A 57,671-nucleotide genomic window follows, 5' to 3' on the forward strand; every position below is an offset into this window, starting at 1 on the left:
TGTATAAGASWCATCCATTGGGATTGCCTTTTCAGCGAGGACCGAAAGGGCCTCAGCGCTGATTTCGGCAAAACCGCCAGTGACCACGAACTCCGAGTTGCCTTGCGAGCTTTCAACCCGCAGGACACCCGGACGCAGGGTGGTGATGGTGGGTGCATGCATCGGCATCGCCGTCATGTCACCCTCCGCGCCAGGGATCTGCACCGCGTTCACCTGGAGCGAAGCAAGGCTACGCTCCGGGCTTACGAGGTCAAATTGCATGGTATCAGCCATCAGGGCCCTCCTTAGGCCGCGTCAGCAGCCATTTTCTCGGCTTTTGCGATCACTTCATCGATGCCGCCAACCATATAGAAGGCGCCTTCGGGGAGGTGATCGTATTCGCCAGCCACAACGGCCTTGAACGACGCGATAGTGTCTTCCAGCGGAACCTGCTTACCGTCGGCACCGGTGAAGATCTTAGCAACATCAAACGGCTGGGACAGGAAGCGTTCGATCTTACGCGCACGGGCCACAGCCAGTTTGTCGTCTTCGGAAAGCTCGTCCATACCAAGAATGGCGATGATGTCCTGCAGCGATTTGTAACGCTGAAGGATCTGCTGAACGTCGGTGGCGACAGTATAGTGCTCGTCACCAATGATCAGTGGATCCAGCAGACGCGATGTCGAACCCAGTGGGTCAACCGCAGGATAGATACCTTTTTCCGAGATCGCACGATCCAGAACGGTTGTCGCATCCAGGTGCGCAAACGAGGTCGCAGGTGCAGGGTCAGTAAGGTCATCCGCAGGAACGTAAACGGCCTGAACGGAAGTAATCGAACCATTTTTGGTCGAAGAGATCCGTTCCTGCATCGCACCCATGTCGGTGGCCAGTGTTGGCTGGTAGCCAACCGCCGAAGGAATACGGCCCAACAGAGCCGAAACCTCGGAACCCGCCTGTGTGAAGCGGAAGATGTTGTCCACGAAGAACAGAACGTCCGAGCCGCTGTCGTCACGGAACTGTTCCGCCAGGGTCAGACCCGACAGAGCAACCCGCATACGCGCACCGGGAGGTTCGTTCATCTGGCCGTAGACCAGCGCAATTTTGGAGTCGACCAGGTTCTCGGGAACGATAACACCGGATTCGATCATCTCGTGGTAAAGGTCGTTGCCTTCACGGGTCCGCTCACCAACACCGGCGAAAACGGAAACACCGGAGTGCACCTTCGCGATGTTGTTGATCAGTTCCATGATCAGAACGGTTTTACCAACGCCGGCACCGCCGAACAGACCAATTTTACCACCCTTGGTGTAGGGGGCCAAAAGGTCGATAACCTTGATACCTGTGGTCAGGATCTCGGTTGCGGTGGACTGCTCTGCGAATGCAGGTGCGTCGCCGTGGATGCCACGTGTTTCAGTGGATTCTACGGGGCCCTTTTCGTCAACGGGCTCGCCGATGACGTTCAGGATACGGCCCAATGTTGCGTTGCCAACTGGAACCGAGATAGGCGCGCCGGTGTCGGTCACGTCCTGGCCGCGAACCAGACCTTCGGTTGCGTCCATTGCGATGGTACGAACAGTGTTCTCACCCAGGTGCTGAGCAACCTCGAGAACCAGGTTCTTACCGTTGTTGTCTGTGGTGACGGCGTTCAGGATTTCCGGCAGGGCATCCTCGAACTGCACGTCCACAACGGCGCCAATCACCTGCGTGATTTTGCCTTTTGCGTTTGCCATGTGTTTGTCTCCGGTTGTCTCTTAGAGCGCCTCAGCGCCCGAAATGATTTCAATCAGCTCGTTGGTGATGACGGCCTGACGCGAGCGGTTGAACTCGATTGTCAGCTTGTCGATCATCTCGCCAGCGTTACGTGTGGCGTTATCCATCGCACTCATCCGGGCACCCTGTTCGGATGCACCATTTTCCAGCAGCGCCGAAAAGATCTGGGTCGATACGCCACGGGGCAGCAGATCGGCAAGGATTGCCTCTTCGCTGGGCTCGTAGTCGTAAACGGCCGAAGAGGTCTCTTCAGCGGCACCGCCCTCGTAGGAGGCCGGAATGATCTGCTGCGCTGTTGGCACCTGGGTCACAACATTGACGAACTCTGCAAAGAACAGGGTCGCAACATCAAATTCACCAGCGTCAAAGCGGGTCAGGATATCCTTTGCGATGTCCTGCGCATTGGCATAGCCGATACGTTTGACTTCGCTCAGGTCCACGTGGCCGATGAAATCATCGGCAAAGTCGCGGCGCAGTGCGTCGCGGCCCTTTTTACCAACGGTCAGAATTTTGACCGTCTTGCCTGCAGCCTTCAGCTCTTGAGCCTTCAGGCGTGCCAGCTTGGAAATATTGGCGTTAAAGCCACCGCACAGCCCCCGTTCGGAGGTCATGACGACCAGCAACTGCACCTGGTCGCTGCCGGTGCCGCGAAGCAGCTTGGGCGCTGAATCGCTGCCACCAACCGAAGCCGCCAGCCCCGCCATCACGGCATTGAACCGTTTGGTGTAGGGACGGGAATCTTCGGCAGCTTCCTGGGCGCGGCGAAGTTTCGCCGCGGCCACCATTTGCATGGCTTTTGTGATCTTACGAGTGCTTTTGACACTCGCGATCCTGTTTTTCAGGTCCTTGAGATTTGGCATTGCCTTATCCCCTTACGCGAAATCTGCGGCGAATTCGTCCAGCGCTGCTTTGATCTTGTCGGCAGCATCGCCCTTGATCTTAGGATCTTCAGTCGAAATCCACTCGAGCAGATCAGCGTGCTTACCGCGCAGATGCGCCAGCATGCCTTCTTCATAACGGCCAACAGCCTTTACGTCGATCTTGTCGAGGTAACCCTGTGTACCAGCGAAGATCACGCAGACGATTTCTGCGTTGGTCAGCGGCGAGTACTGAGCCTGCTTCATCAGTTCGGTCAGACGGGCACCACGGTTCAGCAGCTGCTGAGTGGCGGCGTCAAGGTCGGAACCAAACTGAGCAAAGGCCGCCATTTCGCGGTACTGAGCCAGTTCCAGTTTCACCGGACCCGCAACAGACTTCATCGAGTTTGTCTGAGCTGAGGAACCAACACGCGAAACCGACAGACCGGTGTTCACAGCAGGACGGATGCCCTGGTAGAACAGTTCGGTTTCCAGGAAGATCTGGCCGTCGGTGATCGAGATCACGTTGGTCGGAATAAAGGCGGAAACGTCACCACCCTGGGTCTCAATAACGGGCAGAGCCGTCAAGGAACCAGCGCCGAAGTCTTCGTTCAGTTTGGCCGAACGTTCCAGCAGGCGGGAGTGCAGATAGAAAACGTCACCAGGATAGGCTTCACGTCCGGGCGGACGACGCAGCAGCAGGGACATCTGACGATAGGCAACAGCCTGCTTGGAAAGGTCATCATAGATGATCAGACCGTGCTTGCCGCTGTCGCGGAAGTATTCTGCCATCGCGGTTGCGGCATAGGGTGCCAGGAACTGCAGAGGCGCAGGATCGGACGCGGTTGCAGCAACCACGATCGAGTATTCCATGGCGCCGGACTCTTCCAGCTTTTTCACCAGCTGAGCAACAGTCGAACGCTTCTGACCAATCGCAACATAGACGCAATACAGTTTCTTCGACTCGTCGTCGCCTGCTGCATCGTTGTAGGATTTCTGGTTCAGCATGGTGTCGAGCGCGATAGCGGTCTTACCAGTCTGACGGTCACCAATGATCAGCTCACGCTGGCCACGGCCAACGGGGATCATCGCATCAACAGATTTGAGGCCTGTCGCCATCGGCTCGTGAACCGATTTACGTGGGATAATGCCAGGTGCTTTAACATCGGCAACGCCACGCTTTTCAGCGTTGATCGGGCCTTTGCCGTCCAGCGGGTTACCCAGACCGTCAACAACGCGACCCAGCAGCTCGGGGCCAACTGGAACGTCCACGATCGAGTTGGTGCGCTTAACAGTGTCACCTTCTTTAATGTCGCGGTCAGAGCCGAAGATAACGATACCTACGTTATCGGCCTCCAAGTTCAGCGCCATGCCCATAATTCCACCAGGGAATTCGACCATTTCACCAGCCTGAACATTGTCGAGGCCATAAACGCGGGCGATACCATCGCCAACGCTCAGCACGCGACCAATTTCAGCCACCTCGGCTTCCTGACCAAAATTATTGATCTGGTCTTTTAGGATCGCAGAAATTTCTGCTGCTTGGATACCCATTTATCCGACCTCTTTCATTGCGTTCTGTAGGGAGTTGAGCTTGGAGCGGATCGAGCTATCGATCATCTTCGAGCCCACTTTAACGACAAGACCGCCAATGATGCTTTCATCGACGGTTGCATTGATGGTAATCTTTTTGCCCACGCGCTCTGCCAAGGTCTTGGCCAGCTTTTCGCTCTGGGTCTTGGTCAGTGCCTTGGCCGAGACAACCTCGGCTGTCACTTCACCACGGGCTTCTGCCAGGCGATCCCGCAGCGCGGTGATCAGAGCAGGAACCACAAACAGACGGCGCTTTTGCGCCATCAGCGACAGTGTATTGGCCAGAACGGGTGCCAGACCCATCTTGGCAGCAATTGCTGTAATGGCTGCACCCTGCTCATCCCGAGAAATCAGCGGTGAGCTGATCAGGTTTTGCAGATCGTCACTGTCAGCCAGGGCAGCTGCCAGATCATTGATGCTGGTTTCAAGGCTATCGAGCGCCTTGCTTTCTTCGGCGATCTCAAAGACCGCAGTGGCATAGCGCGCAGCAATGCCTGCTGAAATCGAAGCTGGTTCGGACACGTCCACCCTTCCGACATTTGGCCCCGGTTAGCATGTCTGCGAGGCAGACGGCGTCCGGGGGCGTGAGCAAGCCCTACCAAAGCGGCAGGACGTTAAAATCAGCGTGGATGTAACAGAGCGTTAGCATCCTATCAACTGTCTATAGTCCCGAGGGTGATTTCCTTGCCATCAATGTTTTCAATGGGTTAGCTAAAGTGCGGCTCTTTGCCCCCCTAAACAGGAGCATTTTTATCTACGTTGCGGCAGCAAATTACGATTCCTCGCCGGGCAAAAACGACAAGATCGTCGCCCGATTACCCTGTCGCGAGCGGCAAAAGTTCAAGGCCTCGTGACAAAAAGAGGAATCAGAATCATCTTCGGACAGCAAAATCCCGCCTGAAGACCTCAGAAACTACCGCCGCATCGGGCTCGCCATATCAGATCGGTTCTGGCAGCGGATTCGACAGCCCTTCCAGAACCCGGATCGGACTGGACCGCTTCACCTTGGTCATATGCCCATGCTGCGGATGTGTCTGTTTGCTGACCTCAACCAAAAACACGCCCCCCGCCAGCACGGTGGGCAATTGCCGCCCCACCCGCTCAAACAGGGGACCAGATTTCAGCCAGAACCGCTTTTGGCTGGGCAAGCGATACAGTGCAGCCGCATGGCGTTCGATGGTGAATTCATGCAAGCGCAGCTGGTTCTCAAGCTGGATAAGGGTATAGGGACGCCCATAGCCAAAGGGGGTCTTGTCTGACCGGGCCCAAAACCCTGCCCGGTTTGGCACCACAAAGATAGCGCGCCCCCCCGGCCCCAGCACCCGGTGGCACTCCTCCAGCACCTGGGTTGGCCGTTCAGAGGTCTCCAACCCATGCATTACCACCAGCCGGTCCACCCGGCCGGTTTCGATGGGCCAGGAGGTCTCTTCGCACAGGACCGAGACATTGGGCATTCCCGCAGGCCACTGCATCACCCCCTGGGGCCCCGGCATCAGCGCCAAGACTCGCCGCGCCTCAGCCAGATAGGGGCGCATCAAGGGGGCCGCAAAGCCAAAACCCGCCATGGTCTGCCCAGCTGCCTCAGGCCAGAGTTCCAGCAATCGGTTGCGCACCGAAGCCTGCGCCGCACGACCCAGGGTGCTGCGGTAGTAAAAATTCCTAAGATCCTGAACATCAAGATGCATTGCGGGTGCCTGCTGCTTGGGCCAATCTATGGGCAGTGTAACAATGGAGAGGCGAAAGACCATGCCCCTGGAAATCATTACCCTGCCCTGTCTCTCGGACAACTATGCCTATCTGTTGCATGATGCCAAGAGTGGTCGAACCGCTTTGGTGGATGCCCCAGAGGCCGCAGCGGTGAAATCCGCACTCGCCGCGCGCGGCTGGGGGTTGGATGCGATCCTGCTGACCCATCACCACTATGATCATATCGACGGGGTTGAGGAACTGCGCAGCGCCTATGGTGCCGCGGTCTATGGCGCATCGGCCGATGCCGACCGCCTGCCGCCCCTGGACCAGGCGCTGGACTATGGCGCGCGCTTTGATCTGTTTGGCGAAGAGGTCCAGGTACTGGATGTCTCCGGCCATACAATTGGTCATATCGCCTTTTACCTTCCCCAAAGCGCAGCCGTCTTTACCGCTGACAGCCTGATGGCGCTTGGCTGTGGCCGTCTGTTTGAAGGCCCACCAGAGATGATGTGGGAGAGCCTCAATCGTCTGATGGCCCTGCCGCCTCAGACCATGGTCTATTCCGGCCATGAATACACCCAATCCAATGCCCGCTTTGCCCTCACAATCGAGCCGGACAATGCCAACCTGCAGCTTCGGGTTGATCAAATTTGCGAGAAACGCGCCAAGGGTGAAGCCACGGTTCCGCCACTTTTGCAGTTGGAACTGGACACAAATCCGTTCCTGCGTGCTCATCTGGACGAGGTGAAAAGTGCAATTGGCATGGAAGATGTTGATAGTGCTGAAGTTTTTGCAGAGATTCGGCGTCGAAAAGACAGTTTCTAGAGTGTGACGGCAGGATTGGGGCCTTCGGAAACCGGGTGCAATTCAACCGCTTTCAAAAGAAATGTGACCTAAATTTGAAAGAAAGTCCTTGAAGCTGCCGCTCTATCAACCAAACTCTAATACTATGACGACATGGTTGATACATGGGGAAGAGGCAGAACGCCGATGCCCCGGTCAACCCAAGAACAGAGGAGCACGCCCGTGCCTTCATTCTCGAGCACACTAGAACAAGCCATTCACGCCGCGCTCGCGCTGGCGAATGAGCGGCGCCATGAGTTTGCCACGCTGGAACACCTGCTGTTGGCTTTGATCGAAGAACCAGAAGCTGCCCGCGTCATGCGCGCCTGCGGCGTTGAGCTGGGTCAGTTACGCACTTCGCTGATTGAATTTGTCGACGAGGACCTCGCCAATCTGGTGACCGATGTCGATGGATCAGAGGCCGTGCCGACGGCTGCCTTCCAACGGGTCATTCAGCGCGCCGCCATCCACGTCCAAAGCTCTGGCCGCACCGAAGTGACCGGCGCCAATGTCTTGGTGGCGATCTTTGCAGAACGCGAGAGCGACGCCGCCTACTTCCTTCAGGACCAGGATATGACCCGCTATGACGCGGTGAATTTCATCGCCCATGGCGTGGCCAAGGATCCCGCCTTTGGCGAATCCCGTCCCGTCACCGGCGCCCCGGAGGGCGAAGAGGAATCCATGGGCTCTGTCCCCCCCGGTGAAGGTGACAAGAAAGAGAGCGCGCTGGACAAATACTGCGTCGATCTCAACGCCAAATCGCGCGAAGGCGACATTGATCCGCTGATCGGCCGTGGCCATGAGGTAGAGCGCTGCATTCAGGTGCTGTGCCGCCGCCGCAAGAACAACCCATTGCTGGTGGGTGACCCTGGTGTTGGCAAAACCGCCATCGCCGAAGGGCTGGCCCGCAAGATCGTCCAGGGCGAAGTGCCCAACGTTCTGGCAGAGACCACCATCTTCTCGCTCGACATGGGCGCGCTACTGGCGGGCACCCGTTATCGCGGTGATTTTGAAGAACGTCTCAAGGCTGTGGTGACCGAGCTGGAAGACCACCCAGATGGTGTGCTCTTCATTGATGAGATCCATACTGTCATCGGCGCCGGCGCCACCTCTGGCGGTGCCATGGATGCCTCCAACCTGCTGAAACCTGCCCTGCAGGGCGGCAAGCTGCGCACCATGGGCTCAACCACCTACAAAGAGTTCCGCCAGCATTTTGAGAAAGACCGCGCCCTGGCGCGTCGGTTCCAAAAGATCGACGTCAATGAACCCTCCGTGCAGGACGCTGTAGAGATCCTCAAAGGACTGAAACCCTATTTCGAGGAACACCACAGCATCAAGTTCACCGCCGATGCGATCAAATCCGCTGTTGAGCTGGCCGCGCGCTACATCAACGACCGCAAATTGCCCGACAAGGCCATCGACGTGATTGATGAAGCCGGGGCCGCCCAGCATCTGGTGCCGGAAAGCAAACGCCGCAAAACCATCGGCGTGAAAGAGATCGAAGCCGTGGTGGCCAAGATCGCCCGCATTCCGCCCAAGAGCGTCACCAAGGACGATGCCGAGGTGCTGAAAGATCTGGAGAAGAGCCTCAAGCGGGTGGTCTTTGGCCAGGACGATGCCATTGATGCGCTCTCCAGCGCCATCAAACTGGCCCGTGCCGGACTGCGTGAACCAGAAAAGCCCATTGGCAACTACCTCTTTGCTGGTCCTACCGGTGTCGGTAAGACCGAGGTCGCCAAACAGTTGGCCGATACGCTGGGTGTGGAACTGCTGCGCTTTGACATGTCGGAATACATGGAGAAACACGCGGTTTCCCGTCTGATTGGTGCCCCTCCCGGCTATGTCGGCTTCGATCAGGGCGGCTTGCTTACAGATGGGGTTGATCAGCACCCTCACTGCGTGCTGCTGCTTGATGAGATTGAAAAGGCACATCCGGATGTCTTCAACATCCTGCTGCAGGTGATGGACAATGGTCAGCTCACCGATCACAACGGGCGTGCGGTAAACTTCCGCAACGTGGTGCTGATCATGACCTCCAACGCTGGTGCCTCGGATATGGCCAAGGCAGCCATCGGCTTTGGCCGCGATCGTCGCGAGGGCGAAGACACCGCCGCGATTGAGCGCACCTTTACGCCGGAGTTCCGCAACCGTCTGGATGCCGTGATTGCCTTTGCACCACTGCCCAAAGAGGTGATCCTGCAGGTCGTCGAGAAATTTGTGCTGCAACTGGAAGCTCAGTTGATGGACCGCAATGTTTCGATTGAACTCACCCGCAAAGCCGCCGAATGGCTGGCGGAGCGTGGCTATGATGATCGCATGGGGGCGCGTCCTTTGGGAAGGGTCATCCAGGAGCACATCAAGAAACCGCTGGCCGAAGAGCTGCTCTTTGGCAAGCTGGCCAAGGGTGGGCTGGTCAAGGTTGGCATCAAGGATGGCAAGCTGGATCTGCGTATCGAGGGTCCAACCAAGCCGCGGATCTCTGGCGACAAGCCGCCATTGCTGACAGCCGACTGACCATGCGGCGACCTTTAGGAGCACTCCTCCTCTCGCTCGTCACGGCCCCCGCCGTGGCGAGCGATTTCACCTTACAATGGCCGCTGGATTGTCGCCTTGGCGAGACCTGCCATATCCAGCAGTATGTCGACCATGTCCCCGGCCCCGGCTCCCAGGACTACCAATGCCAGGGGTTGAGCTATTCGGGGCATAAGGGCACCGATATCGCCCTGCCCTATCTCAGCGACATGCAGGTCGGCGTCAAAGTTCGCGCTGCTGCCCCCGGCATTGTTCAGGGGGTGCGCAACACCATGCCTGACGCCTATTCCACCGCGGAAAACGCCGAGTTGCTGCAGGGCCGCGAATGTGGCAACGGCGTTGTGCTGCGTCATGAAGGCGGCTGGGAAACCCAGTATTGCCACATGAGGCAAGGCTCTGTCAGGGTGCAAAAAGGGCAGCGGGTTGCGGCCGGTACCGCCTTGGGTGAAGTTGGTCTTTCAGGCAAAACCCAATTCCCCCATCTGCACCTGTCACTGCGCCAGAATGGCACTGTCATTGACCCCTTTGCCCCTGAGGGACGCCAAGCCTGCAACAGCACCGCAGATCCAGACGCCCCCAACCCAGCAAGCCTCTGGGCGGATCCGATTGAGTATCAACCCGGTGGATTCCTCGGCGCGGGATTCGCTGCGCATGTTCCTGAATTTCAAGCGATCAAATCCGGCGAGGCCTCTGGCATCCGGCTCACCACAAAATCACCAGCGCTGGTGTTTTGGGCCTATGCCTTTGGAGGGCAAAAAGGTGACCGGATACGCCTGACCATTTCTGGGCCAAAGGGCGTGTTTTCCGTCCATGAAATCACCCTTGAACGTGACCAGGCCCAGTTTTTTCGCGCCTCTGGCAAACGCTTGCGCAGCAAGTCCTGGGATTACGGACGCTATACCGCCTTGGCTGTTTTGCTGCGTGATGATGAAGAAATCGACCGCATCGAAGAAGTGGTCGATCTCAGATAACCCTGCCAGGGACCGCCGCGTCCGGAGTTGCAGCGGGTCAGCGTTCGGTGAACTTCAACTCGATACGGCGGTTCTGGGCGCGGGCTTCGGGGGTGTCATCGGTATTCACCGGCTGGAACTCACCAAAGCCATTGGCCGCCAGGCGGCCCGGCGCAATGCCTAGGTTCTCGATCATAAAGCGCACCACAGACAGCGCCCGTCCCTGGCTGAGTTCCCAGTTATCGCTGTATTTCTCACTGCCGCCCATGGCCGTATTATCTGTGTGACCGTCGACACGGATAATCCAGTTCAGCTCTGGTGGGATCTCGGCAGCAACCGTTTGCAGGATCTGCGCCACCTTGGCGATCTCGCCCTCGCCTGCGCGCGACAGGTCCGCACTGCCCGAGGCAAACAGCACCTCTGAGGCAAAGACAAAACGGTCCCCTTCGATCCGAACGCCCTCCTGGCTGCCCAGAACATTGCGCAGACGGCCAAAGAACTCAGACCGATAGCGCTCCAGCTCTTCAGCCTTGGTTTCCAGGCTTTCTGCCTTGCTGGCCAGTTCCGCCGCCTCTGCCTCCAGACGCTTACGCTCGGTTTCTTCCAGCAGACGCCGGCGACGCTCTTCTGAGGCCGCCCGTGCCAGCGCGGAGTTCAGGTCCTGACCGAGGTTTTGCAACTGCACCTGTTGCGCCACATCCCGCGCCTGGTAGTCATCCAGAATGGCCTGCAACCCACCCAGTTGTTCGCGCAGCGCCGCAACCTGTTGGTTCAGCAAAGCGGTCTCTCGCTGCGCCTCAGCCGAGATGGTTTTCTGACCTGACAGAGCGGCCTGCGCCTGCGCCAAGAGGGCCGCACGCTCCTGCGCTAGGCTACGGTCGATTTCTGCGCCGCTTTCAGCCTCTTGCTGTGCGTTCAGGGCCGCCAGAAGCCGTTGCTGCAAGATCACCTGATCGCTGGCCGCTGCCTGAGCCATCTCCAAAGCGTCCAGCGCTTCCAACAGGCGCAGCTCGACCGAGGCGCGTTCCTCAGCGGTGGAGCTGGCAGCACTGCTTGCCGCTGCCAATTCATTTTGGGCCTGCAACAGTTCCGCCTCTAACCCGGACATCACCGAGGCGGCATCGGCCTGCAAACGGGACAGCTGGGTTTCGATCCGACGCTGGGCCTCATCCGCCTCAGCACGCTGCGCTGCCAACTGTTGCTCCAGCTGCAAAACGGATTCGGCCTGCTGCGTCTGCAGCCTCGCCAGCTCGCTTTGATATTGTGTCTCGGTTTCGACATTGGCGGCCCGTTGCCGCGCCAGCTCTGCCTCCAGTGCCGCCTTGTTCTCTGCCGCCAGACGACGGGCGCCCTCCAGCTCACTGTTGAGGCGGTCCTGCGTCGAGGTGCTGTCTGCGCGCAGCCGGTTCAGCTCAATCTCCAGCGCCGCAACACGGCCTTCAGCGGCAGATTGCGAGACCTGCATCTGCGCCAATACCCGGGTCAGGCGCTCAGCCAATTCATCCCGTTGCAGCGTTTGGGCCTTGGCCGCCTCCAGCGTTGCCAGGGCTTGCTCCAGATCTGTGTTCAACCGTTCCCTGGCCAGCTCCGCCGCCGCCAAAAGCGTCAGCGTGTCCTCGGCCTCTTGCCTTTGTCGTTCCAGTGACAGTGTCATCGCGGTGAGTTCTGCATCCGCTGTTTCCAGCCGCGCCCGCAGCGCCTCGGCGGCGGCGGCCTCAACCAAACGTGCTTCTTCCTCGGCGCTCAGCTGGGCGTTCAACTCTGCCAGCTCACCAGCCCGCAGATCCCCCTCCGCTTCGAGATCCGCAATCAGCGCCTCCAGCGCTTCGCGTTTGGCAGCGGCGAGTCGGGCGTTTTCAACGCCCAGATCTATTTCCTCGCGGGCCTGCGCCAGCGCCAGGTTCATCGCCTCAGCCTCGCTGATCAGCGAGGTGCGTTCAGCCTCCAGCGCGTCTTTGGTGCTGGTCAACTCTGCAATCTGAGCCTGGGCAGCATCGCGCCCGGCAATGAAGGCCGCAACCTGTGCCTCAAAGGCAGTGATCTGGCTTTGCGCCTGTACCAAGGCAGCCTGTTGCTGATCGCGCTCAGCTGTCAGACCAGCAATCACGGCCCGCTGCTGGTCCAATGCATTCTGCGCCTGAGCCAGATCGCTTTGCGTGGTGGAAAGCGTTGAGCTGAGCGCGCCAAGTCGCGCATTAAGGCGGCTATTGTCGCGCTCCTCCAGCCCCAGTGCATTGGCCAGGGCCTGCACCTCGGAGGACAGCTCATCCAGCTGGCTTTCCTGGCCGGTGATGGTTTCGCGCAGCACAAACTGCACCACCATAAAGATGGTCAACAGGAACATCAGAACCAAAAGAAGGCCAGTCATGGCATCGACAAAGCCCGGCCAGATCGAGTTCTGGAAACGTTGCCCGCTGCGCCGCGACAGGGCCAAGGTCTACTCCTCGCCCTGCAAAAAGTTGGACCCGGGGGCCTCAGGGTGTTGCGCAGGCTCAGGCGCTTGACGTCCGCGGCCACGCGGCACCGCAAAGGCCTTTACCATGAGGTCGATATCCTTGCGCAGCTCCGCCAGGCTCTCCTGGCGACCGGCAGAAATCTCTTCCAGGATGCGCAGCATCTGAACGTCGATGGAGCGCAACCGCATACGGCTTTCGGCATCCATGCCAACATCACCATGGGCGCGCATGATTTCGGTGAGGGTCTCCTGCCCCACCGCGACGCGATCCAGCGCGTTGGAAATGCTGGTGGCCTGGTCCTGCCGGGCATTCATATCGGTAATCGCATCCACCAATTGCGACAGCTTGTTATCAACCTCGGCACGGCTGGAGGCATTCTGCGCAAACATCGCCTGCAGCGCATCCATCTGTTCCGCCATAGTGTCCAGCACTTCGGAGACAACCCCAGTCTCGCCAGTACCGCTGCCCTCTTCACCAGAGGAAAAGCTTACCCGCGTGAAGGAGGAAAGCCATTCTTCCAATTCGCGGTAGAACCGGTTCTGGCCGTGACCCGCAAAAAGCTCCAACAGACCGACGATCAATGATCCCGCCAAGCCTAACAGCGAGGAGGCAAAGGCAACCCCCATGCCGCCCAGCTGTGCCTCAAGCCCGGTCATCAGGCGATTAAACACTGCAATGCTTTCTTCGCCCTCCTGTGGTGCGAGGCTGCGAATGGTATCCACAACTGCGGGCACAGTTGTTGCCAGCCCATAGAAGGTCCCCAAAAGACCCAGAAAAATCAGTAAGTTGACGATATAGCGGGTGATTTCACGCTCTTCATCCACCCGTTGCGCCACTGAATCCAGGATCGACCGTGTCGACGAAGACCCCAATTGCATCCGTGCCGCCCGTGAGCGCAGCAGCGCCGCCAGGGGGGCCAGAAGCGAAGGCGCGCTTTTCTCGCCGCGGCTGCCGCCAGAGGCAAAGCTTTCAATCCAGCGCACAGAGACGATCAACTGGAAGACCTGCCAGAAACAGGCCAGGACACCGATCACAAAGACAATGACGATAAATCCGTTCAGCCAGGGATTGGCCTGAAACACCGGCAGCACCTTGGGCAGGGCGACAAAGATACCAAAGCCCGCCAGGCCAAGCGCGATCAACATCAGGATGATTTGCCGGACCGGTTGCGAAAACTGCGGCCGCGTCTTGCGGTCTGTATGGGCCATATGCGGTGCGATCCTGTCAGTTCTTTGGCGTATTTGTCACCGGAGCTTAAGGGAAAGAGGCAAAAGCACCAAGGCTTTATGCCGTTATTTGCCGCACCCGCATCATCAGCCACTCCAGTTCGGCGTCGCCCAGGCCAATCTCGCTCAGATGTTCGGCGGTATTGTAGAGATATTCGGTATTGGGACCACGTCCGCCCACCGCTGTGGCGATGATCTGCGCCTGTTTCTCCAGCGCCATGCCACCGCAATATTGTTCATGATGCGGGTCGATCACATAGGTTACCGCCTCGACCTCTTCGCCGGTGTGCAGGGCGACCATGAGATCGCGCTCCAGATAGGCGGATGAAATCAACTCGCGCTCGCGCAGATAGGCCAGGGTTTTTTCTTCTTCGCCACTGGCAACCGACAGGGCCAAGCCCTGGCATTGTGATCCAGCAATCTCATCCAGCGCCAGCACCAGGCCAGGTGCTTCCTCGCTGCCCCGGTGATGGATCGAGGACATGCAAAAGGAGCGGGCATAGCCCTGCAAAGTTGCAACCTCACGACGCGCAACCGGAAACCCAGGGTTCCACAGCAGCGATCCATATCCGAAAACCCACATTGTCATGATCTATGGCCCTTTTTATCCGCCGTCTATAAACAGCAAAATGCAGGCTAAAAAAAGAGGGTCTTTGCAGAATGCGACTGCTGAAATGGCTCAGCCTTGGGGCTGCGGTATGGGTATTGTATTGGGGGCTGGCGGCCTGGGGGCTGCGCAGCGGCTTAGAGGCCTGGTTTGGCGAGCAACAACGCCAGGGCTGGCAGGTCGCTTATGGTCCGATTTCCACCGGTGGCTTTCCGTCCCGCCATAGAACCCGGCTTGAGCAGCCGCTGCTAGCCGATCCCGGCACCGGCGTCGCATGGAGCGCAGATTGGATCACGTTTGACAGCCCGGCACTCTGGCCCGGCGCCCAGAGCCTGCGGTTCCCTGCCACTCCGCAGCGGTTTTCCTTCTTTGACCAGAGCCGCAGCCTGATCGCTGAAGAGATGCGCGCAGAGCTCCACCTGGCCCCTGGGCTGGCGTTGGAGCTGGAGCAACTCTCACTGACCAGCCGGGCCTGGCAGATCAGCGACCGCGACGGACCACTCTGGCAGGCGAAGGATCTTGTGCTGGCGATGCGGCAAATGACGCCGCCAGAACAGTATCACCTGAAGGCCGAGGCACAGCAGTTTTCTCCCAGTGCCCTGATGAGAAGTGGGTATGGCCTGCTAAACGATGATTTCCCGTCGGGTTTTGACGCTCTGGGGCTGCAGGCTGACGTGACATTTGACACCCCCTGGGATCGACGCGCCATCGAATTACGGCGGCCGCAAATCCGCCAAATCCACCTGGGTCTGGCCAAGGCCCGTTGGGGGGATATGCTATTTAGGGCCGCGGGCACACTACAGGTTGACGAAAAGGGACGCCTGAGTGGGGAGCTGGCGCTGCAGGCGGAAAACTGGCGCGCCATTCTGGACATGGGGGAGCGGCTGAGCCTGCTGCCGCCAAGTAGCCGCGGTGCGGTGGAAAAAATACTGATGCTGTTTTCAACCGGATCAGGCCGCACGGCAAAGATAGATACAACTCTGCGCTTTCATGAGGGCCAGATGTGGGTCGGCCCACTGCCGATCGGCACCGCACCGCTGCTGGTTCTGCGCTAAAGTAAGCACCGTCAAAAGCTTCGTCTGGAGCAACAACGCAGGGGGGGGGCTCCCGCCTGATCTGGGCATTCCTGCCGAATGCCACGCCTCAGTTGGGCCTGGCGCCGCGCAAAATGCGCGGCGCGGTCGCACCTAGAACCAAGGTTACAAAAACCAAATACCGGAGCGTTCCAGCCCCGCAGGTTGCCTAGCGGCAATAAGGGCCGCCGCGATGGCGGGCCACATCCACATGAAAGTGATCGCGATGATAGCGATCTGCCTCAGGTCCCAGCACGGTGCCAAAGGGGCCGCAGGCCGCCTTCCAGATCCGTCTCATGGGTTTGCGAGTTTCACGCGAGGTCCAGCCTTCAAGCACCGTCACCAGAGTGCCATCCTCCAGCTTGAAACCCGAGATATCGATGGCCTTGCCGCGCCCATGTTCCGAGATCCGCCCCCCGGGGCGATTGTTACGGGTGCGGCAGGCGTAATGCGCCGCGACGCGCAGGCTGACAACCTTGTTGCGGCGACCAAAGGCCGTCTCAACATCCTTGGATACCCAGTTTTTCAACGCCTCGGCCATCTCGCAGGTCATCACGGAACCCTGGCTGAGCGTGACCCCTGCAACAGAGGTCACTCGTACTGCATCGCTGGCACCACAGCCTGGCATTGCCGCCTCGACTGCGCCGATGGCCTTGCCTTGGATTTCAATATCGCCACAGACCGAGCCTTTGCGCTGGCGGCGGCGCTTGAACAAGGCCTGCTCGACAACGGTGTCGGGGCGCACAAAGGGCACCAGGGACTGATCCAAAACACTGGGCACCAGATCAACAGGCAAGGCAGCTGCCGCCAAAATCTGCGCTGAAACGGGTCGTACAACAGGGCGCAGGCCGTCCGGCGTGACCAAACCAATTTGTTCAAGATCAGCCAAGGCACCACCCGACGACTGCGGCAAGGTAGCCGTACTGGTCACAGCCCTGGAGCTGGCGCGATCTATCGGCCGCAGGGAGACCTCAGGCGCTGAGGCATTCAGCGGGGCTATCCCCGTGACGGACAACACTCCTGCAGCCAAGACCACCAAAACGCCCGATCTGATGCGCCCCAGCCCGATCATGATTTATGAGCCCGGCCAAAGTCGGGGGCGGCCGTGTCCTGCCCCGCCTCAATAATGCCGCGACGGATGGCACGGGTGCGCGTAAAGTAATCATGCAAATGATCCCCGTCACCAGTACGGATCGCCCGCTGCAGCGCAAATAGCTCCTCAGTGAAGCGCCCAAGAATTTCCAGCGTTGCCTCCTTGTTGGTCAAAAACACATCGCGCCACATGGTTGGATCCGAGGCCGCAATACGGGTGAAATCCCGAAAACCCGCCGCCGAGTATTTGATCACTTCGCTGTCGGTGACCCGGCGCAGGTCATCCGCCACACCCACCATTGTATAGGCAATCAGGTGCGGCGCATGGCTGGTGACGGCCAGCACCAAATCATGGTGGTCGGCGTCCATTTCATCAACATTGGCGCCCATGCCCTCCCAGAGGGCGCGCAGCTGGTCAACCACCGCCCGGTCGCTGCCCTCAACCGGCACCAGCAGGCTCCAACGGTTGTCAAACAACTCGGCAAAGCCCGCCTCGGGACCGGAGTGTTCGGTGCCCGCCAGGGGGTGCGCCGGAACAAAATGCACGCCCTCGGGAATATGTGGTGCCACGGCCTCGATCACATGGGCCTTGACCGAGCCCACATCCGAGACGGTTGCGCCGGGTTTCAACACCGGGCCAATCTCTGACATCACCGGACCCATGGCGCCAACTGGCACGCAGAGCACCACCAAGTCGGCCCCCTCAGCCGCCTCAGCCGCGCTGTCGCAGATCCGATCACACAGACCAATGCGGCGCGCGGTATCGCGGGTCTCGGCACTGCGGGCATAGCCGGTGACTTCGCCTGCAAGACCTGCGCGCTTCATCGCCCAGAACATCGAGGAGGCAATCAGGCCAAGGCCAATAAGGGCAACGCGATTGTAGATGACAGTGCTCATACGGGGACCTGCTGTGACTTGAATTCTGAAATGGCCGCGATCAGCCGGTGGCAGGCCGCTTCATCGCCGATGGTGATGCGCAGGGCAGTTGGCAGGTTATAGCCGGCCACCCGGCGCACAATCAGCCCCTGGGTCTGCAGATAGCTGTCACAGGCCTCGGCCTCGGCCTGAGTGGCAAAACGCGCCAGAATGAAATTGGTGCAGGAGGTATCCGAGGCCACGCCCAGCTCTGCCAGGGCGGCGGCCAGCCAGCTGCGCCATTTGGCGTTCTCTGCCCGGCAATGATCGATATAGGCGCGATCGCGTACCGCGGCCTCGGCCCCGGCCAGCGCTGTTGAGGAGACGTTGAAGGGCCCCCGCACCCGGTTCAGCACATCAACAATTGCCGCAGGCCCATAGCCCCAGCCAATCCGCGCCCCGCCCAATCCGTAGATCTTGGAGAAGGTCCGGGTCATAAAAACATTGTCCCGCGCCCGTATGATCTCAGCGCCGGCGTCAAAGCCTTCGACATATTCCGCATAGGCTCCGTCCAGAACCAAGAGCGCGCCTGCGGGCAACCCATCGGCCAGACGGGCCACTTCAGCGGCAGAAATCATCGTGCCAGTGGGGTTGTTGGGATTGGCAATGAACACCAGTTTGGTGCGCTCGGTGCAGCCCGCCAGCAGGGCGTCCACATCGGTAACGCGCTCGCGCTCGGTCACTTCCACCGGGGTGGCACCTGCCGCCAGCGCGCTGATGCGATACATGGCAAAGCCGTGCTCGGTATAGAGCACCTCATCCCCCGGACCTGCAAAACACTGGCACAGGAAGGCTATGATCTCATCGCTGCCCGCACCACAGATGATCTGCTCCGGGGGTAGCCCCTCAACCTCGCCAATCGCCCCGCGCAGAGCTAGATGGTCCGAGCTGGGATAGCGATGCATCTTGGCCGCCGCCTCTTGCATGGCTGTAATCGCAAGCGGGCTTGGCCCCAGTGGGTTTTCATTGGAGGAGAGCTTGACGGTGTTGCTCACCCCCGCCACATGGGCCGCGCCGCCCTGATAGAGAGCGATATCCATAATACCGGGCTGCGGCGTGATCTGGGTCATACTTCGGGCTCCTTGGTTCCCCCTCGTAATAGCGAGGCCCAAGCCAATGGGAAAGCGGCAAGATTACTGCGCCTGCGCAATTGCCACAGGAACGGGCGGTATGGGTCGAAATTGCAAAACCACCCCGCCTGAACCGCGTTGCCATCCCGGGCTGATCACTTGGCCTTTTGCAGTTTCTTCAGCTTGGCCTCGGCCTTTTTCTCCACCATGGCGGTGAGATCTTTGCGCAATTTTGCATCCTTGCGCATGGCCTCCTCCATGGTCTTTTGCAAAACCTTGGCGGACTGCGAACCATCAGAGCCTTCCAGAGCCTTATTGGCAAAGGCCACAAAGACCTTATCCTGCAAAGCACCCGCCACCTCCGCATAGATCGCGGGACCGTGTTTTTTGGCAAACTCTTCTACCGCATCGGCGCCGTATTTTGCCACCAGATCCCCCTTCCAGACCGGATCCATCACCCGCGGGATCAGTTTTTGCGCCAGGAACCCCTGGGACTTGGCCAGGTAGCTGGAGCCAAACCCAGACACCGCCTTCATCGGCCCAGAAGACATAATGCCCCCCGAGAGCACCTTGACCACCGCGTCTGTGAATTCTTTCTGATTGGGGGCGCGCCCCTTTTCCACCAGAGGCTTGAACAGCATGATCGCTTCTTTGGCGGCATTTTTGACCATCTCGGCACCGACACCGGTGGTGAAAACCTTTTCCATAAACAGGATCAGCGATTTTTGTGAGAAGGTTTGGAACATCTTTGAGGGCAATTGGGCCGCCACCTTGGTGGCAATGCCTTTCAGAAAGGTGCCGCTCAGTTTACCGCCTGCAGCCCCTGCAGCCCCGGCAAACATCGTGTCCAGCGCCACCTTCTTGGCCGCCCCTTCCCAAGTGACCTTGTTGCCCGCCAGATATTCGCCAAACTGCCCGGCGCTGGATTTCATCGCCTCGGTGCCCGCTGCCGCAATGGCGTGGGCTTTGACAGGGTTCATGCCCTTGGTCGCAACCAGGCGCGCGGTTGCATAGACTTCGATCACCGTAAAGGAGGTCTCGCGTACGATTTCCAGGGTAAAGACCGCTTTGCTGGCAGTGCCAATGCGGGCCTTGATAAATTTGTCAAAGGCCTTTTGGCCAGTGTTATAGACCCGCGTGGCCTTGGCGTCCTGCTTTTGCACCTTGGCCCAATCTGGTTTGGACCGGCTTACCAGAGACTTGAGACTACTGGCCTCGGAGCGGGCGTTCAAGATGGGTGTCCAGGGCGGGTCGGTGTTTTCGTTCAGGGTCGACATGGTGAATTCGGCAATCGCCATCATCATGCCGTCTTCGGCCTGACGGGTTTTTTCCACGTCATTGCAAAAATCCACCCAGCATTCCGCCTGCCCCAGCATCATATTGGCTTTGGACAGGATCTCATGTTTGAGCGCCTTTTCTCCGGCCTCAAACTCGCGCATCTCAACCTGCTTGGTCTTGCCCTCTTCCTTGACCTCATAAACCGAGACCTTTTGGTCATTTGCGATCATCGCCTGCAGCTTGGCCAGCCCCGCCTTCCAGGTGCGCATGCCGGGATCGACGATGCCATCGGGTTTCTTGAACCCAAGGGCATTCTTTTGAAAACTGCGGATATCCTTGATCAGCCCCGCGTCGCATTTTTGCGAAATGGCGATTTTGCCAAAGCCATTGGCCTTGAGCATCAACCGCACCAGCTCCACATCAGCGCCTGCGTTTTTGACCGGTTTGAACTTCCCCTCGCCAGACTTGGCGTCAGGTTTGGTAATACGGTTTTTATCCCCCACAGGGGCCGACAAATTGAGTGCCATAACAGGGCTCCGAGTAAAAAAATAAACAACTCAGTCAGCCTGCCACAGGATTTTTAATCTGTCATGGGGGTTTCGCCTTTGCTTTTCCCCTTCATGCGGCGCGGGATTGAAAGCGCGCGGTTTTGGGATCTGCCAGATAGGTCTCTGCCAGCTCTTCGGCCCGCTGTGTCAGATCATTCACGCTGTCGATGATATACTGCACCATCTCTTCCTCCATCAGGTAGGAGAAGTTGAGCCTGACCCAGCCAGGTTTCTGCAATTCCTTGCCGGATTCGAGCGCCGCGAACAGGGCTTCCGACTCGTCGCGTTCAATGCCCAGCAAACGGTGCGCATAGGGGCCGGCACAGGCGCAACCGCCCCGGGCCTGAATGCCGTAGTGGTCGCTCAGCATGCGGGTAAACAATTGCTGGTGCACAGCTTCCCCCGAGATGCCTTTGACCGTGAAAGAGAAAATCGGCAGGCGATGTGCGCTCTCGTGACCGAGCAACGTGAGCTGCGGATTAACCGCCCAACCCGCGCGCGCCATTGCGGCAAACCGGGCCTCCTTGGCGGCGATTTGCGCCTCGCCCACGGCCTCTTTCACCAAAAAGGTCAGCGCGGCGCGGATATCCCCGATCACATTCGGGGTTCCCGCTTCTTCGCGGGCTGCCAGATCCTCGCTGTATTCATGCCCCCAGGGCGAGACAAAGCTGACTGTCCCGCCTCCCGGCCAAGAAGGGCAGCGACGCTGGACTGCACCCGTATTGACCAGCAAAACCCCGGATGCCCCTGGCCCGCCGGGGAATTTATGCGGCGAGACCACAACGGCATCCTTATGGGCGCCATGTTCGCCTGCCATCGAGATCGGCAGATAGGGTCCGCCGCCCGCATAGTCCCAGATCACCAACCCGCCTGCGGCATGCATCATGCGGCTGATGGGGTCGGGATCGGTGACAATCCCGGTCACGTTTGAGGCCGCCGAGAAACTGCCAATGATCAAATCACAGCTGGCGTGGTCGTGTAGCGCACTCTGCAAGGCTGCCAGATCGACACCTCCTTCAGCCGCTTCCGGGATCTCGACCACCTTGGCCTTGCTCTCCCGCCAGGGCAGAATGTTGGAGTGATGCTCATAAGGGCCGATAAAGACCACCGGATTGAAGGCCTCATTCACCCCAAACAGGCTGACCAACCGATTGAGCCCAGCCGTGGCCCCCGATCCGGCAAAGACCACCGCATCCTCTGGCCCGCAATGGGTCACCCGTGCGATCTCAGCCCGTGCAGCGCGGCGCAACCGGGTGACATAGGAGCCGCAAAAGGACGCTTCGGTATGCGAATTGGCATAGAACGGCAGGACCTGGGAAGTGATGAACTCTTCGACCTGCCGCAAGGCGCGACCCGAAGCCACATAGTCCGCATAGACCAGTGGTACATCGCCAGCGGGCCCAGGGATCATGACTCCATCGCCAATGACGCCGCTTGCAAGGCTGCCGTCGGTTGCCGCCAGGGCTAGGTCTTTTTTGAATGCTTCCAGGGTCATGCGCGCGTCTCCGATTGATCGTTTCACCGATACTCCTATGTCAGATGCCCATATTCACCCCCAATGACTGATTGATTTCACCTAATTCTGTGTCATATGATCGTTAAATGACCAATTCTGTAGATCACATTGACTTGAACCTCCTACGTGCCCTGCAACGGGATGCCAGCCTGTCGCAACGTGAGCTGGCAGATGTGGTTGGCCTTTCGCAGAACGCCTGTTGGCGACGATTGAAGGCGTTGAATGACAAGAAGATCCTGCAAGGTGCCACAATGCGCCTGGACCGCGCCCAGCTGGGGCTGGATCTGGTGGTCTTTGTGATGCTGCGTACCCGGCATCACTCGGCGGAGTGGCTCGACACCTTTCGCCGCCATGTGCTAACCATCCCCGAGGTGGTGGATTTCCACCGCATTGGCGGCGACTACGATTATCAGCTAAAGGTCGTCACCCAGGATATGGGCAGCTATGACCGGGTCTATCAGCGGTTGATCAGCGGCGTTGAATTAGACAGCGTGACCTCCTATTTCGCGATGGAAACCATCGCCGAGGCCCGCCCATTGCCACTGTGAACCCAGATCAGGACACCACAGCCATGACCTCTTCCAAGCCCAAACTGCATGTGATCTGCGGTAGGATTGCAGCAGGGAAATCCACCCTGGCCGCCAGACTGTCAGAGCCTGCTCACATTGTCTGCATCAGTGAGGATGACTGGCTCTCGGCGCTCTACGGCACGCAAATGCAAACTGTGCAGGACTATGTGAAGTTTTCCGCCAAGCTGCGTGAGGTGATGACACCGCATATTTCGCAGCTGTTGAAAGCTGGGCTCTCTGTGGTGCTGGACTACCATGCAAACACCATCGAGAACCGGCGCTGGATGCGCGAATGCGCCGCCCAGGCGGGGGCCGAGGTTCTGCTGCATCTTCTGGAGGTGGATGAGGAAACCTGCTGGCAACGTCTACTGGATCGCAATGCGTGCAGGGAGCATCCGTTTCAGCCCAGCCGGGCGCAGTTCATACAGATCTGCAAACACTACGCCCCGCCGCAGCCCGAAGAAAGTTTTGCTATCCAGATCCACCGAGCTGGATAGCACCAGTCTACCCTATGTTTGTGGTAGGTGCCCCCGCCTCAGTGGCCAAAGGCCTTGTTTGGCATCCAACGGGGGCGCTTGCCCTCTGGCCCCATGCGCATGTGCAAACAGGCGGTGCCAAGACGTTGGAAATACAGGATATCAACCTTATACCAACCCGCCGAAGGCACCTCTACCTCGCTCATGATGGTGGTGTCGCAGGCCTGACGACCATCGAAACGTCCAACCACCTGCCCGCCAATTCTGGCCCGCAGCCCATCGTTGGTTAGAAAATCAATGTTATGAATCCCCGGTTTGGCAAAATGCACATAGCCCTTGATCCCAGCCACCACATGCTCTGCTCTATTGGAGGTCAGGGTCATATCCCCCTCATTGGTGTCGCGGTAGTCCAACCCAGACAAGGGGCGGCCACGTTCGGACTTGATCTTCAAGGCTGAAGAGGCATCAACTAGATTTTTGACATCCACCGGATAGGCATAGCGCACCGCCAGCCCCGGTTTCAGGCCAGAAGGCTGCGGATTGGCGGGTTGCAGTTTCAAAGGCGCCGCGCTGAGCGCCGTCGCGCAGGCAACAACAATGGCGGCAATTGTACCGGTCAAAAGACGTTTCATTTCACACTCCCGTTTTGCCAGGCTTCTACTTGGCCCAGCCAATTTTTCCCACGGTAGCGACGATTTCCTGCAAAAGACAACCGCTTTTCCGTTTTAGGCTCATCACAAGCCTAGCATCACCCTGAAGGCGAGCGCTCTGATCTGTCGCAATTTGGTGAAAAATCACAGGCAACCGCGAGACCCAAACCAGAAATGCAAAAAGGGCCGCCCAAGGGCAGCCCTTTTCTCCAACAGCCCAAAGGGGCGTCAGGATTAGTTTTTGGCGTAGAATTCCACGACCAGGTTTGGTTCCATAACAACTGGGTAAGGCACATCGGCCAGGCCAGGGGCGCGCACGAATGTGGCGGTCATTTTGGAGTGGTCAGCTTCGATGTAGTCAGGAACATCACGCTCGGCCAGGGCAACAGCTTCCAGCAGAACTGCCAGTTGCTTGGACTTGTCACGCACTGCGATGACATCGCCTTCTTTGACACGGTATGACGCGATGTTGACGCGCTTGCCGTTGACGGTGACGTGGCCGTGGTTGACGAACTGACGTGCAGCAAAAACGGTAGGAACAAACTTGGCGCGGTAGATAACTGCGTCCAGGCGGCGCTCCAGCAGGCCGATCAGGTTTTCACCAGTATCGCCTTTTACACGCTCAGCTTCGGCGTAGATGCGACGGAATTGCTTCTCGGTGATATCGCCGTAGTAGCCCTTCAGCTTCTGCTTGGCGCGCAGCTGAATACCAAAATCGGACAGCTTGCCCTTACGGCGCTGACCGTGCTGGCCGGGACCATATTCACGACGATTAACTGGGGACTTAGGACGGCCCCAGATGTTTTCGCCCATGCGGCGGTCAATTTTATACTTGGCAGACGTACGTTTAGTCACGGCTGTTCTCCTTCGTTTAAGCCGTAGCCGGTGCAGGCTACTATGAAGGGCGTTGTCCTCTTAGGATTGGACCGTCTGGTCCGCGCCTATGACAGGAATCCCCTTGCGGGGCCCACCAACACCAATGAAGTGGCGCTTATAGGCGCAAAGGGAGCAGAGTCAACACTGCTTCCTTTGGTTTGGGTGGGATTTTTGAAACCCGTCGAACTTAGGCAGCCTCATGCATCAAAATCGCCGCCTCAGAGCTGCTGAGATTGCGCCGTGCATAGGCGCCATAGCTCATCGGGTCGCGTTCGACCTGCGGCAACAAGCCAGCCAGTCGAATGCGGTCCTGCGTATCCAGTGCCGACATCGAGGCACTGGCCGGATGAAAGCTCTCGCTTTCCACCCCATTGGCCCAAAGCACCTGATGCGCCCCAAGAAGCAAGTGAATATAGGTCACTTCTCTTACCGAGCTATCCGCCGCAATTGTATGACCATTGATCAGATCTCGCGCGGCCACCAGCACTTCATCAGTGTTGAACAGCGCCTGCACCTGCCGTCCGCGCAGCAACATGCGATGTTCTGGCGAGACCAGCAGTTCTTTTTCTGGCCGATCAATGCCCAAGGCACCGGCGCGAATACGGATCGGGCGTAGCTTGGGTACCACAAAGAGCCGCGCACCGCTGATCCGACGCGCCCCAATCCACTGGATCTCTTGCGCCCCGCTATCGCGGGTTTGCACCTTGTCACCTTCGCGCAGATCCTCGATCCGGCGGGGTCCACTGGGGGTGGCAATCTGGGTTCCCGGCGTAAAGCAAATCACCCCACTGCCCGGCTGCCCTGGCATCGTGTCCACCGGGCAGCCAATGCTGCCCAGTGAGTGATGCACCACCCATAGGTCCATGCCCCTGGGCGGAATTTCATTTACAAACATCAAAAGAGGCCGCGCGCTATCGCTGACCTCAATCAGGGTGACGGTGTAGCTTTGAACACCATTGGTCACCACAAAACTCTTATCCAGAAGCGGATCTTCGACCGTAACATCGCGCAGATCTGTTCGGTTCTGCACCGCAGCCCCAACCAACCTGCGTACCGAGCGCGCCGCGCGACGCCTCAGATCCGTTTCTCCATTCGCCATACCCAAACGCAACAGTTCAGCCGGGCCATCAACCCGCACTGCTTCACCTTGCCACGACCACGCGGCCCCGACATCGATAGACTCGACCGGTGCGGCCAAAAGGCCATCTACTTCTGTTTGCGACCAAGAAATGACGAACGTGCCCTGAAAGCCCGTTTTCATCTGCCTGTGTGCCTGCTCTTATATTTTTTATTAACTAAAACTTAACAAAGCAGATCGTTCAGATAAAGAGCAAAGTCACCCCAGGCCCTGGCCCTGATGCGGGGTGTGTTTTCAAAACCTCAATTGCACCTGCAAGGCGCCGGTCAACTGGCCTTCGCTTTGGCTGGAAAACTCCTTGCCCAGATAGGACAGCCCATAAAAGGCAGAGAGGTTTTGCCCCTGCCAGCGCAGGCCCAAACGGGCCCGGTGACGGTTGTTCTCCAGGGAATACCCAGCTGCATCAGGCAAAAACACCGAGTTTGAGACATAGGCGATATCTGCTCCTGCCGTCAGGGTCAGGCCTGTGGCCTCCCCCATCATGGTGCGGTAGCGCTGGCCAGAGACGCTATCGCGCGCCAACAATCCTTGCGACAACTGTCCATAAGTGAAATCTACCCCAGCACGAAGATAGGTTTCATCCCCGGCGCGTGCTTCAACAAAAGGACGCAGGGCTGCGCGGTCAGACAAGGCAAATTCACGGCCAACTTCCGCTGAAATCAGGGGCCGGACCCTATTGGCGACCTGCCCGTTCAACACCGCGGCCGAGGGCTGCGGCGCACCGGCCAGATCATGAAGCCAGCCCTGCATCTCATCCAACTGGGTCTGGGGGCCCAGTATGGCCAGCCCCGCGCCCAAGGATATCTCGGTTCCGCGCCGCTGCATGTGGCTGTTCAGCTCCACCGTCAAGGCACCGGCCCAGGGGCGATCCGTCGGGTCCGGAGCAACCAGGTCGGCAGGCGCAATGATCTGCCCCTGGATCCGCAGCTCCAACAGCTCCCCAAAGCCCGCGGGCGCCTGGCCCTGCCAGTCTCGGCCATAGATCCGCGACGAGGTCAGCGACCCGGTGCGCCAGCGGTCTTTGCCGTCTCCCAACAGATCGTTGGTAAACATCAAACCATAACCAATCTTATGACGAACGCCCTCTGGCGCAGGCGATTCAGCACTCGCTTGGAAGGGCAGGAAAAGGGAGAAGGCCATCGCCACTAGTTGTCGATACATCAAATAGATCCTGCTCTTTGTGCCTCGCGTCTCCACCTGACAGGATCCTGATTGGCCCTCCGTGCGACGTGGTTAACACCGCGTTAACATCCGCGCGGATCGCTCAGCTAGTGCAAGAGGGCCACAGCTTTGGGATATGACAAACCCCGCTGCCTAACCTGCGCCACAGTCTTGCCGCAGTTCGTGAGAGGGACAAAATTCGGCCCCATAAAATCTTCGCTTTAAAGCAGCGACCCCGCAAAAAACTCTGTTTGATCCGCAAAGAGCACCTGCCACAATTGTCAAAGGCGAGCGTCAAAAAACTTGCCCGTTTTGCAACGTCTCGATTACAGCAGAGACCAGAAATGGGCCGCCCTGCCCTGTTGGCCCCCTAGGGTTCCAGCGACACCCCGATGATCGCCCCAACGGAATTCAGACCAATCTGCGACAGCTCCCCGGGGGCAAAGGCCTCTGGCAGGGCGCCGCCTTCCATCCACAACCCATCAATCAGGGCATTGCAGGCGGTGGCCAATCGATACAGGCGGTCCGGCGCAGCAGTGATACCAGCCTCCTCCAGAGCAGCCTGTATCAACTCCTGGAGCTGGTCACGAAATTGGACATAGGTTTTTGCATGGGTCTCTTTCATCCGCGCATCATGCTGCACCTTATTGAGAAACCCAGCCCAAAGCGCGATCGAGCGTGGATCCACTACGGGTGGCATCACGGAAGACTGTACAAAAACGCGCAGCTGATCGCGCGCCGAACCTTTGACCGCCGCCACGGGGGCATAGGTCAGGTCTATCATCTGCGTCATATGATATTCATAGGCCGCTGTGATCAGGTCTTCCTTTGAAGAAAAATAGTGCCTTATCAGCCCCTGCGTCACCTCAGCCCGATCCGCTATGCCGCGCACGGTAGCCCCCTGCACACCTTTTTCCGCCACCAGCTCCAGAGTCGCCTCGATCAGGGCAAGTTTGCGCTGCTGCGCAGTTTCACGCGTAAATTTTCTGCGTTCGTCGCTCATCCCAGCCCCCCCCCACAACGGCTCACTATGATTACCTACCTGCGCAATTACGGCGATTACACCTTATTAGCCCAATCCCCAAGAACGTCCAGCCATGCCAACAGGTACCAGCATCAAAACAGATACCGCAGCCCTAAAGACGATACTGAACAGAGATGCCGAGCGCATCGAAGACTTCCATGAACGGTTAGGCAGCCTGGAAGTTCTAAAGTGCGCTTCGTTCACCGCCCGGTAAGGCGGTGTGGTGGCGATCATTGGAGGCAGCGGCTCCGGCACATCAACCATGCTGCGCCGCATCAGCTTTCTGCCCTCCAACAGGGCTTTGTTGCACAAAATTGATGGAACCAGCCGCAAGGATTCATGCGGTCTCGTTCAGAGGCGATCTCTTGCCCGGTCTTTCTAGATTTCGCCTCTCAAGTCGACCTGTGACGCGAAAACTGGCATGAGATTTACAGTGATCCGCAGAAGTCGACGAAAGTTTGAAAAGTCTAGAAGCGACATCTCAAACTGAGCAAATTAGCATTCCTGCAAAGTGCCGTGCCTTCCGTCTCTCCAGGTCGCACACCTTTAAGTAAAGTAAGGAGTTTTCGATTTGTACTGCCCTAAGGTTAAAATGAAACAACCCGGGAGCCGTGACTTGAAAGTTGTGAAATCACAACATTTCAAAAGATTTACCTGAGTTCGGAAAACCCCATAATAGCGACACCCAAACTTTCGGACCCCCATGATACGCTCATAGAAACTGCGCGAGTATCGTTGCTCACGGCCCCAAGCGGCCGTTGGCAAGATGTGTAATCGCCGCGTTGCAGCTTCCGCAAAGCAGCCGTTGGACACATTGTACAGCATTCTTGTTGACCAGAGAGCTGCACTGCGGACTTTTTTGCCGTCCGATTCAATGTGCCCAAAGTCAGCTTTGGCATTCGCTAATGATATAGAACTGCCCGTTTGTAGTAATTTCTACTGACAACTGTATTTGACTGTCACTGAATTTATGCCCTGCGGAAATCCGCAGGCGCGCCATCTCGCTGCCTTTGCGCACCATTTACATCTCGCATCACTCCGTACCACAGTGGTCAACAGGGGAGCGAGTGATGCAAGAGACCGATATTGTTGGCCAAAAAAGCCGTATGCGCAAAAGCGTCTTGGGTATGCTAATTGCAACGGTCATCATTGCAACATTGGCTGTGGCTTTCGGAGCATACCGCTATTTTGAACAGGCTGAATCCTTAGCAGCCTCAAACCGGATGGAGCTCTATTTGCGCTCGCTGAATGAAGCACTTCAGCAGCACCAGCACCTCCCCTTCGTGCTAGCGCGCGATCCGAGGTATTCGAACACGCTGAATCCTATTGACATCGACCCAGGCATCAACACCCGCCTCGATCAGCTTGCACAGCAGGCAAAGCTGGAAGCCATCTATTTGATGGATGCGTCTGGTTTGGTGCTGGCGGCATCTAACGCAGGCCTGCAAAATAGCTTTCTTGGTCAGAACTACGGGTTTAGACCCTATTTCAAAGAAGCGCTTACCGGTCAGAGAAGCGACTACTTTGCCATTGGGGCCACCTCCGGGCGACCCGGGTATTTTGTCGCTGAACCCGTGACATATGCATCTGGAACACAAAAAGGTGTCATCGCTATAAAGCTGGACGTTAGCGAACTGCAGCGCTCTTGGGTGAGCGCCACTGATACCGTCATTGCCGTAAACGAAGACAATATCGTTGTTTTGGCCTCTAATCCGGATTGGCTGTATCGCCCGATTGGTGAGCTTACACCCGACGTAAGGCAGGCGATTTTGGAAAGCAGGCAGTTCGGAACCGAACCGCTCGCACCTCTAGACTGGACTAACATGAAAAACGGAAGGGTTGTGGGCGAGGGAACCAGGTATATTGCGGCCGTCGGGCAAGCGAATTGGCGGGGGTGGTCCGTACACTACTTACAACCCGAAGCTGTTCTAATTCGTCAAACGCTTGCAATGACGGGATTGTTTGGAAGTGCAATCGCCTTGCTCGTGGGGTTTGCGACCTTTCTTCGCTCGCGACGCATCGCTTTGGCCTATGCCTCATCAGAACAACAACGCGTCGCGCTCATAGACACAAACCGAAAGCTCAAAAAGGCACAGGCTGAGCTTGCACGCAGTGCAAAATTGTCCGCACTTGGACAACTCGCCGCCTCCGTGACTCACGAGTTGGGGCAACCCATCAGTGCCTTCCGAAATCACTTGGCAGCGGCAGAGATCGGGGGGGAGATCACCTCTCCAAGCACTCTCCAAAGCTTGAACAAGCTGGTTGAGCGCATGGAAGCAATAACGAGGCAGTTTAGGTACTTTGCCCGAGGGCGGACTGGGGACAAAACACGCGTTAATCTGGCTGAAGTTATTGCCGAGGTCTCAAATACTCTGGATGCCGATTTTAAGGCTGCTAGCGTTGAGTTTCGTTTTACCCCCCAGTTGGCAACCGTAGAGTTGCAGGCGAACAAGCTGCTTTTGGAACAGGCGTTGACCAACTTGCTGACAAACGCACTTCATGCTGTCGAACGTGCGCCCAACCCCAAAATCATCGTCCAAATGACATCGGACGACACTCATGCTGAGCTGCGAGTTTCGGACAACGGACCTGGCCTCGAAGGACTCGGTCTTGCGGATCTCCAGGAGCCCTTTTTTAGCACCAAACCCTCCGGTGTCGGGATGGGGCTTGGGTTGGCAATTACGGCCGAGATTATCAAAAATCATGACGGTGAATTGACCCTCGGCAACTCTGCCACGGGGGCCGAATTTATTGTCAAACTTCCGCTTTTGCTGAATGGAGATCCGAGATGAACAAGGCTCGAATTCTCGTTGTGGACGATGATCGGGAGCTGCGCGTCTCGCTCGCGCACCTGTTAGAAACTGCGGGGTATGAGGCTCTGTTGGCACAGGACGGTCCCGAAGGGCTGAAAGCGATCCAGACTGGAAAGCCTGATGCCATAATAAGCGATGTTCAGATGCCTAGAATGGACGGTTTGGAGTTTCAAGCCAAGGTACGCGACATCTGCAGGATTCCAGTGATCATGATCACGGCACATGGTGATATTCCTATGGCGGTGGAATCGTTGCAGGCGGGGGCTTACAGTTTTGTCGAAAAACCGTTCGAACCGCGCCGTCTGCTCGGAATACTGAAAAACGCTGTGCGGATGAAGCAGCTGATGGATGACGCCGCGAAACTCAAAGATCGCTTGGCCGAACTGACGGATCTTGAGCGCATTTTGATCGGAAATGATCCACAGATCGTCATGGTCAGAGACATGATCTTTGACTTTGCAGCCAGCAAGGCAAACGTGTTAATTCTTGGGGAAACCGGAACAGGAAAAGAACTTGTAGCGCAAGCGTTACATGATTTGGGCGCAGCGCCCTCGGCGCCTTTTGTCGCGGTCAATTGCGCGTCCATCCCGCCGGAACGTTTTGAGGAAACTGTGTTTGGAACCGCCTCTAACCCTAACGGCTTATTGAGTAGTGCAAATGGCGGCACACTGTTTCTGGATGAACTAGGTTCTATGCCGTTCAACTCACAATCAAAACTGCTACGGGCCATTGAAACAAAACAATATCAACGTGCTGGAGAGGTTGAGATGCACTCTGTAGACCTAAGGGTCATCAGTGCTGCCAATACAGACATTGTGTCAGATACAGAGGGTTCGGAGTTCCGTGAGGATCTGCTATTTCGCTTGAACACACTTGTAATTTCGCTGCCAGCTCTGTCTGATCGAGGTGAAGACGTGTTGCTGTTGTTCAGGCATTATATGGCCCGGCTTAGCCAACTTTATGAGCTGCCAACACCTGAACTCACGCCTGATGATATTGCAGCCCTGATGTCCTATAATTGGCCTGGCAATGTGCGTGAGTTGCAAAATGTAGCAGAGCGCCGGGTCTTGGCTGAAAAGCGTGGAGGTGGGTCTGTACGTCGCGCAATTGCGCTTCAGACGTCTCAAGCATCTGTTCCCGAAACCTTGCGCGAGGCCGTGGCCGCATTCGAGCGGGAGTTGATAGGTCGCGCGATCAAAGACGAAGATGGCCGGATGGATGATGTCGCTGCCTTGCTGGGTATTGCGCGACGGACGCTGAATGAAAAGATCGTGAAACTAGGCCTCGATAAGGAAGCTCTTCTGAGGAGTTGAACGTGGCCTGCAGAAATCCGCAGGCACTTTTTCTCAGATGCGCGGAATACTTCATACATCGAGGCGCAGGTTTTCTCCATGAAGGGAGCAGTTCAAATTACGAACTGAATTCCTTGGGAGGAAAACTGATGAAAATATTGAAAGCGCTCGTTATGAGCGCAGGTATTGCTGCATCTGGTAGCGCCTATGCTGATGATGCCAACTATGTGTTGAACACGGCGTCTACAGGCGGGACATACCACCCTGTTGGCACAGCCATCTCCACATTGTCGAAAATAAAACTACTTCCAAAGCAGAATTTTTCGCTGACCGCTGTCAACTCAGCCGGGTCTGGCGCAAATGTTCAGGCCCTATCGGCAGGCACTGCCGATTTTGCCATCTTGCAGGGGCTCTATGGTTCTTACGCGGTCACGGGGACAGGACCAGTCAGCGAGCCTCAGGATAATCTTCGCTCCGTCACGATGCTTTGGCAAAACGTTGAGCAGTTTGTAGTACCTGCCGACAAAATCACAAACGGCACAGTTTCTGACCTCAAGGCGCTTGCAGGCATGTCCGTAGGTATGGGCAAAGAGAACTCCGGCACCATGGGGTCAAACAAGGTGCTGTTGTCTGGCCTAGATCTGGCACTGGAAAATTTCACGCTTGTATCTGCTGGATACGGCCCAACAGCTGACGCACTGGCAAACGGCCAAGCCTTTGCGGCTGGCATCCCTTCTGGTCCGCCTACAGGTGCGATCACCAAACTGATGGCGTCGAATGAAGGCAAGTTCACGATCCTCGATGTTACAGCCGAAGAAGCTGCTGCCATGGATGGAGGTCGCAACCTTTGGGTGCCTTATACTATTGCTGCTGGCACCTATCCCGGTCAGGACAAGGATGTGCATACGATTGCGCAACCAAACTTCCTTGCGGTGAACGCAACCGTCGACGAGGAGCACGTTTACCTATTGACCAAAACGATGTTTGAAAACCTGCCATTCCTGCAGTCGATCCACCCTGCCACAAAGGCGATGGCGCTTGAAAAGGCAATGGCTGGCTTGCCAGCGCCTCTGCACCCTGGCGCGGCACGCTATTACACCGAAATGGGTCTAACTATTCCGGAAAACCTGATCGCAAAATAACGCAGAAAAAAACTGATCGGGGGCCGCCAAAACACCGACGGCCCTTTTTCATTCAGCGTCCGGGAGGGGACTTTGAGATGACCCAAGATATAGATTTTATGCCGTCACCACGTGACAATCTGCTGGATATGCCACAAGGCAGATGGGGGCCGCGCCAATTTGTCCTTATCTTTGCGCTCACATTTGCACTTTGGCATATCCTGACGAACGTTTACCTTACCGAGTCGGGCCTGTGGCAGAACGCAATTCACTTCGCAGGTTTTGCCTTCATTGCCTCCGTCACGATAAGCCCTTGGGGCAAGCGCTCGAATGAAACCTGGGCATGGGTTGTGGACATTCTCTACGGGTTTGCTGTGGCTGGGGCAGCCCTTTGGGTAGCCTACGCTCAATCCGGTTTGTACGAACGCTCCCTTGCCGTGACCGGACAGGGGTGGCAATTCACCGTTGTAGATTGGGCCGCTGGCCTGCTGTTAATCTTCGCCTGTATTGACCTCTCGCGCCGTGTCGCTGGATGGGTCATTCCAATTCTGATAATCCTCGCGCTCAGCTATATTTTGTTTTTGGGGACGATGATGCCCGGCGTCTTTCGCGCGGCGAGTCTTCCGGTGGATGACGTGTTGTTTCGCACCCTTTACAACGATGAAGGAATGTTTGGCATTCTCGCGCAAATATCCGTCGCCAACATCACTTTGTTCATGATTTTTGGCGGGTTTCTGGTCGTCTCGGGTGCCAGCAACTTTGTTATAGAACTGTCCAAAGTTGTCGCGGGTCGGATCAAGGGGGGCGCGGCGTTTGTGGCCGTGATCTCATCCGCCCTGACTGGTACAATCTCAGGCTCTGCCATCGCCAACACAGCCTCTACTGGCGTCATCACGATCCCCTTGATGAAAGCCAATGGGTTTCGCCCGAAATTTGCTGCCGGTGTTGAGGCTGCAGCTTCAACAGGTGGACAGTTGATGCCCCCAATCATGGGCGCAGGCGCTTTCGTTATGGCCAGCTATACCTCCATCCCTTACGGCACGATTGTCGCGGTGTCTGTTGTCCCAGCCATTCTCTATTTTCTTTCCGTTGCCTTCATCGTACGCATCGAAGCCGTCAAATACGACGTTGGCGCCGAAATGGACCTGACCGTCGACAAGGGCAAACTACTGTCTGGTGGTCTGGTCTTTGTGATCCCTCTGACCGTGATGATCTGGATGCTGTTGGCGGGGGTGACACCCGCATATGCGGCATGTTGGGCGATTGCCGCTGTGATCGTGACCTCCTGGGTCACAAACATCCTGTCGCGGATTGCCGCGAAAGGGTTGTTCCAGCCTGTCGACATGGGCGCCGCGAAGATTTCTGAAGCGCTGACCAGTGGTATTCGGTCTGCGGTCATGACTGCGATTTTACTGACTGCGATCGGGATCATGAACAACGCGATTGTGACAAGTGGCGTCGGCAACGGGTTTTCGTTGATGATTGCGCAGTGGTCCCAAGGATCGATGGCGCTGGCCATTGCTCTGGTCGCGCTGGCCTCGTTGGTTTTGGGCATGGGGCTGCCGGTGACAGCTGCCTACATCATTCTCGCCATTCTAACCGCACCAGCACTTGCAGGAATCATGGCCGATGGCCTTATCGTCGAACAATTGGTCACTGGCATTTCGGATCCGGCCAAGGCGGGTTTGTTCTTTCTCGTTGAGCATCCTTTGGTGGCTCAGGTTGCAGAAGGCATGAGCAAGGCCGAAGCTTGGGAGCTGATGTCCGCCGTCCCGTTTGAGGTTGCAGTGACCATTCGCCCTGTCCTGGTTGATCCCGCATTGCAACTGACCTTCCTGCTGACAGCTCACTTGATCATCTTCTGGCTCAGCCAGGATTCCAACGTGACGCCCCCAGTTTGTCTTGCGGCCTTTGCCGCTGCTGGCATTGCGGGCTCTCGCCCCATGGCGACCGGGTTTGAAAGTTGGAAGATCGCCAAGGGTCTCTATGTCGTTCCGCTTCTTTTTGCCTATTCTCCGTTGGTCTCCGGTGACCCAACCCAGGTGCTTCAGATCGGGTTTTTCTCGCTCTTTGGTATCTATGCGACTTATGCTTTGATCCAGTGGTATGCAGAGGGGCCAATAAGTTGGTTCACCGTGCCGCTGTTTGTTGCTGGTGGCGTTGGAGTTTTTTGGCCACTTGCCTGGGCCCCCAACATCGCTGGCGCCCTTGCGATTACCACGGCTATTGTGCTTTCAGCGAGGGCGAAGGGCGTTGAAACCGGAAAGGTAGGCACGGCATGAACAACACACCAGACGACAGGCTCGCGCGCTTAAGAGAACGCTGTAAACACGGGCGGCAACAAGACGATGGCGTGTTGGTCATCCGAACGATTGCAATGCCCGCAGATACCAATCCAGCCGGCGATGTTTTCGGCGGTTGGTTGATGTCGCAGATGGATCTTGCCGCGGGAAATTTGGCTGCGCGTGCGTCTCAAGGCCGGGGTGCTACTGTTGCGGTTGAAGCCATGCAGTTTCTGCGCCCCGTCAAGGTCGGGGACGAAGTGACTATTTACGCCTCGCTATGTGCAGCTGGACGTTCATCAATGCGGATCCACGTCGATGTCTGGTCGCGCTCAAGGTTTGACAATGACTCTCAGAAAGTAACCGACGCAGATTTTGTCTTTGTCGCGCTGGATGAATTCGGGCAGCCGCGGGGGTTGGATGAGATATAGAAGCAATAGCTGCTGATGGGGATGAAAGGCGGCATGATCCATCCTTGATGTGTCTGATTTGCGGAGATTGCAACCTGAGCACTTACATGTGCAGTAAACTTCCGCTTCCTTAAAAAACTGTCTCTGAACAAGACTGGCCAGAAATCAAAATAACACAGGTCCGCATAAATTTGGAGACTTCCGGCTTTACAGACGGTGATTTTCTCACGCATGGTAAATTTCGAATTCGGGTGGGTTTCACATAAGAACGTGATGGGGAAAACGTTCACAATATCTGGAAGCACTTGAACAGAGTGCCACGCCTTTAAAGACTACTCGCAGCCCTTCTTAGACATTCATTCCAGGTGCAGCATTGACCTGAGTTCAAACACCAAGGGCGGGAAGCGGACCTTTGCCGCATGTGCATGGATCAAACCATAGTCAAAAAACAGCCATTCTTAGACGGAAAGACACAACCGAAATGGTCGAAGTCTTTGTTCATCTAAAGCTACAACGGCTGTTTCAACCTCTGTGAGGCGAAGCTCTATCTTGCTGCCAATTTAAGTAATTGATCTGCGGATTGCTCGGCTATCCATCTGCAAATTGAATTGACTTCATTCTCACGTGGACCAGCTTCTCTTCTAACCAGATAATATGCACGATGTTCGCTCAAGGCTGCATCAAATAACTGAACGAGTGCCCCGTTTTTCAATTCTTCGTCGATAAGTGGAATCCACCCCATCACGATACCCTGTCCTGCAATTGCGGCCTGCAAAACAACATTTGTATCTTCGATAATTGGACCAGAAAGAGGCGTTTTCGACTGCACTGCTGCGGTTTCAAACCAGGCGTTCCAACCAAGTGTATCACGCTGGTGGATCAGCGGATAATGCAGCAGATCTGATGGATTTTTGGGGTGCCCCAACCGTTTGATCAGTGAGGGACTCGCCACCGGGACGGTTTTAATATTGACCAGCGGTTCTGATTTCATCCCAGGAAAAATGCCGTCTCCCCAGGTAATGAAGATATCAGCATCCACGTTTTGCGGAGAGACGAGTAGCGGGGTCTGAACCAGTTCCAGATCTACCTTGGGGAATTGTTCACAGAATTCGTTGAACCTTGGCAGTACCCAGCGCGTGGCAAAGCTCGGCCCCATTGCGATCCGGACCTTGGTTTTCCGACGCTGGCTGGCAATGGAACTTACGGATGATTCCAGAATTCTGAATGCCTTGCTTACGCCATGTGCCAGACGCTCGCCTTCATCCGTCAGGTGCACCTGTCGCACGCGTCGCAAGAACAGTTTTTCTCCCAATTGCGCCTCCAGCCCCCGAATATGGTGACTGATGGCCGTTGGGGAAACACTGAGCTCTTCTGCGGCCTCCTGAAAACTGCCCAGTCGAGCAGCAGCTTCAAAAGCGCGAAGGGAAGGAAGTGAGGGCAGGGCGGTCATGCCGCATTATAGATGAGAAATACTCATCATGCGCAAGAGAAATATGTTTTTGCCGCGATTGGGGGGCCTGCGTAGCAATACAGATGAGGAAATTGTGTTTGGAGTGGATCATGGCGGGCAGAACGGGTCGAAGAGGCCGAGAGGCGCGACTTGAAAGCAATGCAAACCCAGTTGATGAGACGCCACCCGTTTGGGGGGGGCTGAACGGGGGCGGTTTCCGGCCTTTGAGTGACGCAGACATCAAAACCGTCGACGAGGCGGTGCTGACATTGCTGGAAACGCTTGGTTTATCACAAGCTTCGGCATCGATGATTGACCTGGTCTGCGCAGAAGGCGGGACCTACACAGGTGACAAAAGGCTGTTGTTTCCACGTGATCTGGTGCTCAGAACGATCGCGCAGGCGCGACGCGATGTTGTGCTCTATGGGCAGGATAAGGCCAACGATCTGAACCTCTCTGGCAGCCGTGTTCACATGAGTTCTGGTGGTGGGGCACCGGGTGTATTTGATCTCACGGATGGTCACTACCGCGATGGCACAGTGCAGGATCTCTACGATGCAGCACGGATCTGTGATGCCATGGAGAACATTCACCATTTCAGCCGCTCGATTGTGGCCCGCGACATAGAAAATGTCGCTGAGATGGACCTGAACACCGCCTATGCCTGCCTTATGGGAACGTCCAAACATGTGTCGGTTTCAGTCTCGGAGCCTGAAAATTTGGCGCAGCTGGCAGAGCTCTGCTACGCGCTGGCTGGCAGTGAAGCAGCGTTTCGCGCGCGCCCGTTTCTAACTGTAATGGTGTGCCACGTGGTGCCGCCGATGCGTTTTGCGGAAGAGGCCTTGGATACGCTGGAGGCCGCGGTTCTAGCCGGGTTCCCTGTGCAGCTGATTTCAGCAGGCCAGGCGGGCGCAACCAGCCCGGCGACGATTGCAGGATCACTTGTGCAAGCGGTTGCAGAGACGCTTGCTGGGTTGGTGTTCGCGCGCCTGGTTGATCCGAATGTAGCGGCTATTTTTGGCCCCAAACCCTTGGTGGCTGACCTGCGGACTGGGTCTATGTGTGCTGGCGGCGGCGAACAGGCGATCTTGATGGCGGCGGCGGCACAGATGGGCCGGTACTACGATCTGCCGACCACTTCGATTGCCGGGATCACTGATTCAAAAACGCTTGATGCGCAATATGGCAGCGAAAAGAACCTCGCTGTTTCTTCTGCGGCCCATGCCGGATCAAACCTGATTACACAGGCCTGTGGGATGCAGGCCAGCCTGTTGGGGGTCTCGCTTGAGGCCTATGTCGTGGACAATGATATGCTGGGCAACATCCTGCGCACCGTGCGCGGCGTCGAGGTTAACGTTGAAAACATCGGGGCCGAGGTCATTGCCGAAGTCTGTCGCGGTGAAGGGCATTACCTCGGGCATCGCCATACATTCAACCGGATGAAATCTGACTATTTCTACCCGCATCTAGGTGATCGGCAGACACCTCGGGAATGGGAAGCTGAGGGTTCACGCCCAATCGGAGATGTCGCCAAAGACAAGGCGCGCGAGTTGCTGGCAACCCATTATCCCGGTCATATTTCGGAAGAGAAAGACCAGGAACTGCGCGAGAGGTTTCGCATTCATCTGAGCCGCGAACAGATCGGCAGAAACTGATGCAAACCCATCCCGATTATCCGCAGCACCTGGCAGAGCTCCCGCATAATTTCATTGATGGTGTGGGGCAAACAGGTGCTGGAAAGGTTCGGACACTTCGTGATCCTGCCACCTATCAGGTAATCGTAGAACTTGCCGACGCCGATAGGTCTCAAGTCGCGCAGGCGGTTTCCAGCGCCGGACACGCCTTGCCGGTTTGGTCAGATACCGCGCCTGCGATCCGTGCGCGGGTGCTATTCCGGCTTGCGGGGTTGATCGAGGCGAAAGCCGGAGAGCTGGCCTCTGTCGAGGCACTCAATGTTGGCAAACCAATAGGTCAGGCAAAACGCGATGTGCAGCGTGCGGCGGATTATTTTCGGTTTTACGCTGGCTGCTGCGACAAGCTGCAGGGCGAAACAATCCCGCTGGGGCCCGATCAGACGGCATTGACGGTCTTGGAGCCCATCGGGGTTACGGCCCATATCTTACCCTGGAACTATCCGGTTTCCACCCTTGCGCGCGGCGCCGGTCCTGCACTTGCAGTTGGTGCGACCATGGTGGCGAAGCCTTCTGAAAGCACGCCTCTCTCCGCGATCATGTTGGCCCAGTTGGGGCTTGAAGCTGGATTGCCGAGGGGCGCGTTCAACGTGATATGTGGCCCCGGCGAGATCGGAGAGGCGCTCGCCAGCGACAACACCGTCGCGCATGTGACCTTTACTGGATCAACCGCGACGGGCCGCAAGATAATGCAGTCAGCCTCAAAACCCATTGCCGGGACCACCCTGGAATTGGGAGGGAAATCCCCGGTGGTTGTTCTGGCTGATGCTGATCTGGATGCCGCAGCAGATGGGGTCGTACGGGGGATTTTCTTTAATGCGGGGCAGGTTTGCGCCGCAGGTGCACGGCTGATCTGCGCGCGCTCGATCCACGATGCTTTGGTGAAAAAGGTGGTCGCAAAAGCCGAGGCTTTGACCATTGGGCATCCGCTGGACAACCCGGATCTGGGTCCACTGATTTCAGCGCAACATCTGGCTCGGGTCGAGGGGTTTGTCGACCGCGCCAAGTCCGAGGGGCTGACGTGTGCAGTAGGTGGCCACCGCGCCTGTCCGGATGGGCTAACGCAGGGGGCATTTTATGCGCCAACCGTTTTCACAAATGTCCCGGCTCACTCAGAAATTGCGCAGCAAGAAGTCTTTGGCCCGGTTCTGATTACCCAGATCTGTGACACTGTCGAACAGGCATTGGACCTGGCTAATGGCACTGCCTTTGGCCTGGTGGCGGGGGTTTACACGGCCGACATCACCCATGCGATGCAATTTGCCCGCAAAGTCGAGGCGGGCCAGGTCTTCATCAATGGCTTTTTGCAGGGCGGCGATACCGTGCCTTTTGGCGGTGTCAAAGAAAGCGGCATCGGTCGCGAAAAAGGACTGGCTGGGTTGGCCGCCTATTCAGCTGCCAAATCAATCATCATAAATCACCGGGACGCGTCATGATCACCAACCACTCCCTCGCGCAGCGCGCCAAACAGGTGATGCCCGGTGGTGTCAGTCACGAGCTACGTTATCGCGCGCCCTATCCCATCTATATCGACCGCGCACTTGGCGCCGAGAAATGGGATGTTGAAGGCAGGCGCTACATCGATTTCAAACTCGGTGCGGCCAGTCAGATACTTGGCAACTCCTGCCCGGAAGTGATGCAGGCGGTGGCTGAGCAGCTGACCAAAACGCCCTATACTGGCGACTGCCACGCGTTGGAAATTGAATGGGCAGAATGGATTTCCAAGCTGTTTCCATCGGCTGATCTGGTGCGATTTACCGGGTCGGGAACTGAAAGCACCATGCTGGCACTGCGCCTTGGTCGTGCCTATTCCGGCAAAGATAAGGTGCTGCGCATTGATGGGCACTTTCATGGCTGGCACGACATGTTGCTAAAGGGGGCCAAGCCCGGTGCAAACACGCCGCCCTCTTTGGGAGTTCCGACGGCGATCGCAGATTTGACGGTGGTGGCACCGCCTGAACTGGGCGCGATCCGAACCTTGTTGGAACAAGACGCAGCCATCGGCACGATTTTTGTAGAAGCGTCAGGGGCCAACTATGGATCTGTTCCATTGCCCAATGGATTTCTGCAAGGCATTCGTGACCTGGCGGATGAACAGGAAAAGGTGTTGATCTTTGACGAGGTGATCACCGGATTTCGCTGGTCTCCTGGCGGGCGACAGGCACTGGATGGCGTCACGCCGGACATCACAACACTGGCCAAGGTTGCAACGGGTGGCTTGCCCGGTGGAGCAATCTGTGGGCGGCGCGACATTATGGACTTGCTTGACCCGAGCAAACCCCGAGACGGGTTGGCTCCGCCTGTCAGCCACAAGGGCACGTTTAACGCGGCCCCGCTGGTCGCAGCAGGTGCGATTGCCGCGATGAAACTGCTATCAACCGGTGATGTGCAGCGCCAGGCAGATGCGATGGCCGCGCGGCTGCGCGACGGCATCAACGCCTGTTTTGCCCGCCGAAATATGGCTGCTGTAGCCTACGGAGACAGCTCAACATGTCACCTCTATTTCGGGGGCACATCCATTGAGGGCCTGAGTGCGGCAGAAATCCGTACAGTCTCGCCCGCGTTGGTCAATGGATTGCGTCATGGCCTGTTGGAAGGTGGCGTCGACTTCATGTCCTTCACGTCTTGTGTGACCTCTTGCGCCCATACGCCTGATCTAATTGATGAAGCCCTTGATATCTTTGATGATGTCCTTGGGAAACTGACCGCTGATGGAGTGATCACATGAATTCCCTGCCGCAAAATGCCCGCACCGTGATCATTGGTGGCGGTGTCATTGGATGTTCCATCGCCTATCATCTGGCGCGCGAAGGCCGCAAAGATATCGTGGTCCTGGAACGCTCTAAACTGACCTCTGGCACCACCTGGCATGCGGCTGGCCTGGTGCGCCGCCTGCGCCCATCAGCCACGCTAACCAAGCTGATCAACTATTCCATCGATCTCTATAAAGAACTGGAAGTTGAGACCGGACAAGGCACTGGCTGGACCCAAACCGGCAGCCTGTCGATTGCCACCAATGAGGACCGGCTGACGACTTTGAAACGTCAGGTGTCGCTGGGTCGTGCCTTTGGGCTAGAGGCCGAAATTGTCGACCGCAAACAGGTCGAGGAACTCTGGCCATTGTTGCGAACGGATGATGTCATCGGAGCAGTACATTCGCCGGTCGACGGCCGGGTAAATCCCTCGGATGTAGCTTTGGCGCTGTCCAAGGGCGCGCGTGCGCGTGGGGTGCAGTTCTTTGAAGAGACCCGCGTTACCGGGCTGCAGAAAAAGGGCTACCGTATCAGCGGCGTTGAAGTTGGCGACCATGTGATAGAGGCCGACGAAGTGGTGATTGCCTGCGGGTTATGGTCGCGCGAAGTTGCGCAAATGGCGGACGCAAACATGCCGCTTTACGCCTGCGAGCATTTCTACATGCTGACAAAACCTGTGCCCGAAGTGCAGGCCCTGGGCAAAGGGGTACACCTGCCAACGCTGAACGACCAGGACGCGTTCCTCTATGCCCGCGATGATGTCGAGGGGCTTTTGGTCGGTTGTTTTGAGCCGCATGCAAAAGGCCTTCCGATGGAAAAGCTCCCTGCCGATTTCAGCTTTGATCTGCTGGGCGAAGATTGGGACCATTTCATGCCAATGATGGAGAACGCGCTCCACCGCATTCCGGCGTTGGAAAAGGCCGAGGTTCGGATGCTGCTGAACGGGCCTGAGAGCTTCACATTGGACAGTCAGTTCATGATGGGCGAAAGCCCCGAAGTGCCGGGTTTATTCCTCATGGGGGGCATGAATTCCACCGGCATCGCTCTTGCGGGGGGCGCTGGTATGGCGATGGCCCAATGGATCATCGCGGGTGAGCCGACTATGGAGTTGAACGAGGCTGACATTCGTCGTTTTGGCCCCGAAATGAATGTGCTTGGTGCGCTTGAAGCCCGTATCCCCGAGGTGCTGGGGCGGCACTATGACATTGCCTATCCGGGGCTGAGCATGCACACAGCCCGCGGCCAGCGCCGCAGCCCGATCCATTCAGGAACCTCTGCAGCAGGGGCAAAGTTCCTGACCAGAGGTGGCTGGGAAAGGCCTGAGTATTATGCAGCCGATACCGTTGACGCTCCGCTGACATTTGGGGAGCCACCATGGCGTGAACAGGTTGGGCGTGAGGTCGAGGCCTGCCGCAGTGGCGCTGCCATTCTGGACCAGTCGGCCTTTGGTAAAATCATGGTGCAGGGACCGGATGCAACGGATTTTCTAAACCGGGTCTGCGCCGCCGAAATGAAGGTGGCGCCAGGTCGGATTGTGTACAGTCAGATCTTAAACATGCGGGGCGGGATTGAGTCTGACATCACCGTTCAACGCCACGGCGCTGAGACATATATGCTGATTGTCGGCGCAGGCGAAGTTACCCGCGATTTGATACGGTTGAGGTCAGCCAAAGCAGACTTTCAAGTTGAGCTTACCGATGTAACCTCGGGCTACGCCATTATGGGCCTTGCCGGGGCGCAGGCACGCGCGGTTCTGCAAAAAGCATCCAGCGACACACTGCCCGATCTTAACCGGTTCCAGTTTGCTCCGGTCGAGGTTGGACTGGCGCGGGGCTGGGCCGGACGGCTGAGTTACACCGGGGAAGATGGTTTTGAGCTCTATTTTCCTGCCGATATGGCCATGGCCGCATATGAGGCCTTGGTAGCGGCCGGGGCCGCCCATGCAGGACTAACCGCCAGCGGCAGTTTGCGGATCGAAAGCGGGTTTCGCGCTTGGGGCCATGAAATGTCCCCTGGTGTCACCCCGTATGAGGCCGGAACCGAGGCGTTCTTAGGCTGGAACAGTGATTTCACCGGCAATGAGGCGCTCAGCGCCTTGCGTAATACACCGCCTAAACGGCGCATCGTTTCGATGCTTTTCGATGATCCGGACGCAATCCCGATCCACGATGAGCCAATTTGGCGGAATGGCAGAGTGGTTGGGCAGATCACCTCCTCTGCGTGGAGCTATCTTTTCAATCGCTCAGTTGCATTGGCCATGGTGGAGGCTCCACTGGACGAACTGGCCTGCAACGACATCGTCGATGGGTTTGAGGTGGAAATTGCCTGTGCGCGTTACGCCGCCAAAGCCTCTCTCAAACCTGCCAAAACTGCATTCAGGAACCGGACATGACCAGAACGACACAGGTCGCCATCATTGGCGGTGGCATCATGGGGGTCGCAGCTCAGTTGCAATTGGCTGAGAACGGCTGGACCGACACGATTTTGTTTGAAAAAGCTGAGCTGACCTCCGGGTCGACATGGCATGCTGCAGGGCAGATCGCCCATGCGGTGGGCAGCCGGGTATCGGGATGGATCAACAAGACCTCACTGGAGCTATATAAGCGGATCGAAACAGAAACCGGCCAAAGCATTGGCTGGCATGAGGTCGGCGGGTTCCGCATCGCAACGACGGATGACGAAGTGGATTGGATGAAGTCCATCATGGGTGTTGGGCGCCTGTTGGATTTGCCGATGGAGCTTGTTGGACCTGAAGAGGTCGCCAAAGGTAATCCATTTTACAAAGTCGACGACGTCAAAGCAGCTGTCCAGACCTTTGAAGATGGGCACATTGACCCCAGCTCAGTCACCATGGCCCTGGCTGCCGCATCGCGTGCGCGAGGGGCCAAGATTGAGCGCCATAATCAGGTCACAGGTGCCAGTCGCAAGGGTGACATGTGGCTCTTGCAGACTGAAAAGGGTGAAATCCTTGCCGAACATGTGGTGATTGCCGCTGGGTCATATGCCAATCAGGTCGGCGAATGGTTCGGCTTGAAAATACCGTCGGTGTCCTGCCTGCACCATTACCTTGTTACAGACACGGTGCCGGAATTTGTGGGCCGTCCGGAATTGCCGGTCATGCGCGACAATGCATTTGGAGGTTACATCCGCCAGGAACAAAGATCCGGGTTGATCGGAATTTACGAGGGCCATATTTGCCCAACAGTTTGGACCATGCCTGAAGGCGCTCCGTGGAAGGCCGAAAACGAGCTGTTTGAAGCGGACTATGACAGCATCGGCGATTTCCTGATGACTGCTTTTGATAAAATGCCCATTCTGGCTGACTTGGGCATCAAACGGGTTGTGCGGGGGGCCATCACTCACACGCCGGATGGTGGAATGTTGGTCGGGCCCTCCGGTGCACCAAATGTCTGGCTGTCCTGTGGGTCATCCATTGGCCTGGCCTGGGGCGGAGGCGCCGGCAAGGTACTGGCTGACTGGATGGTGCAAGGCGAAACGGAGATTAATACGCGTTCCATGGATCCGCGTCGTTATGGCGATTTTACCACTGGCAACTATATCGTGGAACGCACCAAAGATGAATTCATGCGCCGCCATGACACCCCCTGTCCTGGCAAACAATTTGAAAGCCTGCGACCCTTGAAACGGCACGTGCTCTATGACCGACTGGTGGCTAAAGGCGCGGTTATGGGTGAGGTCGCAGGCTGGGAACGGCCCCGATATTTTGGTGAGGTCGGGGAGGTCGAGCAAATTGGTTGGGGGCATCAGAGCTGGCACGAAAATGCCGCACGCGAGGCAAAAGCCACACGCGACGGCGCCGGTGTGATGGATCTTTGCGCCTTTGCACAGTTTGAAATCATCGGCCTTGATGCAGGCAAACTGCTGGATCGTCTCTCGGCAAACAGGATCCCGGCTCGGGATGGGCGGATCAGTCTGAACCATCTGCTTACGCCCAAAGGCCGGTTTGAGACCGAAATCACCATCTGGCGTATTGGCGAAGATCGCTATTTCACTGGCTCTGCCATCGCCCGTGCAAATCCCGATTTTGATTGGATCAAATCCCATATTCGGGAGGGTGAAGATGTCCAGATGATCAACCACTCGCGTGATTGGGGGATGCTGGCAATGTCTGGTCCCAATTCGCGTAAAATCCTATCCCAACTGACCAATGCCGACCTATCAAACGCGGCCTTTCCCTGGTTGTCAGGGCAAGAGATAAAGGTGGCGGGAATTCCGGTTTACGCCCTGCGTGTATCCTTTGTCGGGGAACTGGGCTGGGAGCTGCATGCGCCCCTTGACCGGATCGCCGACCTATATGACGCGCTATTCTTTGCAGGTGACAAACATGGGTTAACCGATCTCGGCAGCTATGCATTCAACGGCATGCGCATGGAAAAAGCCTACCGCGCATCGGCAGAACTGACCACAGATGTCGGACCATTGGATGTGGGGCTGGACCGCTTTGTTGTTGCGGAAGGTCGGGAATTCACCGGGCGCGAGGCGCTTTTGAACCGCACCCCTGGGTGGCAGCTGTATTATGCTGAACTGCATGACGGCGAGATTGACATCCACGGCGGAGAGCCCGTGCTGTTGAATGGGGCGCCCGTTGGTCTGACGACTTCGGGCGGATATGGATACAGCACCGGCAAATCCCTTGGCTGGCTCTTTGTGAGAAAGGGCACGCCACGCGATGGGCTGGTGGTGCAGATCCTAAACCGTGAAATCCCGGTGACGGTGCATGAGGACGCCTTGTTTGATCCGCAAAATCTACGCCCAAGGCAGGATGTATGAAAGATGTCTGCAAAAACACGACCCTCTGTGGATCTGTATCCACCAGCAAAACAGGTGGCTTTTGCACCAGCCAGAAAACCATTCCTTGGCGAAAACAAGGGCGCGCTTATCTGGCGCCCGCGCAAGCGCCTTACACTCATAACCTCAACGAAGGGCAAATCTGATGTCTGATCTGATCACCGGGGGTGAAGCCGTCTATAATGTTCTGAAAGCCAATAACATCGACACCGTCTTTGGCTTGTTGGGCGGCTCGATGCTTGAGCTATACGACGCCATGTATAAGGGCGGTGATATTGCCTATGTTGGTGGGCGCGATGAGCGCGCAGCGGGGCATATGGCTGACGCTTGGGCCCGAATGACCGGCAAACCGGGCGTTGTTCTGGGCGCTCAGGCGGGACCGGGGGTGGTGAACATTGTAACGGCGGTTGCCGAGGCGCAGCTTGCCTATTCTCCGATGGTAGTCATTGCTGGGGCAATCAGCCGCTGCGATCACGCAAAGGACACCTTTCAAGAAATCGACCAGGTGGCGCTTTTTGCGCCGATCAGCAAAAAATCTGTGCTGGTCAGTGATGCAGCGCGCCTGCCTGTGATGCTCGAAGACGCCATACGCCTCGCCAATTCGGGTCGTCGTGGTCCGGTTGTTCTGCATGTGCCGCGTGATCTTTTTGCCGAAATGATCCCGGCCAATGATGCTCAACCCGTGAATATCGCGCGTGCCGGCCCTGCTGCACCGGATGATATCGCGGCGATTGCAGAGCTTTTGGCACAGGCGAAACGGCCGGTGATTTTTGCCGGTGGCGGGTTCAAATGGGGCAAGGGCCGCGACGCGCTGACAGCCCTGGCCGAGAAACTGGAAGTGCCAGTTGTTGCTTCGACCGGGCACGCCGACATCATGCGCCATGGTCACGCCTGGTTCGCCGGTCAGGCTGGCCCTCGCGGCAACCGTGTGGCTTCTCGGCTGACCAAAGAAGCCGATGTAATGGTGGTGCTGGGCGCGCGGCTTGGGTTCAACTCGACCTTCCATTCTAACGACTATGTTGGAGCAGACACCCGTATTGCTCATGTGGATATTGATGGCAGTGCTGTGGGGCGCTACTTTCCTGCGGAAATAGCCGTACAGGCCGATGCACGGCAGACTGCCGAGGCGCTGACAAAAGCTGCTTTCAAACCTGACGCTGATGAATGGCGCCAGTGTTTCCGTGAGGATTGGGCAGGCTTGTGCGTTGAGCGCTCCGAGGAAGCGCAAATAGCGACCCTGCCAATGCACCCGCGCCGGGCATTGGCCGAACTGCGCGAGGCCCTGCCGCAAGACGCCATCGTCACGCTGGATACAGGCAATACCTGCCTGCAGGGGGCGGATCGTCTGGCCCATTACGAACCTCTGTCATTGATCACGCCGCTGGACTTTGGGCTGGTTGGCTTTGGTCTGGCCGCAGCCATCGGCGCCAAGGCCGCAAGCCCTGAACGCCCGGTTGTTGCCATCATGGGTGACGGAGCCCTCGGCTATACAATGATCGAGATTCAGACCGCGATACAACATGGTCTGCCAATCGTTGTGGTGGTTCTGGATAATGAGGCTTGGGGCGCTGAAAAGGCGTATCAGGAAGAGTTCTATGGTGGTCGCCTGTTAGGAGCAGAAATCCAATCACCACGCTACGACAAATTTGCTGAACTTTGTGGCGGAAAAGGCATCTGGGTTGATGGCCCCGGCGCATTGGGAGCGGCATTGACCAGTGCAATTCAGAGCAATCAAACCGCGATTATTCAGGCCAAGATCGATCCCAAAGCCCTGATGACCCTGCGCAAGGATCTGTTCAAAAAGACGGGTGAGGAAACATGAGCGCTCCAGTTCTACCGCGAACCGAATTGGAAGCCCGTCAACAGCTCTCGGCCCTCTATCGCTTGTGTCACCTCTATGGCTGGACGGATCTGACGAGTACGCATATTTCGACCCGCATTCCGGGTCGTGACGACGCCTACTTAATGAATGCTCATGACGAATTGTTTGACGAAATCACCGCCTCGTCACTGTGTGAAATCGGCTTTGACGGTCAGATGCGCACACCGGGCAGAGTTCTGAACCAAGCGGGTCATGAGATCCATTCTGCCGTCCTGAAGGCGCGGCCTGAGGTCAATTTTGTCCTGCACAGCCATACCCGGGCAGGGGTTGCAGTGTCAGCAATGCCGCAGGGGCTTTTGCCGATCTCGCAGCATTCGGGGTTTGTTCTGGGAAGCCTTGCGACACACCCGTTTCAGGACAGCACTGCGGTGGCTGACGAAGGCGCTGCACTGGCGGCGGATCTTGGCGCGAATTACACTATGCTGTTGCAGAACCACGGCCTGCTGGCGGTGGGGCGGACCGCGGCAGAGGTGTTCATGTACCATTATCACCTTGAAGCGTCCTGCAAGATCCAGGCGGATGTATTGGGGGCGGTGCAAAACCCAATTCTGATACCCGATGCGGCGTTGGATCCACTTTTGGCCTGGGGCGCGCCTGAAAACGGCCCGCACGGTGGTCACGTGTGGCCAGCCTTGTTGCGGCGTTTGGAACGAGAGCAACCAGGCTATGACCAGTAAGACAGAGATGGACTGTGAAGTCGTAATCATCGGCGGTGGCAATGCTGCGCTTTGTGCTGCGATCACGGCGGCAATGGCGGGCGTCCGCGTGTTGATTTTGGAGGCCGCTCCCAAAGAGTACCGTGGCGGTAACTCGCGTCACACCCGCAATTTCCGCTGCATGCACGATGGCCCCCTATCGGTGTTGACCGGGCATTACGACGAAGAAGAATACTACAATGATCTGCTCCTGGTCACCAAAGGCAACACGGACGAGCATCTCGCCCGGATCGCCATTCGGGGCAGTCAGGATAGCCAACCCTGGATGGAGGCGAACGGGGTCAGGTTTCAGCCCGCCCTGTCCGGCACGCTTAGCCTCAGCCGGACCAATGCGTTCTTTCTCGGCGGCGGTAAGGCTTTGGTGAATGCCTATTACCGCAGGGCCGAGGCGCTTGGAGTCAAGGTGCGCTACAACGCTCATGTTGATCATCTGGTGCTAGAAGGGGACCGGATTACCCGCGTTGACTTCACGGAAAACAGCAAAAGCCACAGCCTGTCCCCCAAGGCGGTGATCGTGGCTGCAGGTGGGTTTCAGGGAAGTATCGAACGGTTGGTAAAGGCCTGGGGTCCTGAGGCGGAAAACTTTCTAATCCGTGGCACCCCCTACAACCGCGGTGACGTGCTATTTGACCTGTTGGACCAGGGGGTTCAATCCATCGGCGATCCGACCCAGTGTCACGCGGTGGCCATTGACGGGCGCGCGCCCAAATTTGACGGCGGCATTGTCACGCGGCTGGACTGTGTACCGTTTTCGGTGGTGGTCAACAAACATGCCAAACGGTTCTATGACGAAGGTGAAGATGTCTGGCCCAAACGCTATGCCATTTGGGGGCGCCTTGTGGCGGCGCAGGAAGAACAGGTGGCCTATTCCATCATTGACGCAAAGTCCAAGGACCTGTTCATGCCATCGGTCTTCCCCCCCATTTGCGCGGGTAGTATTCCTGAGCTTGCCAAAAAACTTGGGTTGGAACCTGAAGCCCTGGCCAGCACCATCACCGAATTCAATGGGTCCTGTCAGGCTGGAAACTTTACCCCAACCGAGCTGGACAATCTTGCAACCAAAGATCTGGAGCCACCCAAAACCAATTGGGCGCGCCCCATCGCCGAGGCGCCGTTTTACGCCTATTCGCTGCGTCCCGGGGTAACTTTTACCTATTTAGGGCTCAAAGTGGATGAAACAGCACAAGTGCAGGGGCAGGAGGGACCAGTTGCAAACCTGTGGGCTGCAGGAGAGACGATGGCCGGGTCCATTCTTGGTCAGGGATATCTGGCAGGGTTTGGCATGACAATTGGCACGGTGTTTGGTCGCATTGCTGGAGAGGAGGCCGCTGCCTATGTCAAATAAAGCTATATCCGAAGCACGCCGACAGATAGAAATCTGCAACGCCTGCCGATATTGCGAAGGCTATTGCGCGGTATTTCCTGCACTCACCAGACAAGCGGCTTTTGCAGATGGTGATATCACACAACTCGCCAATCTGTGCCACAATTGCAGGGGATGTTATTATGCCTGCCAATACACTGAACCACATGAGTTTGCCCTGAACCTGCCAAAGTTATTGGCTGAAGTGCGTCAGGAAAGCTGGCAGGACAATGCCTGGCCACAGGGGGTTGCGCGCAGGTTTCACCGGTCTGGCGTTGCGATCGCGATAGTGGTCATCATTTGCTTTGCTCTTCTTTTTGCGACCGCGCGCTGGATTGGTTCTGCGGGTGGGGATGGCTTTTATGCCATTCTGAGTCACAACATGATGGTCGCAATCTTTGTGCCGGCATTTCTGGTTCCTTTGCTCTCCATCTGGATCAGTTTGCGCCGATTTTGGAAATCTATCGGCGGGCAACCCCTTGGGCCTAAGGCCGGAATTGCCGCTCTGTCCGATGCAGCCCGAATGAAAAACCTTTCAGGTGGCCACGGCGAAGGCTGCAATTTCGAGGATGAGGATCGCTTTACTAGGCAGCGCAGCATCAGCCATCAATTGACAATGTGGGGATTTCTGCTGTGCTTTGCGGCTACGGCCTCAGGCACGATCCTGCACTATGTCTTCGCCATGCCCGCCCCTTATGAGTTGGTCTCATTGCCCAAGATCCTAGGCATCAGCGGCGGGCTGATGCTGTCCTTGGGAACCGCCAAGTTGGCATGGCTCAAACCAAAAGGAGACAAGGCCCTTGGAGACCCACGTGTCTGGGGCGGAGAAATGGCTTTCATTCTGTTATTGTTTACTGTCTCAACCTCTGGTCTGGCGCTCTATGGCGCAGGTGCAACAGCTTGGATGCCCACGCTTCTGGCTTTGCATTTAGGATCGGTTCTCTCGTTTTTCCTGTTGATGCCATATTCAAAAATGGCACACGGGTTTTATCGCTTAGCAGCACTCATTCGCGACGCACAGATAAAGTGATCCCGATGAGTGTCGTAAGTGTTGCTTTAGTGTTTGTTGCGGTGTGACGGTTAAGAAGGCCGAAGTTGGCGGTTCGTTGTGAACACCAGACCTTCGCCTAGCTACAAAGCTCGCCACCTGTGGAAACGGCAGCTTTCGGAAAGCTGCACTGCAGCACAAGCTGGTTGCTCAACGGCCGGTTTGGGCCGTTCGTTCCATATGAAACCCCTTAGCCGAACCATTTTAAAAAGGTCGAGACCTGCAATAAGCTTCGTTTACCAAGATGGGTTGCGCCTCACAGCCAACAGGCCGTGGCAGTCTCGAACAAATTCACAAAGAGAAGCGCTCCGAATGGGCGCTTTCCTTGTTCAATACATCTCCAGGAACAAACTATTCTTTGCAAATCCGCACCAAGATCCATTACTGGACAGCATCTATCCTTGGCAAAAACTACCCCCTCACAGATTTTCATTTTTATATTTGTTATCAATATCTTACTGACGAATCACCCCATTTGAAGTCAGCCTCAAATGAGTAGTCTGATTTAGTGAGGGGCACGTCATGATCAACAAGCCAACAGGAGGAACCTCTCTTACAAACTACGAGAGAGATGGCCCTGGGCTGACGGATCTCAGCGCACGCTTGGTGCAAAAGTATGTGCTCGATTGCCAGAAATTCTCTGCCTTTTGCACTGACACCGCCACTCGGCCAGTTTGGGAGCGCATTCTGAACGAAGTCACTAACGACGAGGAGCTCGCTGCCGAGTTTGCCATGCGGCCCCAACCTTACTTTGATGGACAGAGCATCGTGTCGCACTGCACGACCCAAGAAGGGATCAAGGCCGTTGAAGGTTTCCTGACCCAAATCGATTACGGCGTCTATGTCTGATCTCTCAGAGACCAACACAATCTGTGCATGTTGTGGAAACACAGCCCGCCTACAACAGCTCCAAAACTCCACCCAAACCCTATGTTGTTGGTGCTTCAATCGAGAACGTCTGCGCATCAATACTGAAACTTCTGCGCACTGGCCGACTGACATTGAGCTCGATATCGCTGAACACTATCCGGACCTTGTGAGTCCGAATTGTGCAAGTCTACGGCCAACTATCGGGCCTGGTTGGTCTATAATTCTGGATCAGTTTCTGCGGAGCGTCGAAGCAGATCCAAAATTTGCAAAGTCGCCACCAGGACACCTGCAGATCTCTGACGTCAAAACCACGCGTGTTGGCGAGATATCCATCGGCTGGCATTGGTATTTCGATTGGGTTGAGCCCTATGAAGAGCGGTTGGAGAAACTCTCTGCAATCACCTGCTGCCTCTGCGGGCACCAGGGAGACATTGTGCGACAAGGAAATCGTTCTGAGCCGCTGTGTGGCTTTTGTCAGATGCCGACTCGAAAAGCTTGATGGTCAGGGTCAAAACAAACACCTGCTAAACCCAGGGTTCGAACTCTTCGGCATTTCGATGGAAGTGCCTCTAAGAAAGAGCCAAGCGGTAAATCTGCGCCAAATCTTCACGACCAACCTGCGATTGTGAACTGAGACGGTATAGCGCCACGCATCGCTCAGTAGAGTCGCCACCTTCTCGTGCGCCTACCAAAATTGACCGAAAGACCCTTCATAACAGTCGCACTCAAAGACGGCACGCCCTGACAATCCTTTTGTGGCCTTCATGGGAGAGCCTTGCCAAAATCGTGCAGGGACTCAGCAAACCCCTATGGCACAGTGTAGAAAACGACGCCAACCCCAATCGGGCTGGCGTCGCCTATTTCCCTGTAAAACAAGGGCCTTTGAAACCTTGGGCGTCAATGCCCGTGTATTTGGGCCCAAAACCAGCTCAATTGGGCCTCAATTGCATGGTTTCACAAAAATTGCCAGATGCGGAGCCTACCCACATTTGGAATGACCGCAGCTGCGGCAGGTCATGCAGCCCTCGATCATTTGCATGTCAAATTGACCACAGCTGGGGCAGGCCTTACCGCGCGGCGCATTCAAGTTCACGACTTCGGCCTGCGGATCAGACTTCAACCCCATGCCCTCACCTTCCAGAAAGCCCGTCTTAACCATATGGGTCTCGATCACGCCACCAATGGCCGCCAGGATCGAAGGAATGTACTTGCCCTGCACCCAGGCACCGCCACGCGGATCAAAGACCGCTTTCAGCTCTTCCACCACAAAGGAGACATCCCCGCCTCGACGGAACACGGCCGAGATCATCCGCGTTAACGCCAGCGTCCAGGCGTAGTGCTCCATGTTCTTGGAGTTGATAAAGACCTCAAACGGGCGCCGGTGGTCGCTGATGATAATGTCGTTGATGGTCAGATAGATCGCATGTTCCGAATCCGGCCATTTCAGCTTGTAGGTATGGCCTTCCAGGCTTTGCGGCCGGTCCAGCGGCTCCGACATATAGACCACTTCGGCGCTATCGCTCTCATGCGGCGCATCAGCGGTTTCTCCTGGAGCCTTCTCAGAGCTTTCCGACACCGACAGAACCGATCCAGTCACATCATTGGGGCGGTAGGTGGTGCAGCCTTTGCAACCCTGATCCCAGGCCTGCATATAGACATCCTTGAAATCGTCAAAAGAGATGTCTTCAGGGCAGTTGATGGTCTTAGAGATCGAGCTATCAATCCATTTCTGCGCGGCTGCCTGCATTTTCACATGTGCTGCAGGTGGCAGTGTCTGGGCGTTGACAAAATAGCTGGGCAGCTCGGCATCGGCGCCAAACTTCTCGCGGTACATCTGCACCGCATAGTCGACCACCTCTTCCTCAGTACGCGAGCCATCCTTTTGCAAAACCTTGCGGGTATAGGCATAGGCAAAGACCGGCTCGATCCCCGAGGAGACATTGCCCGCATAGAGGCTGATGGTGCCCGTGGGCGCAATCGAGGTCAGCAGCGCGTTGCGGATGCCGTGCTCGCGAATGGCCTCGCGCACGTCCTCGTCCATGTTCATCATATTGCCAGAGGCCAAATAGGCCTCGGCGTCAAACAGCGGAAACGCGCCCTTTTCCTTGGCCAGATCCACTGAGGCCAGATAGGCGGCGCGGGCGATCGCGTGCAGCCAGCGGTCGGTCTGACGCGCCGCTGCGTCTGAGCCATATTCCAGACCCAGCATCAGCAAAGCATCCGCCAACCCGGTCACACCCAACCCGATGCGACGCTTGGCCTGGGCCTCAGCCGCCTGGGCCTCCAGTGGGAACTTCGACACATCCACCACGTTGTCCATCATCCGGACAGCCGTGGCGACCAGCTCCTGCATCGCCGATTGGTTCAGCTCCGCATTGGCCTCAAAGGGGTTGGAAACCAGACGCGCCATGTTGATCGAGCCCAGAAGGCAGGCCCCATAGGGCGGCAGGGGCTGCTCGCCGCAGGGGTTTGTGGCGCAGATGTTCTCGATATAGTTGAGGTTGTTGGACTTGTTGATCCGGTCAATGAAGATCACACCGGGCTCGGCATAGTCATAGGTCGCCTGCATGATCTTGTTCCACAGATCACGCGCCTGCACGGTGTGATAGATCTTGCCGTCAAACTGTAGCTCCCAGGAGCCATCGGCCTTGACCGCTTCCATAAAGTCATCCGAGATCAGCACCGACATGTTGAACATGCGCAGCCGCGCCGAGTCGGATTTGGCGGTAATAAAGGCCTCAACATCCGGGTGATCACAGCGCATTGTTGCCATCATCGCACCGCGACGCGAACCGGCCGACATGATGGTGCGGCACATGGCGTCCCAAACATCCATGAATGACAAGGGCCCAGAGGCATCTGCTGCAACGCCTTTCACATCGGCGCCGCGTGGGCGGATAGTGGAGAAATCATAACCAATGCCACCGCCCTGCTGCATGGTCAGAGCGGCCTCCTTCAGCATGTCAAAAATGCCCGACATGCTGTCAGGAACGGTGCCCATGACAAAGCAATTGAACAGGGTCACCTGACGCGCGGTGCCTGCGCCCGCGGTGATCCGGCCTGCTGGCAGATATTTGAAATCTTCCAGCGCCTCGTAGAATTTCTCTTCCCAGACACTGGGCTTGTCTTCAGCGCGGGCCAGATCACGCGCAATCCGGCGCCAGCTGTCCTCCACGGTCACATCGATGGGCGTTCCGTCCGCCTGTTTAAAGCGGTATTTCATATCCCAAATTTGTGCGGCGATGGGGGCAGCAAAGCGGCTCATATAGTGATTCCCTATTGGTCGATGTTCGCAGATGAGTGGCGGCTTCGATACTACAGGCTTATGGAAACTCTCAACGGTGAAATCACAGATCATTGAGAAATAATTACCAACTGTACCACAATATCTTGCTCGCACCAAATCTCAAAGCACTATATAGAGCCTCACCTCTGGACGACTCTGTGGATATCTTGTGTAAAACACGCAGCTCGACAGAGCGGCACAAAGCGCGCGTCAAATCGGCCAAAGCCCGCCCCAGGAAACCGGGCAATGATTCCGGGAGCACGCTGGTGCCGCGCGTAAAACCAACATATAGTGAGAGCGTTCCAAAGGATCTCAGGGGAAAGCATTGGGAAACTATGTCAATCTGGTAAAGCTCTCCGTCGGCACCGAAAGCATCGAGGGCCTGCAGGCCTGGCAAGAGATGCGCCGCGCCGAGCTCCCCGAGGGCCTGCCCCGCCATGTCACCCGCATGTGGCCCAAACGCGAGGCCGAGATTCTGTCAGGGGGATCAATATTTTGGGTGATCAAGGGCCAGATCCAATGCCGCCAACGCATTCTGCGGATGGATGAGGTCATCGGCGCAGATGGCATTCGCCGATGCGCCATCATTCTCGACCCCAAACTGCACCGGACCCATACCGCCACCAAACGCCCGTTCCAAGGCTGGCGCTACCTAAAACCCGAAGATAGCCCGGCTGATCTGCCTCAGGGGCGCAAAGCTGAAGAGCCGCTGCCGCTGGAACTCTCCCAGGCCCTGGCCGAGATTGGCGTTCTCTAGCCCCCCCTCAAACACAGCCGCTACAAAGCGATCCGATGGTCGGGTCAAGGGCCACCCCGCGGCCCTGCGCAGCAGGGTTTACCCTTGAGGCGGCCATTGGAGTGGTCACACTCGCCTAGGCGCCTTTGGGGCAGAGCTGCCCCAAAGCGCTTCTCAGCAGAAAAAAGCGCCGCGCGATAGCGCGGCGCCGGGCCCAACGGGGGAGGCTCAATCTTTGATTGACCCGAGACGGGCGGGAGCGCTCGCCCTGCGCCATTCTCAGGCATTTGCCCGTCAGGTCTCGCCGTGAATCAATGCGCTTAGAGCCTTCAGGGCCTCGCGCTCGGCTTCCGAGTAGCTGGCCACACGGCTGCGCCACAGGGTGGCCTGGCTTTGCAGCACCAAACCATCCGACAGCAGTTTCAGGTGATTGGCCCGCAGGGTTTCCCCGGTGGAGGTGATATCGGCCACCATCTCGGCAGTCTCGTTTTTCACTGTGCCTTCCGTCGCACCCTGGCTGTCAACCAGCTGGTAATCCGCCACCCCGGCCTCGGTCAGGAACTCGCGCACCAGACGGTGGTATTTGGTGGCAATCCGCAACCGATGGCCGTGGGCCTTGCGAAACGAGGCGGCAACCGCGTCCAGGTCGTCCAAAGTATCCACATCAATCCAGCACTGCGGCACCGCCAAGATCAGATCCGCATGACCAAAACCCAGAGGCTGCATCTCTTCCAGCTGCTGCTCCCAGAGCGGCAGTTTTTCCTGCACCAGATCGGTGCCTGTCACGCCGAGATGAATGCGCCCTGCCGCCAGCTCGCGCGGAATTTCCCCCGCCGAAAGCAGCACCAGCTCCATCCCCGCGACACCCTCAATAGCGCCAGCATATTCGCGCTCTGATCCCGTCCGCGCCAGGGTCAGCCCCCGTTTGGCAAACCAGTCAAAGGTCTTTTCCATCAGCCGCCCCTTGGACGGCACACCCAGTTTCAGGCTCATGACTGACCCTCCTCGAGCATCAGCATCAGATCCGGGCGCAGCACGCCCCCAACCGCGGGAATTTCCGCCCCCTGCCCCAACTGGCGCGTCAGCGCATCATAACGCCCGCCACTGGCGATCGGGGGCAGGTCAGGCCGCGCCTCAGCGTAAAAGCCAAAGACAAAGCCATCGTAATACTCCATCGAGGTCCGCCCGTAGGAGGCCTCAAAATCAAGCGTATCAATGTCGATACCACGGGCCTTGAGCGCCGCAACCCTGCCGTCCAGAC

General features: G+C 57.1%; 45 protein-coding genes and 1 pseudogene (1 of these 46 running past the window's edge). 23 read left to right on the plus strand and 23 right to left on the minus strand.

Features of this window, described 5'->3' with window-relative positions; translation table 11 throughout:
* The 6 genes from ED661_RS07845 to ED661_RS07870 form a co-directional block, all read right to left on the minus strand.
* Positions 1 to 273 (minus strand): F0F1 ATP synthase subunit epsilon (locus ED661_RS07845; protein WP_122073382.1); only part of this gene is annotated, 273 nt, incomplete at its 3' end.
* An 11-nt stretch (positions 274 to 284) separates the two neighbouring features.
* A complete protein-coding gene (gene atpD, locus ED661_RS07850) occupies positions 285 to 1,709 on the minus strand; it encodes a F0F1 ATP synthase subunit beta (protein WP_122073383.1) in 1,425 nt (474 codons plus the stop codon).
* Between the two features lie 21 nt (positions 1,710 to 1,730).
* Complete coding sequence (locus ED661_RS07855) at positions 1,731 to 2,609, minus strand: F0F1 ATP synthase subunit gamma (RefSeq protein WP_122073384.1); 879 nt, start codon at positions 2,607 to 2,609, stop codon at positions 1,731 to 1,733.
* 12 nt (positions 2,610 to 2,621) lie between these two features.
* Complete coding sequence (atpA, locus tag ED661_RS07860; protein ID WP_122073385.1) at positions 2,622 to 4,160, minus strand: F0F1 ATP synthase subunit alpha; 1,539 nt, start codon at positions 4,158 to 4,160, stop codon at positions 2,622 to 2,624.
* Positions 4,161 to 4,721, minus strand: coding sequence for a F0F1 ATP synthase subunit delta (locus ED661_RS07865; protein WP_122073386.1), 561 nt, complete (start codon positions 4,719 to 4,721; stop codon positions 4,161 to 4,163).
* A gap of 416 nt (positions 4,722 to 5,137) precedes the next feature.
* Positions 5,138 to 5,884, minus strand: a complete 747-nt coding sequence (locus tag ED661_RS07870; RefSeq protein WP_122073387.1) for a class I SAM-dependent methyltransferase — start codon at positions 5,882 to 5,884, stop codon at positions 5,138 to 5,140.
* 61 nt (positions 5,885 to 5,945) lie between these two features.
* Here ED661_RS07870 and gloB point away from each other — a divergent pair, with 61 nt between their 5' ends.
* The 3 genes from gloB to ED661_RS07885 all read left to right on the plus strand — a co-directional run bounded on the left by gloB (position 5,946) and on the right by ED661_RS07885 (position 10,234).
* Positions 5,946 to 6,713, plus strand: a complete 768-nt coding sequence (gloB, locus tag ED661_RS07875) for a hydroxyacylglutathione hydrolase (protein WP_174214167.1) — start codon at positions 5,946 to 5,948, stop codon at positions 6,711 to 6,713.
* 201 nt (positions 6,714 to 6,914) lie between these two features.
* On the plus strand, positions 6,915 to 9,245 hold the full coding sequence (gene clpA / locus ED661_RS07880; RefSeq protein ID WP_122074061.1) for an ATP-dependent Clp protease ATP-binding subunit ClpA: 2,331 nt from the start codon (positions 6,915 to 6,917) through the stop codon (positions 9,243 to 9,245).
* Positions 9,246 to 9,247: 2 nt separating this feature from the next.
* A complete protein-coding gene (locus ED661_RS07885; RefSeq protein ID WP_122073389.1) occupies positions 9,248 to 10,234 on the plus strand; it encodes a M23 family metallopeptidase in 987 nt (328 codons plus the stop codon).
* Positions 10,235 to 10,271: 37 nt separating this feature from the next.
* Here ED661_RS07885 and ED661_RS07890 read toward each other — a convergent pair whose 3' ends face one another.
* From ED661_RS07890 to ED661_RS07900, 3 genes are all read right to left on the minus strand, one after another.
* Entirely contained in the window at positions 10,272 to 12,647 is a 2,376-nt protein-coding gene (locus ED661_RS07890; protein WP_122073390.1) for a peptidoglycan -binding protein, read from the minus strand.
* 3 nt (positions 12,648 to 12,650) lie between these two features.
* Positions 12,651 to 13,877 (minus strand): biopolymer transporter ExbB, encoded by a 1,227-nt coding sequence (locus tag ED661_RS07895; protein ID WP_122073391.1) that lies wholly within the window; start codon positions 13,875 to 13,877, stop codon positions 12,651 to 12,653.
* A 76-nt stretch (positions 13,878 to 13,953) separates the two neighbouring features.
* A complete protein-coding gene (locus ED661_RS07900; RefSeq protein WP_122073392.1) occupies positions 13,954 to 14,484 on the minus strand; it encodes a gamma-glutamylcyclotransferase in 531 nt (176 codons plus the stop codon).
* A 71-nt stretch (positions 14,485 to 14,555) separates the two neighbouring features.
* Here ED661_RS07900 and ED661_RS07905 point away from each other — a divergent pair, with 71 nt between their 5' ends.
* Positions 14,556 to 15,557 carry a DUF2125 domain-containing protein gene (locus ED661_RS07905; RefSeq protein ID WP_122073393.1) on the plus strand — a complete coding sequence of 334 codons (1,002 nt, stop codon included), beginning with the start codon at positions 14,556 to 14,558 and terminating at the stop codon, positions 15,555 to 15,557.
* A 187-nt stretch (positions 15,558 to 15,744) separates the two neighbouring features.
* On the opposite strand, the gene ED661_RS07910 is transcribed toward ED661_RS07905, so the two are convergent.
* The 5 genes from ED661_RS07910 to ED661_RS07930 all read right to left on the minus strand — a co-directional run bounded on the left by ED661_RS07910 (position 15,745) and on the right by ED661_RS07930 (position 21,973).
* Positions 15,745 to 16,647, minus strand: a complete 903-nt coding sequence (locus tag ED661_RS07910) for an extensin family protein (RefSeq protein ID WP_122073394.1) — start codon at positions 16,645 to 16,647, stop codon at positions 15,745 to 15,747.
* Entirely contained in the window at positions 16,644 to 17,564 is a 921-nt protein-coding gene (locus tag ED661_RS07915; protein WP_122073395.1) for a prephenate/arogenate dehydrogenase family protein, read from the minus strand. Before ED661_RS07915 ends, ED661_RS07910 begins: the two co-directional genes overlap by 4 nt.
* Positions 17,561 to 18,652 (minus strand): histidinol-phosphate transaminase, encoded by a 1,092-nt coding sequence (hisC, locus tag ED661_RS07920; protein WP_122073396.1) that lies wholly within the window; start codon positions 18,650 to 18,652, stop codon positions 17,561 to 17,563. The genes ED661_RS07915 and hisC overlap by 4 nt, the downstream gene beginning before the upstream one ends.
* 155 nt (positions 18,653 to 18,807) lie before the next feature.
* Positions 18,808 to 20,457, minus strand: coding sequence for a peptidoglycan-binding protein (locus ED661_RS07925; protein ID WP_122073397.1), 1,650 nt, complete (start codon positions 20,455 to 20,457; stop codon positions 18,808 to 18,810).
* Between the two features lie 91 nt (positions 20,458 to 20,548).
* On the minus strand, positions 20,549 to 21,973 hold the full coding sequence (locus ED661_RS07930; RefSeq protein ID WP_122073398.1) for an aminotransferase class V-fold PLP-dependent enzyme: 1,425 nt from the start codon (positions 21,971 to 21,973) through the stop codon (positions 20,549 to 20,551).
* A gap of 107 nt (positions 21,974 to 22,080) precedes the next feature.
* On the opposite strand from ED661_RS07930, the gene ED661_RS07935 reads away from it, so the two are divergent.
* A complete protein-coding gene (locus ED661_RS07935; protein ID WP_122073399.1) occupies positions 22,081 to 22,542 on the plus strand; it encodes an Lrp/AsnC family transcriptional regulator in 462 nt (153 codons plus the stop codon).
* 23 nt (positions 22,543 to 22,565) lie between these two features.
* Entirely contained in the window at positions 22,566 to 23,060 is a 495-nt protein-coding gene (locus ED661_RS07940; protein ID WP_122074062.1) for an ATP-binding protein, read from the plus strand.
* 38 nt (positions 23,061 to 23,098) lie between these two features.
* Here the strand turns inward: ED661_RS07940 and ED661_RS07945 are convergent, their stop codons facing one another.
* The 5 genes from ED661_RS07945 to ED661_RS07965 form a co-directional block, all read right to left on the minus strand.
* Positions 23,099 to 23,671, minus strand: a complete 573-nt coding sequence (locus tag ED661_RS07945) for a hypothetical protein (RefSeq protein WP_122073400.1) — start codon at positions 23,669 to 23,671, stop codon at positions 23,099 to 23,101.
* A gap of 252 nt (positions 23,672 to 23,923) precedes the next feature.
* Positions 23,924 to 24,544 carry a 30S ribosomal protein S4 gene (gene rpsD / locus ED661_RS07950; RefSeq protein ID WP_122073401.1) on the minus strand — a complete coding sequence of 207 codons (621 nt, stop codon included), beginning with the start codon at positions 24,542 to 24,544 and terminating at the stop codon, positions 23,924 to 23,926.
* Positions 24,545 to 24,752: 208 nt separating this feature from the next.
* Positions 24,753 to 25,826, minus strand: coding sequence for a Hint domain-containing protein (locus tag ED661_RS07955; RefSeq protein WP_122073402.1), 1,074 nt, complete (start codon positions 25,824 to 25,826; stop codon positions 24,753 to 24,755).
* Between the two features lie 111 nt (positions 25,827 to 25,937).
* Positions 25,938 to 26,864 carry a lipid A-modifier LpxR family protein gene (locus ED661_RS07960; protein WP_122073403.1) on the minus strand — a complete coding sequence of 309 codons (927 nt, stop codon included), beginning with the start codon at positions 26,862 to 26,864 and terminating at the stop codon, positions 25,938 to 25,940.
* 370 nt (positions 26,865 to 27,234) lie between these two features.
* Positions 27,235 to 27,867 carry a TetR/AcrR family transcriptional regulator gene (locus ED661_RS07965; protein WP_122073404.1) on the minus strand — a complete coding sequence of 211 codons (633 nt, stop codon included), beginning with the start codon at positions 27,865 to 27,867 and terminating at the stop codon, positions 27,235 to 27,237.
* A 94-nt stretch (positions 27,868 to 27,961) separates the two neighbouring features.
* Between ED661_RS07965 and ED661_RS22185 the strand changes: the two are divergent.
* The 6 genes and pseudogenes from ED661_RS22185 to ED661_RS07990 all read left to right on the plus strand — a co-directional run.
* Positions 27,962 to 28,174: pseudogene (locus ED661_RS22185) on the plus strand (hypothetical protein); the annotation flags it as partial.
* A 784-nt stretch (positions 28,175 to 28,958) separates the two neighbouring features.
* Entirely contained in the window at positions 28,959 to 30,680 is a 1,722-nt protein-coding gene (locus ED661_RS07970; RefSeq protein ID WP_122073405.1) for an ATP-binding protein, read from the plus strand.
* A complete protein-coding gene (locus tag ED661_RS07975; protein ID WP_122073406.1) occupies positions 30,677 to 32,014 on the plus strand; it encodes a sigma-54 dependent transcriptional regulator in 1,338 nt (445 codons plus the stop codon). Before ED661_RS07970 ends, ED661_RS07975 begins: the two co-directional genes overlap by 4 nt.
* 128 nt (positions 32,015 to 32,142) lie before the next feature.
* The gene (locus tag ED661_RS07980) at positions 32,143 to 33,135 is read left to right on the plus strand and encodes a TAXI family TRAP transporter solute-binding subunit (RefSeq protein WP_122073407.1); all 993 of its coding nucleotides are present in this window, start codon (positions 32,143 to 32,145) and stop codon (positions 33,133 to 33,135) included.
* A 77-nt stretch (positions 33,136 to 33,212) separates the two neighbouring features.
* Positions 33,213 to 35,396 (plus strand): TRAP transporter fused permease subunit, encoded by a 2,184-nt coding sequence (locus tag ED661_RS07985; RefSeq protein ID WP_122073408.1) that lies wholly within the window; start codon positions 33,213 to 33,215, stop codon positions 35,394 to 35,396.
* Positions 35,397 to 35,491: 95 nt separating this feature from the next.
* Positions 35,492 to 35,827 carry an acyl-CoA thioesterase gene (locus tag ED661_RS07990; RefSeq protein WP_371412434.1) on the plus strand — a complete coding sequence of 112 codons (336 nt, stop codon included), beginning with the start codon at positions 35,492 to 35,494 and terminating at the stop codon, positions 35,825 to 35,827.
* Between the two features lie 523 nt (positions 35,828 to 36,350).
* On the opposite strand, the gene ED661_RS07995 is transcribed toward ED661_RS07990, so the two are convergent.
* Complete coding sequence (locus ED661_RS07995; protein ID WP_122073410.1) at positions 36,351 to 37,256, minus strand: LysR substrate-binding domain-containing protein; 906 nt, start codon at positions 37,254 to 37,256, stop codon at positions 36,351 to 36,353.
* Between the two features lie 110 nt (positions 37,257 to 37,366).
* Here ED661_RS07995 and ED661_RS08000 point away from each other — a divergent pair, with 110 nt between their 5' ends.
* The 10 genes from ED661_RS08000 (at position 37,367) to ED661_RS08045 (ending at position 52,367) form a co-directional block, all read left to right on the plus strand.
* Entirely contained in the window at positions 37,367 to 38,911 is a 1,545-nt protein-coding gene (locus tag ED661_RS08000; RefSeq protein WP_122073411.1) for a trimethylamine methyltransferase family protein, read from the plus strand.
* Positions 38,911 to 40,383, plus strand: coding sequence for an aldehyde dehydrogenase family protein (locus ED661_RS08005; RefSeq protein ID WP_122073412.1), 1,473 nt, complete (start codon positions 38,911 to 38,913; stop codon positions 40,381 to 40,383). Before ED661_RS08000 ends, ED661_RS08005 begins: the two co-directional genes overlap by 1 nt.
* On the plus strand, positions 40,380 to 41,675 hold the full coding sequence (locus ED661_RS08010; RefSeq protein WP_254054795.1) for an aspartate aminotransferase family protein: 1,296 nt from the start codon (positions 40,380 to 40,382) through the stop codon (positions 41,673 to 41,675). Before ED661_RS08005 ends, ED661_RS08010 begins: the two co-directional genes overlap by 4 nt.
* Positions 41,672 to 44,092 (plus strand): FAD-dependent oxidoreductase, encoded by a 2,421-nt coding sequence (locus ED661_RS08015; protein WP_122073413.1) that lies wholly within the window; start codon positions 41,672 to 41,674, stop codon positions 44,090 to 44,092. The genes ED661_RS08010 and ED661_RS08015 overlap by 4 nt, the downstream gene beginning before the upstream one ends.
* Entirely contained in the window at positions 44,089 to 46,491 is a 2,403-nt protein-coding gene (locus tag ED661_RS08020; RefSeq protein ID WP_122073414.1) for an FAD-dependent oxidoreductase, read from the plus strand. Before ED661_RS08015 ends, ED661_RS08020 begins: the two co-directional genes overlap by 4 nt.
* 163 nt (positions 46,492 to 46,654) lie before the next feature.
* Complete coding sequence (locus tag ED661_RS08025) at positions 46,655 to 48,331, plus strand: thiamine pyrophosphate-binding protein (protein WP_122073415.1); 1,677 nt, start codon at positions 46,655 to 46,657, stop codon at positions 48,329 to 48,331.
* Positions 48,328 to 49,068, plus strand: coding sequence for a class II aldolase/adducin family protein (locus ED661_RS08030; RefSeq protein WP_122073416.1), 741 nt, complete (start codon positions 48,328 to 48,330; stop codon positions 49,066 to 49,068). Before ED661_RS08025 ends, ED661_RS08030 begins: the two co-directional genes overlap by 4 nt.
* The gene (tcuA, locus tag ED661_RS08035) at positions 49,058 to 50,452 is read left to right on the plus strand and encodes an FAD-dependent tricarballylate dehydrogenase TcuA (RefSeq protein WP_254054796.1); all 1,395 of its coding nucleotides are present in this window, start codon (positions 49,058 to 49,060) and stop codon (positions 50,450 to 50,452) included. Before ED661_RS08030 ends, tcuA begins: the two co-directional genes overlap by 11 nt.
* On the plus strand, positions 50,442 to 51,500 hold the full coding sequence (tcuB, locus tag ED661_RS08040) for a tricarballylate utilization 4Fe-4S protein TcuB (RefSeq protein ID WP_122073417.1): 1,059 nt from the start codon (positions 50,442 to 50,444) through the stop codon (positions 51,498 to 51,500). Before tcuA ends, tcuB begins: the two co-directional genes overlap by 11 nt.
* Positions 51,501 to 52,040: 540 nt before the next feature.
* Positions 52,041 to 52,367, plus strand: coding sequence for an MbcA/ParS/Xre antitoxin family protein (locus ED661_RS08045; protein WP_122073418.1), 327 nt, complete (start codon positions 52,041 to 52,043; stop codon positions 52,365 to 52,367).
* 1,000 nt (positions 52,368 to 53,367) lie between these two features.
* Here ED661_RS08045 and ED661_RS08050 read toward each other — a convergent pair.
* Entirely contained in the window at positions 53,368 to 55,653 is a 2,286-nt protein-coding gene (locus ED661_RS08050; protein ID WP_122073419.1) for an adenosylcobalamin-dependent ribonucleoside-diphosphate reductase, read from the minus strand.
* A gap of 346 nt (positions 55,654 to 55,999) precedes the next feature.
* Here ED661_RS08050 and ED661_RS08055 point away from each other — a divergent pair, with 346 nt between their 5' ends.
* A complete protein-coding gene (locus tag ED661_RS08055) occupies positions 56,000 to 56,431 on the plus strand; it encodes a DUF1489 family protein (RefSeq protein WP_054463137.1) in 432 nt (143 codons plus the stop codon).
* A 273-nt stretch (positions 56,432 to 56,704) separates the two neighbouring features.
* On the opposite strand, the gene hisG is transcribed toward ED661_RS08055, so the two are convergent.
* Both hisG and ED661_RS08065 read right to left on the minus strand, forming a co-directional pair.
* On the minus strand, positions 56,705 to 57,403 hold the full coding sequence (gene hisG / locus ED661_RS08060; RefSeq protein WP_122073420.1) for an ATP phosphoribosyltransferase: 699 nt from the start codon (positions 57,401 to 57,403) through the stop codon (positions 56,705 to 56,707).
* Positions 57,400 to 57,671, minus strand: partial view of an ATP phosphoribosyltransferase regulatory subunit gene (locus tag ED661_RS08065; RefSeq protein ID WP_122073421.1) — the end only. Its footprint extends 817 nt past the window's final position; the window shows 272 of its 1,089 coding nt (coding positions 818-1,089); the start codon falls outside the window, past its right edge; its stop codon occupies positions 57,400 to 57,402. Before ED661_RS08065 ends, hisG begins: the two co-directional genes overlap by 4 nt.

It is taken from the genome of Pseudophaeobacter sp. EL27, from assembly GCF_900313025.1.
Taxonomy (GTDB): Bacteria; Pseudomonadota; Alphaproteobacteria; order Rhodobacterales; family Rhodobacteraceae; genus Pseudophaeobacter.

Coding starts and splice junctions, on each gene's coding strand:
- atpD (WP_122073383.1), bottom strand. CDS start 1,709: ATGGCAAACGCAAAAGGCAAAATCACGCAGGTGATTGGCGCCGTTGTG.
- ED661_RS07855 (WP_122073384.1), bottom strand. CDS start 2,609: ATGCCAAATCTCAAGGACCTGAAAAACAGGATCGCGAGTGTCAAAAGC.
- atpA (WP_122073385.1), bottom strand. CDS start 4,160: ATGGGTATCCAAGCAGCAGAAATTTCTGCGATCCTAAAAGACCAGATC.
- ED661_RS07870 (WP_122073387.1), bottom strand. CDS start 5,884: ATGCATCTTGATGTTCAGGATCTTAGGAATTTTTACTACCGCAGCACC.
- gloB (WP_174214167.1), top strand. CDS start 5,946: ATGCCCCTGGAAATCATTACCCTGCCCTGTCTCTCGGACAACTATGCC.
- ED661_RS07885 (WP_122073389.1), top strand. CDS start 9,248: ATGCGGCGACCTTTAGGAGCACTCCTCCTCTCGCTCGTCACGGCCCCC.
- ED661_RS07895 (WP_122073391.1), bottom strand. CDS start 13,877: ATGGCCCATACAGACCGCAAGACGCGGCCGCAGTTTTCGCAACCGGTC.
- ED661_RS07900 (WP_122073392.1), bottom strand. CDS start 14,484: ATGACAATGTGGGTTTTCGGATATGGATCGCTGCTGTGGAACCCTGGG.
- ED661_RS07905 (WP_122073393.1), top strand. CDS start 14,556: ATGCGACTGCTGAAATGGCTCAGCCTTGGGGCTGCGGTATGGGTATTG.
- ED661_RS07910 (WP_122073394.1), bottom strand. CDS start 16,647: ATGATCGGGCTGGGGCGCATCAGATCGGGCGTTTTGGTGGTCTTGGCT.
- ED661_RS07915 (WP_122073395.1), bottom strand. CDS start 17,564: ATGAGCACTGTCATCTACAATCGCGTTGCCCTTATTGGCCTTGGCCTG.
- hisC (WP_122073396.1), bottom strand. CDS start 18,652: ATGACCCAGATCACGCCGCAGCCCGGTATTATGGATATCGCTCTCTAT.
- ED661_RS07925 (WP_122073397.1), bottom strand. CDS start 20,457: ATGGCACTCAATTTGTCGGCCCCTGTGGGGGATAAAAACCGTATTACC.
- ED661_RS07930 (WP_122073398.1), bottom strand. CDS start 21,973: ATGACCCTGGAAGCATTCAAAAAAGACCTAGCCCTGGCGGCAACCGAC.
- ED661_RS07935 (WP_122073399.1), top strand. CDS start 22,081: ATGACCAATTCTGTAGATCACATTGACTTGAACCTCCTACGTGCCCTG.
- ED661_RS07940 (WP_122074062.1), top strand. CDS start 22,566: ATGACCTCTTCCAAGCCCAAACTGCATGTGATCTGCGGTAGGATTGCA.
- ED661_RS07945 (WP_122073400.1), bottom strand. CDS start 23,671: ATGAAACGTCTTTTGACCGGTACAATTGCCGCCATTGTTGTTGCCTGC.
- ED661_RS07955 (WP_122073402.1), bottom strand. CDS start 25,826: ATGAAAACGGGCTTTCAGGGCACGTTCGTCATTTCTTGGTCGCAAACA.
- ED661_RS07960 (WP_122073403.1), bottom strand. CDS start 26,864: ATGTATCGACAACTAGTGGCGATGGCCTTCTCCCTTTTCCTGCCCTTC.
- ED661_RS07965 (WP_122073404.1), bottom strand. CDS start 27,867: ATGAGCGACGAACGCAGAAAATTTACGCGTGAAACTGCGCAGCAGCGC.
- ED661_RS07970 (WP_122073405.1), top strand. CDS start 28,959: ATGCAAGAGACCGATATTGTTGGCCAAAAAAGCCGTATGCGCAAAAGC.
- ED661_RS07975 (WP_122073406.1), top strand. CDS start 30,677: ATGAACAAGGCTCGAATTCTCGTTGTGGACGATGATCGGGAGCTGCGC.
- ED661_RS07980 (WP_122073407.1), top strand. CDS start 32,143: ATGAAAATATTGAAAGCGCTCGTTATGAGCGCAGGTATTGCTGCATCT.
- ED661_RS07985 (WP_122073408.1), top strand. CDS start 33,213: ATGACCCAAGATATAGATTTTATGCCGTCACCACGTGACAATCTGCTG.
- ED661_RS07990 (WP_371412434.1), top strand. CDS start 35,492: ATGCCCGCAGATACCAATCCAGCCGGCGATGTTTTCGGCGGTTGGTTG.
- ED661_RS07995 (WP_122073410.1), bottom strand. CDS start 37,256: ATGACCGCCCTGCCCTCACTTCCTTCCCTTCGCGCTTTTGAAGCTGCT.
- ED661_RS08000 (WP_122073411.1), top strand. CDS start 37,367: ATGGCGGGCAGAACGGGTCGAAGAGGCCGAGAGGCGCGACTTGAAAGC.
- ED661_RS08005 (WP_122073412.1), top strand. CDS start 38,911: ATGCAAACCCATCCCGATTATCCGCAGCACCTGGCAGAGCTCCCGCAT.
- ED661_RS08010 (WP_254054795.1), top strand. CDS start 40,380: ATGATCACCAACCACTCCCTCGCGCAGCGCGCCAAACAGGTGATGCCC.
- ED661_RS08015 (WP_122073413.1), top strand. CDS start 41,672: ATGAATTCCCTGCCGCAAAATGCCCGCACCGTGATCATTGGTGGCGGT.
- ED661_RS08020 (WP_122073414.1), top strand. CDS start 44,089: ATGACCAGAACGACACAGGTCGCCATCATTGGCGGTGGCATCATGGGG.
- ED661_RS08025 (WP_122073415.1), top strand. CDS start 46,655: ATGTCTGATCTGATCACCGGGGGTGAAGCCGTCTATAATGTTCTGAAA.
- ED661_RS08030 (WP_122073416.1), top strand. CDS start 48,328: ATGAGCGCTCCAGTTCTACCGCGAACCGAATTGGAAGCCCGTCAACAG.
- tcuA (WP_254054796.1), top strand. CDS start 49,058: ATGACCAGTAAGACAGAGATGGACTGTGAAGTCGTAATCATCGGCGGT.
- tcuB (WP_122073417.1), top strand. CDS start 50,442: ATGTCAAATAAAGCTATATCCGAAGCACGCCGACAGATAGAAATCTGC.
- ED661_RS08045 (WP_122073418.1), top strand. CDS start 52,041: ATGATCAACAAGCCAACAGGAGGAACCTCTCTTACAAACTACGAGAGA.
- ED661_RS08050 (WP_122073419.1), bottom strand. CDS start 55,653: ATGAGCCGCTTTGCTGCCCCCATCGCCGCACAAATTTGGGATATGAAA.
- hisG (WP_122073420.1), bottom strand. CDS start 57,403: ATGAGCCTGAAACTGGGTGTGCCGTCCAAGGGGCGGCTGATGGAAAAG.